The organism is Brevibacillus invocatus (assembly GCF_003710915.1).
GTDB lineage: Bacteria > Bacillota > Bacilli > Brevibacillales > Brevibacillaceae > Brevibacillus > Brevibacillus invocatus.
Genome location: NZ_RHHR01000033.1, coordinates 1 through 54,994, shown reverse-complemented (window position 1 = coordinate 54,994; position 54,994 = coordinate 1). Strand labels below are relative to the sequence as shown.

At 48.6% G+C, this 54,994-nt stretch carries 69 protein-coding genes, 1 rRNA gene and 2 other annotated features (1 of these 72 cut by a window edge); of the genes, 2 read left to right on the top strand and 68 right to left on the bottom strand.

Features of this window, described 5'->3' with window-relative positions; translation table 11 throughout:
* The 33 genes from EDM52_RS17020 to rpsJ form a co-directional block, all read right to left on the bottom strand.
* Positions 1-180, bottom strand: partial view of an energy-coupling factor transporter transmembrane component T family protein gene (locus EDM52_RS17020; RefSeq protein ID WP_122910152.1) — the 5' portion only. Its footprint begins 618 nt before the window's first position; only the first 180 of its 798 coding nucleotides appear in the window; it begins with the start codon at positions 178-180; the stop codon falls past the left edge of the window.
* Positions 181-183: 3 nt separating this feature from the next.
* Positions 184-1,056, bottom strand: a complete 873-nt coding sequence (locus tag EDM52_RS17015; RefSeq protein WP_122910151.1) for an energy-coupling factor transporter ATPase — start codon at positions 1,054-1,056, stop codon at positions 184-186.
* Complete coding sequence (locus tag EDM52_RS17010; RefSeq protein WP_122910150.1) at positions 1,032-1,883, bottom strand: energy-coupling factor transporter ATPase; 852 nt, start codon at positions 1,881-1,883, stop codon at positions 1,032-1,034. The genes EDM52_RS17015 and EDM52_RS17010 overlap by 25 nt, the downstream gene beginning before the upstream one ends.
* Positions 1,884-2,135: 252 nt before the next feature.
* Entirely contained in the window at positions 2,136-2,495 is a 360-nt protein-coding gene (rplQ, locus tag EDM52_RS17005) for a 50S ribosomal protein L17 (RefSeq protein WP_122910149.1), read from the bottom strand.
* 131 nt (positions 2,496-2,626) lie between these two features.
* Positions 2,627-3,571, bottom strand: coding sequence for a DNA-directed RNA polymerase subunit alpha (locus EDM52_RS17000; RefSeq protein ID WP_122910148.1), 945 nt, complete (start codon positions 3,569-3,571; stop codon positions 2,627-2,629).
* A 157-nt stretch (positions 3,572-3,728) separates the two neighbouring features.
* Entirely contained in the window at positions 3,729-4,130 is a 402-nt protein-coding gene (rpsK, locus tag EDM52_RS16995; protein ID WP_122910147.1) for a 30S ribosomal protein S11, read from the bottom strand.
* A gap of 16 nt (positions 4,131-4,146) precedes the next feature.
* On the bottom strand, positions 4,147-4,515 hold the full coding sequence (rpsM, locus tag EDM52_RS16990; RefSeq protein ID WP_122910146.1) for a 30S ribosomal protein S13: 369 nt from the start codon (positions 4,513-4,515) through the stop codon (positions 4,147-4,149).
* A 21-nt stretch (positions 4,516-4,536) separates the two neighbouring features.
* Entirely contained in the window at positions 4,537-4,650 is a 114-nt protein-coding gene (gene rpmJ, locus EDM52_RS16985; protein ID WP_003333770.1) for a 50S ribosomal protein L36, read from the bottom strand.
* 34 nt (positions 4,651-4,684) lie between these two features.
* On the bottom strand, positions 4,685-4,903 hold the full coding sequence (infA, locus tag EDM52_RS16980; protein ID WP_023558720.1) for a translation initiation factor IF-1: 219 nt from the start codon (positions 4,901-4,903) through the stop codon (positions 4,685-4,687).
* Positions 4,904-5,021: 118 nt separating this feature from the next.
* Positions 5,022-5,768 (bottom strand): type I methionyl aminopeptidase, encoded by a 747-nt coding sequence (gene map / locus EDM52_RS16975; protein WP_122910145.1) that lies wholly within the window; start codon positions 5,766-5,768, stop codon positions 5,022-5,024.
* A gap of 6 nt (positions 5,769-5,774) precedes the next feature.
* Positions 5,775-6,419, bottom strand: coding sequence for an adenylate kinase (locus tag EDM52_RS16970; protein WP_122910144.1), 645 nt, complete (start codon positions 6,417-6,419; stop codon positions 5,775-5,777).
* A gap of 62 nt (positions 6,420-6,481) precedes the next feature.
* Positions 6,482-7,777, bottom strand: a complete 1,296-nt coding sequence (gene secY, locus EDM52_RS16965; RefSeq protein ID WP_122910143.1) for a preprotein translocase subunit SecY — start codon at positions 7,775-7,777, stop codon at positions 6,482-6,484.
* Positions 7,777-8,217: a 50S ribosomal protein L15 gene (gene rplO / locus EDM52_RS16960; protein WP_122910142.1), complete on the bottom strand. Its 441-nt coding sequence runs from the start codon at positions 8,215-8,217 to the stop codon at positions 7,777-7,779. The genes secY and rplO overlap by 1 nt, the downstream gene beginning before the upstream one ends.
* A gap of 32 nt (positions 8,218-8,249) precedes the next feature.
* Positions 8,250-8,435 carry a 50S ribosomal protein L30 gene (gene rpmD, locus EDM52_RS16955; protein WP_023558725.1) on the bottom strand — a complete coding sequence of 62 codons (186 nt, stop codon included), beginning with the start codon at positions 8,433-8,435 and terminating at the stop codon, positions 8,250-8,252.
* A 16-nt stretch (positions 8,436-8,451) separates the two neighbouring features.
* The gene (gene rpsE / locus EDM52_RS16950) at positions 8,452-8,949 is read right to left on the bottom strand and encodes a 30S ribosomal protein S5 (protein ID WP_122910141.1); all 498 of its coding nucleotides are present in this window, start codon (positions 8,947-8,949) and stop codon (positions 8,452-8,454) included.
* A gap of 18 nt (positions 8,950-8,967) precedes the next feature.
* On the bottom strand, positions 8,968-9,330 hold the full coding sequence (gene rplR, locus EDM52_RS16945; RefSeq protein WP_122910140.1) for a 50S ribosomal protein L18: 363 nt from the start codon (positions 9,328-9,330) through the stop codon (positions 8,968-8,970).
* A gap of 33 nt (positions 9,331-9,363) precedes the next feature.
* Complete coding sequence (gene rplF / locus EDM52_RS16940; RefSeq protein ID WP_122910139.1) at positions 9,364-9,900, bottom strand: 50S ribosomal protein L6; 537 nt, start codon at positions 9,898-9,900, stop codon at positions 9,364-9,366.
* A 34-nt stretch (positions 9,901-9,934) separates the two neighbouring features.
* A complete protein-coding gene (rpsH, locus tag EDM52_RS16935) occupies positions 9,935-10,333 on the bottom strand; it encodes a 30S ribosomal protein S8 (RefSeq protein ID WP_023558729.1) in 399 nt (132 codons plus the stop codon).
* Positions 10,334-10,360: 27 nt separating this feature from the next.
* Entirely contained in the window at positions 10,361-10,546 is a 186-nt protein-coding gene (locus tag EDM52_RS16930) for a type Z 30S ribosomal protein S14 (protein WP_005828830.1), read from the bottom strand.
* Between the two features lie 24 nt (positions 10,547-10,570).
* A complete protein-coding gene (gene rplE, locus EDM52_RS16925) occupies positions 10,571-11,113 on the bottom strand; it encodes a 50S ribosomal protein L5 (protein ID WP_122910138.1) in 543 nt (180 codons plus the stop codon).
* A 26-nt stretch (positions 11,114-11,139) separates the two neighbouring features.
* On the bottom strand, positions 11,140-11,454 hold the full coding sequence (gene rplX, locus EDM52_RS16920) for a 50S ribosomal protein L24 (protein WP_122910137.1): 315 nt from the start codon (positions 11,452-11,454) through the stop codon (positions 11,140-11,142).
* Positions 11,455-11,503: 49 nt separating this feature from the next.
* On the bottom strand, positions 11,504-11,872 hold the full coding sequence (gene rplN / locus EDM52_RS16915) for a 50S ribosomal protein L14 (RefSeq protein ID WP_122910136.1): 369 nt from the start codon (positions 11,870-11,872) through the stop codon (positions 11,504-11,506).
* A gap of 41 nt (positions 11,873-11,913) precedes the next feature.
* Positions 11,914-12,180: a 30S ribosomal protein S17 gene (gene rpsQ, locus EDM52_RS16910; protein ID WP_122910135.1), complete on the bottom strand. Its 267-nt coding sequence runs from the start codon at positions 12,178-12,180 to the stop codon at positions 11,914-11,916.
* 22 nt (positions 12,181-12,202) lie between these two features.
* Complete coding sequence (rpmC, locus tag EDM52_RS16905) at positions 12,203-12,400, bottom strand: 50S ribosomal protein L29 (RefSeq protein ID WP_122910134.1); 198 nt, start codon at positions 12,398-12,400, stop codon at positions 12,203-12,205.
* On the bottom strand, positions 12,390-12,824 hold the full coding sequence (gene rplP / locus EDM52_RS16900) for a 50S ribosomal protein L16 (RefSeq protein WP_049742233.1): 435 nt from the start codon (positions 12,822-12,824) through the stop codon (positions 12,390-12,392). Before rplP ends, rpmC begins: the two co-directional genes overlap by 11 nt.
* A gap of 2 nt (positions 12,825-12,826) precedes the next feature.
* Positions 12,827-13,489, bottom strand: a complete 663-nt coding sequence (gene rpsC, locus EDM52_RS16895; protein WP_122910133.1) for a 30S ribosomal protein S3 — start codon at positions 13,487-13,489, stop codon at positions 12,827-12,829.
* A gap of 16 nt (positions 13,490-13,505) precedes the next feature.
* On the bottom strand, positions 13,506-13,838 hold the full coding sequence (gene rplV / locus EDM52_RS16890; protein ID WP_122910132.1) for a 50S ribosomal protein L22: 333 nt from the start codon (positions 13,836-13,838) through the stop codon (positions 13,506-13,508).
* A gap of 29 nt (positions 13,839-13,867) precedes the next feature.
* The gene (gene rpsS / locus EDM52_RS16885; RefSeq protein WP_122910131.1) at positions 13,868-14,149 is read right to left on the bottom strand and encodes a 30S ribosomal protein S19; all 282 of its coding nucleotides are present in this window, start codon (positions 14,147-14,149) and stop codon (positions 13,868-13,870) included.
* A gap of 49 nt (positions 14,150-14,198) precedes the next feature.
* Positions 14,199-15,029 carry a 50S ribosomal protein L2 gene (gene rplB / locus EDM52_RS16880; protein WP_122910130.1) on the bottom strand — a complete coding sequence of 277 codons (831 nt, stop codon included), beginning with the start codon at positions 15,027-15,029 and terminating at the stop codon, positions 14,199-14,201.
* 32 nt (positions 15,030-15,061) lie between these two features.
* Complete coding sequence (gene rplW, locus EDM52_RS16875; protein WP_122910129.1) at positions 15,062-15,352, bottom strand: 50S ribosomal protein L23; 291 nt, start codon at positions 15,350-15,352, stop codon at positions 15,062-15,064.
* Complete coding sequence (rplD, locus tag EDM52_RS16870; RefSeq protein WP_122910128.1) at positions 15,352-15,975, bottom strand: 50S ribosomal protein L4; 624 nt, start codon at positions 15,973-15,975, stop codon at positions 15,352-15,354. Before rplD ends, rplW begins: the two co-directional genes overlap by 1 nt.
* A 20-nt stretch (positions 15,976-15,995) precedes the next feature.
* Positions 15,996-16,625, bottom strand: coding sequence for a 50S ribosomal protein L3 (gene rplC, locus EDM52_RS16865; RefSeq protein ID WP_122910127.1), 630 nt, complete (start codon positions 16,623-16,625; stop codon positions 15,996-15,998).
* A 146-nt stretch (positions 16,626-16,771) separates the two neighbouring features.
* A complete protein-coding gene (rpsJ, locus tag EDM52_RS16860) occupies positions 16,772-17,080 on the bottom strand; it encodes a 30S ribosomal protein S10 (protein ID WP_005828858.1) in 309 nt (102 codons plus the stop codon).
* A gap of 353 nt (positions 17,081-17,433) precedes the next feature.
* Between rpsJ and EDM52_RS16850 the strand changes: the two genes are divergently transcribed.
* A complete protein-coding gene (locus EDM52_RS16850; RefSeq protein ID WP_122910125.1) occupies positions 17,434-17,823 on the top strand; it encodes a globin domain-containing protein in 390 nt (129 codons plus the stop codon).
* A gap of 29 nt (positions 17,824-17,852) precedes the next feature.
* On the opposite strand, the gene EDM52_RS16845 is transcribed toward EDM52_RS16850, so the two are convergent.
* The 26 genes from EDM52_RS16845 to EDM52_RS16715 form a co-directional block, all read right to left on the bottom strand.
* On the bottom strand, positions 17,853-18,779 hold the full coding sequence (locus tag EDM52_RS16845; RefSeq protein ID WP_122910124.1) for a DMT family transporter: 927 nt from the start codon (positions 18,777-18,779) through the stop codon (positions 17,853-17,855).
* A 163-nt stretch (positions 18,780-18,942) separates the two neighbouring features.
* Positions 18,943-20,133 (bottom strand): elongation factor Tu, encoded by a 1,191-nt coding sequence (tuf, locus tag EDM52_RS16840; protein ID WP_122910123.1) that lies wholly within the window; start codon positions 20,131-20,133, stop codon positions 18,943-18,945.
* Between the two features lie 120 nt (positions 20,134-20,253).
* The gene (fusA, locus tag EDM52_RS16835; protein ID WP_122910122.1) at positions 20,254-22,332 is read right to left on the bottom strand and encodes an elongation factor G; all 2,079 of its coding nucleotides are present in this window, start codon (positions 22,330-22,332) and stop codon (positions 20,254-20,256) included.
* Positions 22,333-22,401: 69 nt separating this feature from the next.
* Positions 22,402-22,872 carry a 30S ribosomal protein S7 gene (gene rpsG, locus EDM52_RS16830; RefSeq protein ID WP_122910121.1) on the bottom strand — a complete coding sequence of 157 codons (471 nt, stop codon included), beginning with the start codon at positions 22,870-22,872 and terminating at the stop codon, positions 22,402-22,404.
* Positions 22,873-22,925: 53 nt separating this feature from the next.
* The gene (gene rpsL, locus EDM52_RS16825; protein ID WP_122910120.1) at positions 22,926-23,369 is read right to left on the bottom strand and encodes a 30S ribosomal protein S12; all 444 of its coding nucleotides are present in this window, start codon (positions 23,367-23,369) and stop codon (positions 22,926-22,928) included.
* A 122-nt stretch (positions 23,370-23,491) separates the two neighbouring features.
* The gene (locus tag EDM52_RS16820) at positions 23,492-23,746 is read right to left on the bottom strand and encodes a 50S ribosomal protein L7ae-like protein (RefSeq protein ID WP_122910119.1); all 255 of its coding nucleotides are present in this window, start codon (positions 23,744-23,746) and stop codon (positions 23,492-23,494) included.
* A 136-nt stretch (positions 23,747-23,882) separates the two neighbouring features.
* On the bottom strand, positions 23,883-27,506 hold the full coding sequence (gene rpoC, locus EDM52_RS16815) for a DNA-directed RNA polymerase subunit beta' (RefSeq protein WP_122910118.1): 3,624 nt from the start codon (positions 27,504-27,506) through the stop codon (positions 23,883-23,885).
* 29 nt (positions 27,507-27,535) lie between these two features.
* The gene (rpoB, locus tag EDM52_RS16810; RefSeq protein WP_122910117.1) at positions 27,536-31,075 is read right to left on the bottom strand and encodes a DNA-directed RNA polymerase subunit beta; all 3,540 of its coding nucleotides are present in this window, start codon (positions 31,073-31,075) and stop codon (positions 27,536-27,538) included.
* Positions 31,076-31,382: 307 nt separating this feature from the next.
* Positions 31,383-31,979, bottom strand: a complete 597-nt coding sequence (locus tag EDM52_RS16805) for a class I SAM-dependent methyltransferase (protein ID WP_122910116.1) — start codon at positions 31,977-31,979, stop codon at positions 31,383-31,385.
* 261 nt (positions 31,980-32,240) lie between these two features.
* A complete protein-coding gene (gene rplL, locus EDM52_RS16800) occupies positions 32,241-32,603 on the bottom strand; it encodes a 50S ribosomal protein L7/L12 (RefSeq protein WP_122910115.1) in 363 nt (120 codons plus the stop codon).
* A gap of 58 nt (positions 32,604-32,661) precedes the next feature.
* Positions 32,662-33,177 carry a 50S ribosomal protein L10 gene (gene rplJ / locus EDM52_RS16795; RefSeq protein WP_122910114.1) on the bottom strand — a complete coding sequence of 172 codons (516 nt, stop codon included), beginning with the start codon at positions 33,175-33,177 and terminating at the stop codon, positions 32,662-32,664.
* Between the two features lie 24 nt (positions 33,178-33,201).
* Positions 33,202-33,364 (bottom strand) — a sequence feature (ribosomal protein L10 leader region).
* Between the two features lie 47 nt (positions 33,365-33,411).
* A complete protein-coding gene (gene rplA, locus EDM52_RS16790; protein WP_122910113.1) occupies positions 33,412-34,095 on the bottom strand; it encodes a 50S ribosomal protein L1 in 684 nt (227 codons plus the stop codon).
* An 88-nt stretch (positions 34,096-34,183) separates the two neighbouring features.
* Positions 34,184-34,609 (bottom strand): 50S ribosomal protein L11, encoded by a 426-nt coding sequence (gene rplK / locus EDM52_RS16785; RefSeq protein WP_005828886.1) that lies wholly within the window; start codon positions 34,607-34,609, stop codon positions 34,184-34,186.
* Positions 34,610-34,801: 192 nt separating this feature from the next.
* Entirely contained in the window at positions 34,802-35,338 is a 537-nt protein-coding gene (gene nusG / locus EDM52_RS16780) for a transcription termination/antitermination protein NusG (protein WP_023558756.1), read from the bottom strand.
* Positions 35,339-35,383: 45 nt separating this feature from the next.
* Positions 35,384-35,599 (bottom strand): preprotein translocase subunit SecE, encoded by a 216-nt coding sequence (gene secE, locus EDM52_RS16775; RefSeq protein WP_122910112.1) that lies wholly within the window; start codon positions 35,597-35,599, stop codon positions 35,384-35,386.
* 30 nt (positions 35,600-35,629) lie between these two features.
* Positions 35,630-35,779, bottom strand: coding sequence for a 50S ribosomal protein L33 (gene rpmG, locus EDM52_RS16770; protein WP_003392018.1), 150 nt, complete (start codon positions 35,777-35,779; stop codon positions 35,630-35,632).
* A gap of 330 nt (positions 35,780-36,109) precedes the next feature.
* Positions 36,110-36,760, bottom strand: coding sequence for an RNA polymerase sporulation sigma factor SigH (sigH, locus tag EDM52_RS16760; protein WP_122910162.1), 651 nt, complete (start codon positions 36,758-36,760; stop codon positions 36,110-36,112).
* An 80-nt stretch (positions 36,761-36,840) separates the two neighbouring features.
* The gene (locus tag EDM52_RS16755; RefSeq protein WP_122910110.1) at positions 36,841-37,365 is read right to left on the bottom strand and encodes an NYN domain-containing protein; all 525 of its coding nucleotides are present in this window, start codon (positions 37,363-37,365) and stop codon (positions 36,841-36,843) included.
* 1 nt (position 37,366) lies between these two features.
* Positions 37,367-38,122, bottom strand: a complete 756-nt coding sequence (gene rlmB, locus EDM52_RS16750; RefSeq protein WP_122910109.1) for a 23S rRNA (guanosine(2251)-2'-O)-methyltransferase RlmB — start codon at positions 38,120-38,122, stop codon at positions 37,367-37,369.
* Positions 38,115-38,528, bottom strand: a complete 414-nt coding sequence (locus EDM52_RS16745; RefSeq protein WP_122910108.1) for a Mini-ribonuclease 3 — start codon at positions 38,526-38,528, stop codon at positions 38,115-38,117. Before EDM52_RS16745 ends, rlmB begins: the two co-directional genes overlap by 8 nt.
* 15 nt (positions 38,529-38,543) lie before the next feature.
* Entirely contained in the window at positions 38,544-39,950 is a 1,407-nt protein-coding gene (cysS, locus tag EDM52_RS16740) for a cysteine--tRNA ligase (RefSeq protein WP_122910107.1), read from the bottom strand.
* Entirely contained in the window at positions 39,931-40,596 is a 666-nt protein-coding gene (gene cysE, locus EDM52_RS16735; RefSeq protein ID WP_122910106.1) for a serine O-acetyltransferase, read from the bottom strand. The genes cysS and cysE overlap by 20 nt, the downstream gene beginning before the upstream one ends.
* 66 nt (positions 40,597-40,662) lie before the next feature.
* Positions 40,663-40,908 (bottom strand) — a binding site (T-box leader).
* A 25-nt stretch (positions 40,909-40,933) separates the two neighbouring features.
* Positions 40,934-42,400, bottom strand: a complete 1,467-nt coding sequence (gene gltX, locus EDM52_RS16730) for a glutamate--tRNA ligase (protein WP_122910105.1) — start codon at positions 42,398-42,400, stop codon at positions 40,934-40,936.
* A gap of 80 nt (positions 42,401-42,480) precedes the next feature.
* Positions 42,481-42,954 carry a 2-C-methyl-D-erythritol 2,4-cyclodiphosphate synthase gene (gene ispF / locus EDM52_RS16725; RefSeq protein WP_122910104.1) on the bottom strand — a complete coding sequence of 158 codons (474 nt, stop codon included), beginning with the start codon at positions 42,952-42,954 and terminating at the stop codon, positions 42,481-42,483.
* Between the two features lie 3 nt (positions 42,955-42,957).
* Positions 42,958-43,641, bottom strand: coding sequence for a 2-C-methyl-D-erythritol 4-phosphate cytidylyltransferase (gene ispD, locus EDM52_RS16720; protein WP_122910103.1), 684 nt, complete (start codon positions 43,639-43,641; stop codon positions 42,958-42,960).
* 25 nt (positions 43,642-43,666) lie between these two features.
* Complete coding sequence (locus EDM52_RS16715) at positions 43,667-44,755, bottom strand: PIN/TRAM domain-containing protein (RefSeq protein WP_122910102.1); 1,089 nt, start codon at positions 44,753-44,755, stop codon at positions 43,667-43,669.
* 252 nt (positions 44,756-45,007) lie between these two features.
* Here EDM52_RS16715 and EDM52_RS16710 point away from each other — a divergent pair, with 252 nt between their 5' ends.
* Positions 45,008-45,403, top strand: coding sequence for a DUF1573 domain-containing protein (locus EDM52_RS16710; protein WP_122910101.1), 396 nt, complete (start codon positions 45,008-45,010; stop codon positions 45,401-45,403).
* Positions 45,404-45,492: 89 nt separating this feature from the next.
* Here the strand turns inward: EDM52_RS16710 and pssA are convergent, their stop codons facing one another.
* The 9 genes from pssA to EDM52_RS16665 form a co-directional block, all read right to left on the bottom strand.
* Complete coding sequence (gene pssA, locus EDM52_RS16705; protein WP_122910100.1) at positions 45,493-46,221, bottom strand: CDP-diacylglycerol--serine O-phosphatidyltransferase; 729 nt, start codon at positions 46,219-46,221, stop codon at positions 45,493-45,495.
* Between the two features lie 191 nt (positions 46,222-46,412).
* A complete protein-coding gene (gene disA, locus EDM52_RS16700) occupies positions 46,413-47,489 on the bottom strand; it encodes a DNA integrity scanning diadenylate cyclase DisA (RefSeq protein WP_122910099.1) in 1,077 nt (358 codons plus the stop codon).
* A gap of 6 nt (positions 47,490-47,495) precedes the next feature.
* Positions 47,496-48,866 carry a DNA repair protein RadA gene (gene radA, locus EDM52_RS16695; RefSeq protein ID WP_122910098.1) on the bottom strand — a complete coding sequence of 457 codons (1,371 nt, stop codon included), beginning with the start codon at positions 48,864-48,866 and terminating at the stop codon, positions 47,496-47,498.
* A 111-nt stretch (positions 48,867-48,977) separates the two neighbouring features.
* Positions 48,978-51,428: an ATP-dependent Clp protease ATP-binding subunit gene (locus EDM52_RS16690; RefSeq protein WP_122910097.1), complete on the bottom strand. Its 2,451-nt coding sequence runs from the start codon at positions 51,426-51,428 to the stop codon at positions 48,978-48,980.
* Between the two features lie 46 nt (positions 51,429-51,474).
* Positions 51,475-52,563 (bottom strand): protein-arginine kinase McsB, encoded by a 1,089-nt coding sequence (locus tag EDM52_RS16685; RefSeq protein WP_122910096.1) that lies wholly within the window; start codon positions 52,561-52,563, stop codon positions 51,475-51,477.
* A 20-nt stretch (positions 52,564-52,583) separates the two neighbouring features.
* Positions 52,584-53,102: a protein-arginine kinase activator protein McsA gene (locus EDM52_RS16680; protein WP_122910095.1), complete on the bottom strand. Its 519-nt coding sequence runs from the start codon at positions 53,100-53,102 to the stop codon at positions 52,584-52,586.
* Between the two features lie 23 nt (positions 53,103-53,125).
* Positions 53,126-53,590: a CtsR family transcriptional regulator gene (locus EDM52_RS16675; protein ID WP_122910094.1), complete on the bottom strand. Its 465-nt coding sequence runs from the start codon at positions 53,588-53,590 to the stop codon at positions 53,126-53,128.
* Between the two features lie 282 nt (positions 53,591-53,872).
* Complete coding sequence (locus EDM52_RS16670) at positions 53,873-54,541, bottom strand: HAD-IA family hydrolase (RefSeq protein ID WP_122910093.1); 669 nt, start codon at positions 54,539-54,541, stop codon at positions 53,873-53,875.
* A gap of 198 nt (positions 54,542-54,739) precedes the next feature.
* Positions 54,740-54,994, bottom strand: a 23S ribosomal RNA gene (locus EDM52_RS16665); the annotation flags it as partial.

The window sequence follows — 54,994 nt, the reverse complement described above, 5'->3', positions numbered from 1 at the left end:
CCGGGAAAGCAGAATCGTAAATAGGGTAAACCCGATGAGAATCGAGTGCGTAATGGTGTTGTTACCTAAAAAAACCAGCGTCGCAAACAGTACGATAAAAAGCAGCTTGCTCCGTGGATCAGCCCGATGGAGAAACGATTGTCCCGGCACGTACTGGCCGATAGCGATATTCTGCAGCATGCCCTAGCACTCCTTTGGCGCGGACAGTCGTTCCAGCAAATGAGCAATCAGCTCCTCTTCCCGATACAGCGTGGTCGGTAGGCTTTCTTTGTCCGGCAGCGATTGATTGATACGGGAGATGAAGGATACGGTTTCCGGTACGTCCAGTGACAAAGTTCGGAGCAACTCTGCCTGCTGAAATACCTCTTCCGGTCTCCCCTGCATCACCAGCTCACCACCTGCCATCACCAGCATCAGGTCAGCATAACGCGCAGCTTCCTCCATGCTATGTGTGACCAACAAGGTAGTCAGCTTCTGCTCACGATGAATGCGGTGAATGCCTTCCAGGATCGCTTTGCGCCCTGCAGGGTCTAGACCAGCAGTCGGCTCATCGAGTACAAGTACCTTGGGTTGCATCGCTAAAACCCCGGCAATCGCTACACGCCTCATCTGCCCGCCGCTCAATTGAAAAGGCGATCTGTCTTTCATCGTTTCGTAGTCAAGACCAACAATCTCCAACGCTTCTCGCGCCCTAGCTTCTGCCATATTCGGAGGAAGCTCAAAGTTAAGCGGACCAAAGCAGACATCCTTGGCAACTGTTTCTTCAAACAATTGATGTTCAGGATATTGAAAAACAAGCCCGATATCTTTGCGTCGAGCATGCGGAATTCGCTGAGAAGGGGTAATCACTACATCCCCGATGGTAATTTTGCCAGAAGTGGGAGTTAAGAGACCATTCAGATGCTGGATCAACGTCGATTTCCCAGAACCTGTTTGGCCGATTATCCCGACAAACGCACCTGAAGGAATCGTCAGCGAAATATTTTGCAAGGCCAGCCGTTCAAATGGCGTTCCCTTGCCGTACATGTGGCTTACCTGGTCAAAAGTAATCTGCATAGGTGCTCCACCAGCTCCTCTTGATGCAGTTCAAACGGAAGATCATATCCCTTTGCAATCAGTTCATGTCGTACTCGTACTACAAAGGGTACGTCCAAGCCTGCTTGCTGTAGCCTGTCTACCTGGGAGAATACTTCAGCCGGGTGCCCTTCCATCAAGACTTCACCGTTTTCCATCACGATTACCCGATCTGAATCGATCGCTTCTTCGGGAAAATGCGTGATGTTTACAACCGTGATTCCCTCTTCCCGGTTCAACCGTCTAGCCAAGTGCATGACTTCCTGTCGCCCCTGTGGGTCCAGCATCGCTGTAGCCTCATCCAAGATAATGACGGAGGGACGCATCGCCATGATACCGGCGATCGCGACACGCTGCTTTTGTCCTCCAGACAAACGGTATGGTTGTGCCAGCGCATACTTTTCCATGCCTACTGAAAGCAAAGCCTCGTCAATGCGATTGCGCATTTCCTTTGGATCTACCCCCATATTTTCAAGGCCAAAGGCAACATCGTCTTCTACTGTTGCACCAACTATTTGATTGTCCGGGTTCTGAAAGACCATCCCCACATGTCGGCGGATTTCCCAAATCATTTCACCATCTTTGGTATCTACACCGCTGACCAGTATCTTTCCACCCTCAGGAAGAAGTAGAGCGTTCATCAATTTTGCCAAAGTCGATTTGCCGGAACCATTGTGACCGAGAACCGAAACAAACGATCCTTTGGCAATCGAGAGATCGACTCCCTTCAGTACCTTTACCCGTTGACCTTCTTCGCCATCATAGGAAAAAGTGACATCTGAAAATGTCAGCAAGTTCTCCGGTTTCATGAGTCAGTCACATCCCTCGACATCTTCAAGCCCAGGTGAGAATCGAGATATACGTGGCTCTCCATGGCCAATGTACTCTCTTTTACTTTCCTCCGTTATCGCGTTAACGAATAGGAACTTCTAGAAAGTAGAAAAAAGGGTTGAATCAGAGTCCAGCCTATGACCAGATCTGCCCCCACCCTTTTCGCGGTAGTTTTCCAGGTCAGAGATTGTGTCCCATTCCCGGGTCAAACGACCAGTTTATTTGTGAAATTAAACCAATTCGATGAACGCCATTGGAGCAGCATCCCCACGACGAGGACCGGTTTTCAGGATACGAGTGTATCCACCGTTGCGCTCTTTGAAGCGAGGTGCGATTTCATCGAACAGTTTTTGAACTGCATCGCGGCCTTCTTCATTGGCTACTTCTTTACGAACGAAAGCAGCTACTTGACGACGAGCATGCAAGTCTCCACGCTTCGCCAGCGTAATCATTTGCTCAGCGATTGGGCGCAGTTCTTTTGCCTTCATCTCAGTAGTTTCAATGCGCTCGTGAATGATCAGGTCAGTTACCAAGTCGCGGAACAACGCTTTACGCGCCGCACTGCGACGACCCAATTTACGGTATGCCATGTTCTTAACCTCCCTTTTCACGCTGACCATGCTGCCTAGATGCTGTATGCTTCTATGTCAGCAAAACCAGATCTGTACTCCCTATTAGGGATACCGAAAGAACAAATGGTGTCCTTGGGTGAATCTCTTCCCTAGTCGTCGCTGCGCAATGACAAGCCGAGCTCAGCCAGCTTCTCTTGCACTTCTTCCAGAGATTTGCGACCCAGATTGCGCACTTTCATCATGTCCTCTTCGGTTTTCTGCGTCAGCTCTTGCACGGTATTGATACCGGCACGCTTCAAGCAGTTGTAGGAACGAACAGAAAGATCCAGTTCTTCGATCGTCATCTCCAAAACTTTCTCTTTTTTGTCCTCTTCCTTTTCAACCATGATTTCTGCATCTTTCGCTTCATCCGTCAGACCGACGAACAAGTTCAGGTGCTCCGTCATGATTTTGGCGCCAAGACTCACGGCTTCTTCCGGACTAATGCTGCCGTTCGTCCAAACCTCCAGCGTCAACTTATCATAGTTGGTCATTTGCCCTACACGGGTATTTTCCACTTGATAGTTCACGCGTTTGATTGGCGTGTAGATGGAATCAATCGGAATCACACCAATAGGCAGATCCTCCGATTTGTTTCCGTCTGCTTGAACATATCCACGACCACGTCCTGCTGTCATACGAATGTGTAGTCGACCGCCATTCGCCAACGTTGCAATATGAAGATCAGGGTTCAAGATCTCCACATCACTGTCAGCACGGATATCTCCCGCCTTGACGACGCCTTCGCCTTCTGCATCAATCTCGATGATTTTTTCCTCATCAGAGTGGATCTTCAGTGCTAGGCCTTTGATATTCAGGATGATCTCGGTTACATCTTCAACGACGCCCTCTACTGTCGAGAACTCATGCAGAACACCATCGATTTGCACAGTACGAACTGCCGCGCCTGGCAACGAAGACAGGAGAATCCGTCTCAGAGAGTTGCCAAGAGTAGTTCCATAGCCGCGTTCTAGGGGTTCTACTACAAATTTTCCGTACGAGTTGTCGTCGCTTACTTCCACAACCTCGATTTTTGGTTTTTCTATTTCTATCATTAAACAAACCCTCCTTCAAAACGTCGAAATTCTTGGGTGGGCCGCATACGTGCCCACTCAGGAACTTCCCCGGCGGTTTACCGTTTGCGTGCATGACAAGCAAATAAATCAGAATTTACCATTCTAGTATGGACATGTTCTGAACGTTATAAACCAGTTACACGCGGCGACGTTTTGGTGGACGGCAACCGTTGTGCGGAATCGGTGTCACGTCTTTGATCATATTAACTTCCAGACCTGCTGCTTGCAGGGAACGGATCGCTGCTTCACGACCTGCACCTGGACCTTTTACGGAAACTTCAAGGGAGCGCATGCCATGATCCATAGCTACGCGTGCTGCTGCTTCAGCAGCCATTTGCGCTGCAAATGGAGTGCTTTTGCGGGAGCCTTTGAATCCGAGGGAACCAGCGCTGGACCAAGAGATTGCGTTACCATGTGGATCAGTGATCGTAACGATGGTGTTGTTGAATGTAGAGCGGATATGCGCTACGCCAACTTCAACATTTTTACGGTCACGACGACGGGTACGAGTAGCTGTCGCTTGTTTTCTTTTCGCCATGTCAGATTACCCTCCTTTACTTCTTCTTGTTCGCTACTGTACGGCGTGGACCTTTACGCGTACGAGCATTGGTTTTGGAACGTTGGCCGCGAACTGGCAGTCCACGACGGTGACGGATACCACGGAAGCAACCGATTTCCATCAGACGTTTGATGTTCAGGGAGATCTCACGACGGAGATCGCCTTCCACCTTCACGGTTTTGTCGATGTACTCACGCAGTTTAGCAACTTCATCTTCTGTCAGATCGCGAACACGAGTGTTCACATCTACGCCAGTGGCGGACAGAATTTTTTGGGACGTGGGGCGGCCAATACCAAAGATGTAGGTAAGAGCAACTTCCACGCGTTTTTCGCGGGGCAAGTCAACGCCTGCAATACGTGCCATGTGTAAAAAGCACCTCCTTGTTTACCCTTGTTTTTGCTTATGCTTCGGATTTTCACAAATAACCATAACGTTGCCTTTACGACGGATAACCTTGCATTTTTCGCAGATCGGTTTAACCGAAGGTCTCACTTTCATGGTTCTTGCCTCCCTTTTCTAGGGGTTTAACCTCTTATTTATAACGGTACGTAATACGTCCGCGGGTCAAGTCGTACGGCGACAGTTCAACAGTAACTTTATCCCCAGGTAGAATGCGAATAAAGTGCATGCGAATCTTACCAGAGACGTGAGCGAGGATCTTGTGTCCATTCTCTAATTCTACCCGAAACATTGCGTTGGGCAAAGGCTCAATAACCGTTCCTTCCACCTCAATAACATCGTCTTTTGCCATAGTAAACTCTCCTTTCTTCTGCTCTTCAGTCGGACCATGAGTTTTGCGAAATGATCACACAACGAACTTATCGTCGACACGTTGGACGACAATTTCGGGAGAAAACCGAAACTCTCGTTTACGTTCGTGTAAAAATCTCATAGCCATCTTCCGTAATCGCGATGGTGTGTTCAAAATGAGCACAGTTCTTCCGATCCACTGTTACTACCGTCCAATTGTCCTCCAATGTGCGGACATAACGTTCGCCGGCATTTACCATTGGCTCAACTGCCAACACCATGCCTGGTTTCAACCGTGGACCTCGATTCGGAGGGCCGTAGTTGGGAACCTGCGGATCCTCGTGCAAGTTTTGCCCAATCCCATGCCCCACATACTCGCGAACGAGTGTGAAGCCGGCAGCTTCAGCATGAACCTGGATCGCATGTGAGATATCGGAGAGCCTAGCGCCCGATCTCGCTTGCTCAAGACCCTTGAACAGCGATTCTTCCGTTACTCGCAGCAACATCTGATTCTCCGGAGAAATCGTGCCGACCGGATACGTCCAAGCGGAGTCGCCATGAAAGCCTTGAAACTGGGCACCAATGTCGAGGCTGATGATATCTCCCTCTTGTAACGTCCGTTTTCCTGGGATACCGTGTACGAGTTCTTCATTGACTGAAGTACAGATACTTCCTGGAAAGCCACCGTAGCCTTTAAACGAGGGAATAGCTCCCATGCTTCTGATAAAGGTCTCGGCTATTTCGTCCAGTTGCTTCGTCGTGACACCAGGCTTGATTGCCTTGGCCAGTTCTTGATGGGTGAGTGCTACGATCCGACCAGCTTCGCGCATAACCTCAAGTTCTGCTTTCGACTTTAGGATGATCATTCGCAATTACCCTCGCAACAAAGACTGTATTTCTGCAAACACTACCTGGATATCTTGTTCTCCATTGATTTCTCGCAGGAGTTCCTGACCGGAGTAGTAATCAATGAGCGGTTGTGTTTGAGCAATGTTGACATCAAGACGTTGTGCAACCACTTCCGGCTTGTCGTCTTCACGCTGATACAGTTTGCCGCCATCCTTATCACACACGCCAGCCTCCGCTGGAGGATTGAACAGTGTGTGGTAGCTACCTCCGCATACAGGGCAGATCCAGCGACCTGTCAGCCGTTCAATCAGGAGTTCCCGACGAACGGTGATATTGACCACGTGATCAATTTTGCGTCCCAGCTCTTCGAGAGTTGCTGTCAACGCTTCAGCTTGAGGAACGGTGCGCGGGAATCCATCCAAGAGAAAACCCTCTTTGCAGTCGTCCATCGACAATCTTTCCCGCACAATTCCAATCGTTACTTCATCTGGGACCAGTTGACCTTGATCCATGTAAGACTTGGCCTTCAGTCCGAGCGGCGTTTCGTTTTTAACCGCAGCTCGGAACATGTCACCAGTCGAAATGTGCGGGATGTTAAACTCTTTCACGATTCGTTCTGCCTGTGTACCCTTACCGGCTCCAGGCAGTCCCATCAGAATTATATTCACGTCCATTCCCTCCGTCCCAAGAAGAAAAGCTTACAGAGGCTTTTCCGAAAAATACCAAGGTACTACTTGATGAACCCTTGATAGTGGCGCTTGATCAACTGGCTTTCAATCTGCTTCATCGTATCAAGAGAAACCCCGATGACGATCAAGAGTGAAGTACCACCGATGAAAATCGACTGTGGTAAATCGGCCAGCGAACTGAAGAAGAACGGCAAGATGGAGATTACCATCAAGAACATAGCGCCAGCCAGTGTCAGACGGTTCAACGTACGTGAAATGTACACCTCGGTGTTTTTACCAGGTCGGATACCAGGAATGTAACCGCCATTTTTCCTCATATTCTCCGCCATTTGCACAGGATTGATCTGTACAAAGGTGTAGAAATAAGTGAAACCAATGATCAAGATAGCGTAAAGTGCCATTCCGATTGGAGCATTTACCTGGAAGTTTTGATAGATCCAGTTGGCAAAGCCAGTACCGGAAGCATCAACCCAGAACTGCGCAATCGTCGATGGGAACATCACGAGCGAGACCGCGAAGATAACTGGAATTACACCTGCAGAGTTGACCTTCAAAGGAATATGCGTGGATTGACCACCATACATTTTGCGTCCAACAACGCGCTTGGCGTATTGCACAGGAATCTTACGCACACCTTGCTGCATAAAGATAACCCCGACAACAATGGCGAGGATCACCAAAAGGATGATCACTACCTTTACGATACTGAAGAAAAGATTTTGGGATGGATCAGCGAATTGCGTAGCGTAAATCGTGCCAATCCCGTTAGGAATGTTCGCGACGATACCCGCAACGATCAGGATCGAAATCCCGTTCCCGATACCCTTCTCCGTAATCTGTTCCCCCATCCACATCATAAAAGCTGTACCAGCCGTCAATGTCAACGCAATAAGTGCATAACTGCCAATCGATGTATCATTGAGCAATCCAGGCGCCATATTGTTGAAACCAATTGTCATCCCGACCGACTGAATCAAACCAAGAACAATCGTGAAGTAGCGAGTTACCGTAGCGATTTTGCGACGGCCAACTTCACCCTCACGCGCCCATTGCGTCAGCTTGGGCACAACGTCCATGGAGAGAAGCTGCATGATAATGGATGCTGTAATGTAAGGCATGATCCCCATTGCAAAAATCGAGAAGTTTTGCAGTGCTCCACCCGAGAAGGTGTTCAACAATCCCAACAGCTGGTTTGTGTTCTGCTGAAACAACTCGACGTTTACGTTAGGAACAGGAACAAATGTCCCAATCCGGAAGACAACCAGCATCATAAGAGTAAACAAGATCTTACGACGAAGGTCGCCTATCTTAAAAATGTTAGTGAATGACGCTAACATTAGATCACCTCGGTTGTTCCACCGACTTGAGCGATCTTCTCAGCAGCTGCACCGGAGAACTTGTGAGCTTTAACTGTAAGCTTCACTGTCAGTTCGCCATTAGCAAGGACTTTCACACCATCGCGGAGGGAGCTGATTACGCCAGTTGCCAAGAGCAACTCAGGTGTTACCACAGTGCCTTCCTCGAAACGGTTCAGTGCATCCAAGCTCACGATAGCGAACTCTTTACGACTGATGTTCGTGAAACCGCGCTTAGGCAGACGACGGAACAAAGGATTTTGACCACCCTCGAAGCCAAGGCGAACTCCGCCACCGGAACGAGCATTTTGACCTTTGCGACCTTTACCAGCAGTTTTACCAGTACCGCTACCAATACCGCGACCGATGCGTTTGCGAGTGTGACGAGAACCTTCTGCAGGTTGCAGTTCGTGCAATTTCATACGTTGCACCTCCTAACTGATTGAAATGCTTTTTACGCTTCTACTTCTTTCACTTCAACCAAGTGCTTCACTTTGAAAACCATACCGCGGATCGCAGCGTTATCTTCTTTCACCACGGACGAATTGATTTTGCGAAGACCCAGTGCTTTTACCGTATCTTTTTGATCGACAGTACGACCGATCAGGCTGCGTTTGAGGGTGATTTGCAATTTTGCCATGTTCATTCCCTCCTTATTAACCCAACAACTCGTCAACAGTCTTACCGCGCAATTTCGCGACATCTTCCGCTGTTTTGAGACGGCCGAGACCTTCCAGCGTAGCGTTGACCATGTTGATAGGATTGTTGGAACCAAGAGACTTACTCAGGATATCACCTACACCTGCCAGTTCGAGAACGGCACGAACAGGACCACCTGCGATTACACCAGTACCTGGTGCTGCAGGTTTCAGGAGTACTTTACCAGCGCCGAATTGGCAGAGGACTTGATGTGGTACAGTCGTTCCTCTCATCGGTACGCGGATCAATTTTTTCTTAGCGTCGTCAATCGCTTTGCGAATGGCGTCTGGTACTTCTTGAGCTTTACCCATACCGGCACCTACGTGGCCGTTACGGTCACCCACAACAACCAGGGCGCTGAAGCTCATGCGACGTCCACCTTTAACCGTCTTAGCTACGCGGTTAACGGCGACTACTTTTTCTTCGAGCTCTAATTTGCTAGGGTCGATACGCATTCCTTACCCTCCTTGTTGTTAGAATTGCAGACCAGCTTCACGAGCTGCTTCTGCCAGTGCTTTAATACGTCCATGATAGATGTAACCACCACGGTCAAAAATCACTTCAGTCGCACCTTTTTCTTGTGCACGCTTAGCGATCAGTGTGCCAACAGCCGTAGCAGCTTCCACATTAGCCCCGTTTTTCAGGCCAAGCTCTTTATCCAAAGAAGATGCAGATGCCAAAGTTACACCAGTTGCATCGTCAATCAGTTGAGCATAGATGTGTTTAGAAGAACGGAATACGTTCAGACGAGGGCGGATGGTAGAACCAATCACGCGTCTGCGAATTCGCAGGTGACGTTTTTTCCGAGCTTTGTTTTTATCAGCTTTCGTAAACATTAAGCGGCCTCCTTTCTCATGAAACTACGAAGCTTACTTACCTTTTTTACCTTCTTTACGACGAACCACTTCATCGCTGTACTTGATACCTTTACCTTTGTAAGGCTCAGGTTTGCGATGTGCGCGGATTTCAGCAGCGATTTGTCCTACGCGCTCTTTGCTGATCCCTTTAACCACCAAAGTGGTTTGGTTCGGTACATCGATTTCAATACCAGCTTCAGGTGTGATTTCCACTGGGTGAGAGAAACCGAGAGAAAGTGTAACTCCGCTGCCGCTTTTTGCAGCACGGTAACCTACACCGACCAGTTCCAAAGTACGAGTAAAGCCTTCCGATACACCTGTTACCATGTTGGCAACGAGTGCACGAGTTGTACCGTGCAGGGAACGGTGAAGTTTGTTGTCGCTAGGGCGCTCAATAACTACTTCATTCTCAGCGATGTTGATTTTGATATCTGGGTGAAAGCTACGAACGAGTTGACCCTTAGGGCCCTTTACCGTCAGCTCAGTTCCGTTCAGAGTGAGGGTAACGCCTGCAGGTACCACGATCGGTTTTCTACCGACACGAGACATGTGGTGCACCTCCTGTGCTTTTACAATCTATGAATTACCAAACGTATGCAAGAACTTCTCCACCAACGTGTGCCTGACGAGCTTGTTTGTCAGTCATAACACCAGTGGATGTAGAGATGATCGCGCAACCCAGTCCACCCAAAACCTTAGGCACTTCAGTGTTCTTAGCGTACACACGAAGACCAGGCTTGGAGATGCGTTTCAGACCTGTAATAACGCGTTCGTTGTTTTGGCCATATTTCAAGAATACACGGATAATCCCTTGTTTGTTGTCTTCAACAAACTCAGCATCGCGGATAAAGCCTTCTTCTTTCAGAATGCGCGCGATTTCCTTCTTGATTTGGGACGCCGGGATCTCCACTTTCTCGTGGCGAACCATGTTGGCGTTGCGAATGCGTGTCAACATATCTGCAATTGGATCAGTCATAACCATGAGAGAAAACCTCCTTCCCGTTTCAAATTACCAGCTTGCTTTTTTCACGCCTGGAATTTGACCTTTATAAGCAAGTTCACGGAAGCAAATACGGCAGAGTTTGAATTTGCGCAATACGGAGTGAGGACGTCCGCAACGCTCGCAACGAGTGTACGCGCGAACAGCAAACTTCGGCTGACGCTGTTGCTTGATGATCATTGATTTCTTTGCCACATTCTTCCCTCCTTACGAGTGGGTTTATTTACGGAATGGCATACCCATTTGAGTCAAAAGCTCACGAGCTTCCTCATCCGTTTTCGCGGAAGTAACGATAACGATGTCCATACCGCGCACTTTGTCAATTTTATCGTACTCGATCTCAGGGAAGATCAGTTGTTCCTTCAGACCGAGTGTGTAGTTACCGCGACCATCAAACGCTTTGGAAGAAATTCCGCGGAAGTCACGTACACGTGGAAGAGATACATTCATCAACTTGTCGAGGAAGTGGTACATACGCTCGCCGCGCAGAGTAACCTTCGCACCGATCGGCATACCTTCACGCAATTTGAAACCCGCGATGGATTTCTTCGCGCGAGTTACTACAGGCTTTTGACCAGCGATAATTTGCAGGTCTTCAACCGCAGTATCCAAGGCTTTAGCGTTAGCAACAGCTTCGCCAACACCCATGTTGATGATGATCTTTTCTACTTTCGGCACTTGCATGATGGAAGTGTAATTGAACTTGCTCATCAAGCTAGGCACGATTTCATTCGAATACTTTTCTTTCAGTCTTACTGCCATCTAGAACGTCCTCCTTTCCGACCTGACTACTTGTCGATTACTTCGCCAGATTTTTTCGCATACCGAACTTTTTTACCGTTATCCAACACTTTGTAACCGATGCGAGTTGCAGTTCCGGACTTCGGATCGATCAAAGCTACGTTGGAAACGTGAATCGGTGCTTCTTGGGTAACAATGCCGCCTTGCGGATTGGCTTGAGACGGACGGCTGTGTTTTTTCACGAGGTTGATACCTTCAACCAGAACGCGATCTTTTTTAGGATAGGCAGCGAGAACGCGACCTTTTTTCCCTTTGTCCTTGCCCGCATTTACGATAACAGTGTCGCCTTTTTTAACGTGCATCGCTTGGTGCACCTCCTATCGAACAAACTACCGAACTATTAAGCTTCAATTAGATAACCTCTGGAGCCAAAGAGATGATCTTCATGAAATCCTTGTCGCGGAGCTCACGAGCCACAGGTCCAAAGATACGAGTACCACGAGGGGATTGATCTTCTTTGATGACAACTGCTGCGTTTTCATCAAAACGAATGTAAGAACCGTCTGTACGGCGAACGCCGCTCACTGTACGTACTACAACCGCTTTAACTACTTGACCTTTCTTGACAACGCCGCCGGGTGTAGCGGATTTAACGGAGCATACAATAACATCACCGATGTTCGCCGTTTTGCGACCGGAACCACCCAGAACCTTGATGCACATGAGTTCCTTTGCACCGGAGTTGTCAGCAACAGCCAATCTCGTCTGAGTTTGGATCATTTACTGTTCCTCCTTTCGGAATTGATATCCGAAAATCTAACTTATACGATTACTGCCTCTTCGACGATACGTACCAAGCGGAAACGCTTGTCTTTGGACAATGGACGAGTTTCCATGATTTCCACGATGTCGCCCACTTTTGCCGTATTGTTCTCGTCGTGAGCCTTGAACTTTTTGGAGTATTTCACACGTTTGCCGTACAAAGTATGTTTCTTGTAAGTTTCAACAAGAACCACGATGGTTTTATCCATTTTGTCGGAAACGACGCGACCTACAACGGTTCGACGCATATTGCGATCTGCGGTCATCGTTCAAACCTCCTTCCTTAAATTAACCGATTCCCAATTCTCTCTGACGCAGGATGGTTTTCGCACGAGCAATATCCTTGCGTACTTGTTTGATGCGAGATGTGGTTTCGAGTTGACCTGTAGCCAACTGGAAACGAAGGTTGAACAACTCTTCTTTCAAAGAAACAACGTTTTGTTCGAGCTCGGCAGTGGTCAAATTACGGTACTCATTAGCCTTCATGTGCGTCACCACCCACTTCTTCACGCTTCACGAACTTGCACTTGATTGGCAGTTTGTGCATTGCCAAGCGCATTGCTTCGCGAGCGACTTCTTCAGGTACGCCAGCAAGTTCAAACATGATCTTGCCTGGTTTCACTACCGCTACCCATTTCTCAGGAGAACCTTTACCGGAACCCATCCGTACTTCGAGCGGTTTTTGTGTTACTGGTTTATCAGGGAAGATTTTAATCCATACTTTACCGCCACGTTTGATATAACGTGTCATCGCGATACGGGCAGCCTCGATTTGACGGTTGGTTACCCAAGATGGTTCTACTGCTTGCAATCCGTATTCACCGAACGCAACAGTGGTACCGCCTTTTGCGTTACCGGCCATTTTCCCGCGGTGTTGTTTACGGTGTTTCACGCGTTTTGGCGTCAACATGATTACTTGCCTCCTTCCTCAGTAGCGACGTTCTTTCTCGCTGGAAGGACTTCTCCACGATAGATCCACACTTTAACACCGATGCGACCATAAGTGGTATGTGCTTCAGCAGTACCGTAGTCGATATCAGCGCGTAGTGTATGAAGCGGAACAGTACCTTCGCTATATCCTTCAGAACGTGCGATGTCAGCGCCGCCCAGACGACCGCTTACCAAGGTTTTGATACCTTTTGCACCAGAGCGCAGCGTACGAGTGATCGATTGCTTTTGCGCACGGCGGAAAGAAATGCGGTTTTCTAATTGGCGAGCAATATTTTCAGCTACCAGAGTAGCATCCAGGTCAGGACGTTTTACTTCGTTGATATTGATATGAACGCGTTTGCCAGTCAGTTCAGTCAAGGATTTACGCAGAACTTCTACTTCTGCTCCACCTTTACCAATTACCATACCAGGCTTAGCGGTGTGAATCGTAACGTTCACGCGATTTGCAGCGCGCTCGATTTCGATCGTGGATACTGCAGCATCTTTTAGACGCCCTTTTACAAACTTGCGGATTTTCAGGTCTTCGTGCAACAGTGTTGCGAAGTCCTTGTCAGCGTACCATTTGGACTCCCAGTCACGAATGACACCGATCCGAAGTCCTACCGGGCTTACCTTTTGACCCACACGTAATCCCTCCTTCTTATTTCTCGTTTAGTACCACTGTGATGTGGCTCGTGCGTTTATGGATGCGGCTAGCGCGACCCTTAGCGCGCGGACGGAAACGCTTCAGCGTAGGACCTTGGTCTACGAAGATTTTGCTCACTACCAGGCTGTTTGGATCCAGCTCATAGTTGTGCTCAGCGTTTGCAATAGCCGACTTCAGGAGTTTTTCTACTACAGGAGATGCTGCTTTAGGCGTGTGTTTCAGGATCGCCAAAGCCTCACCTACTTGCTTGCCTCTGATCAAGTCTACCACGAGGCGGACTTTACGAGACGCGATGCGAATATTGCGAGCAACTGCTTTTGCTTCCATCTTTGTACCTCCTCTCTGTCAAGAGAAAATTAGCGCTTCTTGGACTTCTTGTCGTTGTCGACGTGACCCTTGAAGGTACGAGTTGGTGCGAATTCACCCAATTTATGGCCAACCATGTCTTCCGAAACGTATACAGGTACGTGTTTGCGGCCATCGTACACTGCAAACGTGTGTCCTACGAAATCAGGGAAGATGGTGGATCGACGAGACCAGGTTTTGATCACGCGTTTCTCGTTCTTTTCATTCTGCTCGACAACTTTTTTCATCAAATGGTCATCCACGAAAGGACCCTTTTTCAAGCTTCGTCCCATTAGTGAACCTCCCTTCGCCAAAGGCGTTCGGTTATTGTATCAGCCTACCTTATTTCTTGCGACGGCGGATGATGTACTGATCGGATTTATTCTTTTTCTTGCGAGTCTTGAGACCCAAAGTAGGTTTACCCCAAGGAGTAACAGGTGCTTTACGTCCGATTGGAGCGCGGCCTTCACCACCACCGTGTGGGTGATCGTTAGGGTTCATTACGCTACCGCGAACAGTTGGGCGCTTACCCAGCCAGCGGGAACGTCCTGCTTTACCGATGTTCAGCAGCTCATGATCTTGGTTTCCTACTTGACCGATGGTTGCACGGCATACGTTATGAATGCGGCGTGTTTCACCGGAAGAAAGACGTACGATTACGAACTCCCCGTCACGACCCAGCAATTGAGCGGAAGTACCAGCAGCGCGAACCAATTGGCCACCTTTGCCTGGTTTCAGCTCGATGTTGTGGATAGTTGTACCTACAGGGATTTTTTCCAGAGGCAGTGCGTTACCGATTTTGATGTCGGCATCTGCGCCGGAAACAATCTCGTCGCCCACTTTCAAGTTATGTGGAGCGATGATATAACGCTTTTCACCGTCAGCATAGTTGATCAAAGCAATGTTAGCGGAACGGTTTGGATCGTATTCGATAGTAGCTACACGACCTACGATACCGTCCTTATTGCGTTTGAAGTCGATGATGCGGTATTTGCGTTTATGCCCGCCACCTTGATGACGTACTGTAATTCTACCTTGGTTGTTGCGTCCAGCTTTTTTGCTCAGAGGCGCCAACAAGGATTTCTCAGGAGTTGAAGTAGTGATCTCCTCAAAAGTAGAAACAGTCATTTGGCGACGAGAAGGAGAAGTCGGTTTAAACTTTTTAATACCCATGTTAATACCCTCCTTTTCGGGAATCGTCGAGATTATACGCCCTCGTAGAAGGTCAGGTCTTTGCTGTCATCAGTCAGCTTAACGATCGCTTTCTTCCACTCAGAAGTATAACCGGAGTATTTTCCATAGCGTTTTGGTTTCGCAGGTACGCGGATAGTGTTCACTGCAGCAACCTTTACGCCAAAAATCTTTTCAACTACTTGCTTGATTTCTGTCTTGTTGGCTTTAAGAGGTACTTCGAAAACGTACTTCTTCTCTGCCATCATGTCAGTGGTGCGCTCCGTAATGATAGGGCGCTTAAGGACATCATGAAGGCTCTTCATTAGGCGAGCACCTCCTCTACTTTCGCAACCGCGTCTTTCGTCACGATTACTTTATCATGCGCTACCAGATCCAGAACGTTAATGCCTGCAGCATCTACGAACTTAGCACCTGGGATGTTACGGGAAGAGAGCGCTACGTTTTGATCATACTCGGAAGTAACGATCAGTACTTTGCGATCTGCTTTCAAGCTGTTCAGAACAGCTGTCATTTCTTTTGTTTTTGGAGCTGTGAAGTTCAGAGCATCCAAAACGAGCAATTCGTTGTTTTGAACTTTTGTCGAGAGTGCAGATTTCAGAGCCAAACGACGAACTTTACGGTTCAGTTTGTAACCGTATTTGCGCGGAGTTGGTCCGAAAACAACACCGCCACCTTTCCATTGCGGAGAGCGAATGGAACCTTGGCGTGCACGACCTGTACCTTTTTGGCGCCATGGCTTGCGGCCACCACCACGTACTTCAGAACGGTTCTTTACATCGTGTGTACCTTGGCGTTGGGACGCTTGTTGCATCACGATCGCATCGTACAGAACTGCGCTGTTAGGTTCAATCCCAAATACGCTGTCTGCCAGATCGATTTCGCCAACTTGAGAACCGGTTTGGTTATAAAGAGCTACTTTCGGCATGTCAGTTCCTCCTTTCCTTACTAGTTCTTCTTGACTGCCGTCGAAACCAGTACGCAACTGTTTTTCGGTCCTGGTATGGAGCCTTTAACGAGAATCAGATTGCGATCTGCGATGACTTTTACTACTTCCAGGTTTTGAATGGTAACATTGTCGCCACCCATTTGACCTGGCAGTGTTTGGCCTTTGAATACGCGAGCTGCATCGACAGAACCCAGGGAACCTGGACCGCGATGGTAACGCGAACCGTGAGCCATTGGACCGCGGGATTGATTGTGACGTTTGATCGATCCTTGGAATCCTTTACCCTTGGTTACACCAGCTACGTCTACGATATCTCCCTCAGCGAAAATATCTGCTTTCAACTCTTGACCTACCTCGAAGTCTCCGAGGTTCACACCGCGAATTTCGCGAACGAAGCGCTTAGGTGCAGTGTTAGCTTTCGCTGCATGGCCTTTTTCCGGCTTGTTAGCGCGCTGTTCTTTTTTATCTTCAAAGCCGATTTGAATTGCTTCGTAACCGTCATTCTCCAGATCTTTCTTTTGGAGAACTACGTTAGAACCAGCTTCGATGACCGTTACAGCGATCGCTGTTCCGTTCGGACCAAAAACTTGAGTCATTCCAAGTTTTTTACCTAAGATTCCTTTGGTCATTTGTGCCACCTCCTGTACATATTTCACAAAAACAGTATTGTTGTATCAAGTCCCTACCGATGCGCAGGGGTGCCATTTCAGGGGTTTGTTGCTTGTGGTAACACGCTCATCAAGACAACGGCTGCGCGTGTATCGCGTTTGGGACTTTACAGTTTGATCTCGATATCTACACCAGATGGCAGATCCAGACGCATCAAAGCATCTACTGTTTGTGGTGTAGGGTTCAAGATGTCGATCAAACGTTTGTGTGTACGCATCTCGAATTGCTCGCGAGAATCTTTGTACTTGTGCACCGCGCGCAGGATTGTGTAAACTGCTTTTTCCGTAGGAAGCGGGATTGGACCGGATACATTTGCACCGGAACGCTTAGCAGTGTCTACAATTTTTTCTGCAGACTGATCGAGGATTTTGTGATCATACGCTTTCAAACGAATACGAATCTTTTGCTTTGCCATTTGAGTCCCTCCTTTTTCGCCCATTTTCTAAACAGACATTTCTCCGTGGAAATATCCTGCACCCCGGTCATGGCAAAGGGGCCGGGTGTGTCAGCAACCTCCCACATCATCGCAAGTCCATGACCAACATTACATATTGTACTAAAATCTATTGGGCAACGCAAGTTTTTTCTGTGTTTCCCGCAATATTTTTGTACAAGCAAGTCTCGTTGCAAGACTCACCTTGCCTATAATACAGATTTAACTCTAGAAAGGCAAGCGGGATTCCCTGCCAACTCCTGGCCTTACCTTCCTATAATTGAAAGAACCCGTTATACTAGGATGGAATGTGTGAGTAAAGGAGGTCTTTACAGATGTCTGATTGGAGCAAAACACCTTATGAATTGATTGGTGGAGCAGAAGTACTGGCTCGCCTTGTTGATACCTTTTATGATCTGGTAAAGCAGCACCCGGATATTTCTCCGCTTTTTCCTGAGGATTTTACTGAAGTGAAGGAAAGGCAGTATCAGTTCCTTACACAGTTTCTCGGGGGCCCTACCTTGTATACCGAAAAGCATGGCCATCCGATGCTAAGAGCCCGCCACCTTCGCTTCCCTATTGGCACTGTCCAGGCAGAAGCATGGCTGGCTTGTATGAAGGAAGCGATGGATCGAACGGGGCTGGAAGGTGAAATTCGAGATCATATCTTTGATCGTCTTCGCATCACTGCGCATCATATGGTTAACCAGTGGGAGCAAGCGTAAGCAGAAACACAAAAGCGTAGGGGCGATCCCTACGCTTTTGTCGTCGATTCAACAGGTGAGCCGATAGCTGGCTGTGGTATTTTTTTTGACCCCAGATATACGCCCAGCACAATCATAAATAACGCAAGCAGATGTACCAGCTGCAACCGTTCACCCAGAAAGATCGCAGCAAACACCAAGCTGGCAAACGGCATGCCATTTAAAAAGATAGCCGTCCGGCTTGCTCCGAGCTGTCGTATGCCATAATTCCAGCCCAGCGTACCTAAAGCGGAAGAAAAGACGGCTGAAGCCAGGATGACCAGCCACTGAAATCCGCTAATATCGATATTCATATAATAAGAAACAGGTTGATCCACCAATGCCACCGACCAGAGAAATACCATGCCAAACACCTGGGCCAGTGCCGTGATCAACAATACAGGAACACCACGAATTACCAGCTTGCGAATCAACAGTCCGCCTGTAACATACATTAGCATGGAGAAAAACATAATGGCATCGCCCACGCCGTTCATCTGTACAGCACCATGCTGCGAGATGACAACAATCAAAACCCCCGAAAATCCAACCCCAATTCCCAAAGCCTTTCTCCAGGTCATCCCCTCTCCCAAAAACAGCATCGCAAGCAGTCCAGTTGCCAATGGATTGAGACCGAGAATGAGTGACCCGTTGCCAGCCGTAGTATACTGCACGCCAATCGTCATGGTGATTTGATGAAGCGCGATCGATGTCGCCCCCACTCCAGCTAGCAGTATCCAATCCACCTTGGAAAGTCGTAAACTCTTGTGGTACGCCGCAATAACCGGAAGAAAACAAGCAGCTGCAAGCGTCATGCGCAATGATGAGACAAATAATGGCGGAAATGTAGTCAAGTATTTGACCATTACAACATTAAGACCCCAGAAAGTGACCACAACGGCCAGCATAAGGAATAATAGGCCTTCTTTATTCTTCATATGTGTTATCCCCAATCCAAATCAATGTTGGTATTGTAGCACAACACGCTTGTCACCTGCTGTAGAATCATTTAGATCACAGTTATTGAAATAATCGATCAATCCAAGCATGAAAAAAAGACCCGACAACCATAAAGCTGTCGGGTCTCTCTTGTATAGGCAATTAAGCTTCGATGGAAGCTACTACGCCTGCACCTACTGTACGGCCACCTTCGCGGATCGCGAAACGAGTACCTTGTTCCATCGCTACTGGAGCGATCAGTTCAACGGTGAACTCAGTGTTGTCGCCAGGCATGATCATTTCAACGCCTTCTGGCAGTTGGATGATACCTGTAACGTCAGTTGTACGGAAGTAGAATTGTGGACGGTAGTTAGCAAAGAAAGGAGTGTGACGTCCGCCCTCTTCTTTGGACAAAACGTAAACTTCTGCTTTGAACTTGGTGTAAGGCTTAACGGAAGCTGGTTTCGCCAAGCATTGTCCACGCTCGATATCTTTACGCTCAACACCGCGCAGCAGGGCACCGATGTTGTCACCAGCTTGAGCGGAATCCAGCAATTTGCGGAACATCTCAACACCAGTTACAGTTGTAGTTTTTGTTTCTTCAGCGAGACCTACGATCTCTACTTGGTCACCAACTTTAACTACACCGCGCTCTACGCGACCAGTAGCAACAGTACCACGACCAGTAATGGTGAATACGTCCTCTACAGGCATCAGGAAAGGCTTGTCAGTTGCACGCTCAGGAGTTGGAATGTAGCTGTCAACAGCTTCCATCAGCTCAGCGATTTTCTTAGCCCACTCACCAGTTGGGTTATCCAAAGCTTCTTTAGCAGAACCTTTGATTACTGGAGTATCGTCACCTGGGAATTCGTATTGGGACAACAGGTCACGAATTTCCATTTCAACCAGTTCCAGCAACTCTTCATCGTCTACCATGTCGCATTTGTTCATGAATACTACGATGTAAGGTACGCCTACTTGTTTGGAGAGCAGGATGTGCTCGCGAGTTTGTGGCATTGGGCCATCAGCTGCGGATACAACCAGGATCGCTCCGTCCATTTGAGCAGCACCAGTAATCATGTTTTTCACATAGTCCGCGTGACCAGGGCAATCTACGTGAGCATAGTGACGGTTTTCAGTTTCGTACTCAACGTGTGCTGTGTTGATTGTGATACCGCGCTCTTTTTCTTCAGGAGCAGCATCGATCGCAGCGTAGTTCATAGCTTTTGCTTTACCTTGTTGTGCCAATACAGTTGTAATAGCAGCAGTCAGGGTAGTTTTACCATGGTCAACGTGACCGATAGTACCAATGTTAACGTGCGGTTTATTACGCTCAAATTTTTCTTTTGCCATGAGAGCTAAAGCCTCCTTAAATATAAGGGTTTTATAGTTTGTAGAAAGGTTTACCCTACCTCAGGTTTCCCTTCCATATTGTAAACCTTTCTGGTTTCCAAATAAAGTCGTGCACGGAAATTATTCGCCTTTGGATTTCTTGATGATCTCTTCAGCGATGAACTTCGGTACTTCTTCGTAATGGTCAATTTCCATAGAGTAGGTACCGCGACCTTGGGTACGGGAACGAAGTACAGTGGAGTAGCCGAACATCTCGGACAGTGGCACCATTGCACGGATCGCTTGTGCGTTTGCACGAGCTTCCATACCTTCGATGCGACCACGGCGGGAGTTCAGGTCACCCATTACGTCGCCCATGTACTCTTCAGGCATAACGACTTCTACTTTCATGATTGGCTCAAGAATGACAGCGCCGCATTTTTTCGCAGCTTCTTTCAAAGCGAGGGAACCTGCTACTTTAAACGCCATCTCGGAGGAGTCAACGTCATGGTAGCTACCGTCTACGATAGTAGCTTTGATATCGACCAGCGGGAAGCCGGCGATAACACCATTTTTCATTGCTTCTTCGATACCAGCTTGAACAGCCGGGATGTATTCTCTTGGTACTACACCACCGACGATTTTGTTCTCAAACTGGAAGCCTTGACCTGGTTCGAGCGGAGCAAACTCAACCCAAACGTGACCGTATTGACCACGACCACCGGATTGACGAACGAATTTACCTTCCACTTTCGCTTGACTGCGGAATGTCTCGCGATAAGCTACCTGTGGAGCACCTACGTTCGCTTCTACTTTGAACTCACGCTTCATGCGGTCAACAATGATCTCCAGGTGAAGCTCACCCATACCGGAAATGATCGTTTGACCGGTTTCTTCATCTGTATGGGTTCTGAACGTTGGATCCTCTTCAGACAGTTTGGACAGGGCGACACCCATCTTGTCTTGGTCTGCTTTGGATTTTGGTTCGATCGCGACGTGGATAACTGGCTCTGGGAATACCATGGACTCCAGGATTACAGGAGCCTTTTCATCACACAGAGTATCACCAGTTGTCGTATCTTTCAAACCTACTGCGGCAGCGATGTCACCGGAGTAAACCGTTTGGATTTCTTCGCGGTGGTTTGCGTGCATTTGCAGGATGCGGCCTACACGCTCGCGTTTGCCTTTCGTAGAGTTTAATACGTAGGAACCGGAGTTCAATACGCCAGAATACACGCGGAAGAAGGTCAGGCGGCCAACGTACGGGTCGGTCATGATCTTGAACGCAAGAGCGGAGAACGGACCGTTGTCGTCTGCTGGACGAGTCACTTCGTCCTCGGAGTCTGGCAAAGTACCTTTGATCGCAGGGATATCCACTGGAGATGGCAGGTACGCAACTACGTTATCCAGCATAGGCTGAACGCCTTTATTACGGTAAGAAGAACCGCACATTACCGGAACGAGTTTTACTCCAATTGTACCTTTACGCAGAGCTGCACGAATTTCATCGTTAGTCAGTTCTTCACCTTCCAGGTACTTCATCATCAGCTCTTCATCTTGTTCTGCAGCAGCCTCCACCAACGCCAGACGAAGCTCTTCGCATTTGTCTTTCAGGTCAGCAGGGATTTCTACAGCGTCGGATGTTTTACCCAGGTCATCCGTGTAGATGATCGCCTTCATCTCAATAAGGTCAACCATACCTTTGAACTGGTCTTCAGCACCGATTGGATATTGGATCGCAACAGGATTCGCGCCCAAGCGAGATTTGATCTGCTCCAAGCACATATCGAAGTTAGCACCGAGGATATCCATTTTGTTGATGTAGCAAAGACGCGGAACACCGTATTTGTCAGCTTGACGCCATACGGTTTCAGTCTGTGGCTCTACACCGCCTTTTGCGTCAAAAACGGTAACAGCACCGTCAAGAACGCGCAGGGAGCGCTCAACTTCAACAGTGAAGTCTACGTGTCCAGGCGTATCGATGATGTTGATTCGATGGCCTTTCCACTGAGCAGTAGTAGCAGCAGAAGTGATGGTGATACCGCGCTCTTGTTCTTGTTCCATCCAGTCCATGGTAGCCGCACCTTCGTGCGTCTCACCAATTTTGTGAACGCGACCGGTGTAGAACAGAATACGCTCAGTCGTGGTCGTCTTACCAGCATCAATGTGAGCCATGATACCGATATTACGCGTATTCGGCAAAGAGAACTCGCGAGCCATTAGGTGTGCTCCTTCCATACTCGAGTGTAAAAAGATAAGGGTGTCCAAAACAGACACCCGTTTTGGATTCTACCAACGATAGTGTGCAAACGCTTTGTTTGCTTCAGCCATTTTGTGCGTGTCTTCACGTTTTTTCACAGCTGCACCAGTGTTGTTAGCTGCATCCATGATTTCGTTAGCCAGACGTTGTTCCATCGTTTTCTCACCGCGGTTACGGGAGTAGTTCACCATCCAACGCAGACCAAGAGTGGTGCGGCGCTCTGGTTTTACTTCGATTGGAACTTGGTAGTTGGCACCACCTACACGGCGAGCTTTTACTTCCAGTACTGGCATTACGTTTTTCAGTGCTTCTTCAAACACTTCCATCGGATTGCGACCTGTGCGCTCCTGAATGATGTCAAATGCGTTGTAGAGGATATTTTGAGCTACACCGCGTTTACCATCCAACATCAGACGGTTAATCAGACGAGTAACCAGTTTGCTGTTGTGAATAGGATCAGGCAGCACGTCACGTCGAGCTACAGGACCTTTACGAGGCATCGTATTCCCTCCTTCTTTTCGATATAAATCTACGCCACTTCACAGGCGCTTTCTTATTTCTTTTTCGCAGCTGCAGCTGCTTGACCTGGCTTCGGACGTTTAGTACCGTATTTGGAACGACCTTGTTTACGGTTGTTCACACCAGCAGTGTCAAGTGCACCACGAACGATATGGTAGCGTACCCCTGGCAAGTCTCTTACACGACCGCCGCGCACCAGCACGACGCTATGCTCTTGCAGGTTGTGGCCGATACCACCGATGTAAGCTGTTACCTCGATTCCGTTAGTCAAACGCACACGAGCGTATTTACGCAACGCGGAGTTCGGTTTTTTCGGAGTCATGGTACCTACACGAGTGCAAACACCACGTTTTTGAGGAGAGCTTTGGTTGGTTTGGCTTTTCTTGAAGCTGTTGTACCCTTTTTGAAGAGCTGGGGACTTCGATTTCACAACCTTATCCTCGCGACCTTTACGCACCAATTGGTTAATTGTAGGCATGATGTTACCTCCCTTCTTAATACCCAATCTCAAGACCACAGATCCAGGTGAGTCATTTTGAGGTCAAATAGAAAGTTCTTGTCCAGTATTACGCAACGTGTAATAACCAAACAAAAACATCGTTAACCACTTTTTTTAATCGCGGCCGTTGCCGCTCCCACTTCGATCCCGCACGCCTTGCCTAATCGGCGCATGGAATCCACATGGATGACTGGCACACCCTTCTCTTTGCAAAGGAGCTCGACTTTTTGGGTCAAACGCCGATCAGCATCATTCGCGATATATACCGCTTCAACCTGTTGGTTTTCCACGGCTTTAATCGTTTGCTTGATTCCGATGGTTAACTCCTTGGCCCGCTCTACTTTTTCATAAGACATGATGATCATATCCTCCAAAGTACAGATGTCAGGCACACTTGAATATAATAGCAGGTAGGCTATTAGATGTCAATGCCCGTATACTAAAAAATTTAGTTAGGAAAACGTCCGCCATAAGACGGACGTTTTTCCTGGTTTACTCTACAGAAACGGCTTCTTGTTGCTCTTTTTCAGCTACTTCTGCTTCATAGTCAGCCACACTGGACACTTTGATATTGCGATAACGGTTCATACCAGTACCTGCTGGAACCAGTTTACCGATAATCACGTTCTCTTTCAGACCTAGCAGACGGTCTACCTTGCCTTTGATAGCAGCATCGGTCAGTACGCGAGTTGTTTCCTGGAAAGATGCTGCCGACAGGAAGGAGTCTGTCTCCAGGGACGCTTTTGTAATCCCCAAGAGAACCGGACGACCCACAGCTGGGCTTTTTCCTTCAAGAAGTACTTTCGTGTTCGCTTGCTCAAATTCTGGAACTTCCACATAAGAGCCAGGCAACAGGTCAGTATCTCCACTGTCAATAACTCGCAGCTTGCGAAGCATCTGACGGATCATTACTTCGACGTGCTTGTCATTAATTTCCACACCCTGCATACGGTACACTTTTTGCACCTCTTGCAAAATGTAGTTGGATACACCGCGCATGCCGCGAACCTTCAGCATTTCTTTCGGGTCAACGGAACCTTCCGTGAGCTCATCCCCTGCATTCAGCTTCGTACCAACAGATACCTTGATACGTGCACCGTATGGAGCAGCGTACACTTTGTTTTCCGCTTCGCCTTGTACTTCGATTTCACGACGGTCTTTTACTTCACGAATGTCGACGACTTCCCCGTCGATTTCAGAAATAACCGCTTGACCTTTCGGATTGCGCGCTTCGAACAACTCCTGAATACGCGGCAAACCTTGGGTAATATCGTCTCCGGCAACCCCACCGGTATGGAACGTACGCATGGTCAGCTGTGTTCCAGGTTCCCCGATGGACTGAGCCGCGATAATTCCTACCGCTTCGCCCACTTCCACTTCGGCACCTGTTGCCAGGTTACGACCGTAGCACAGTTTGCAGACTCCATGAGGAGTGCGGCAAGCCAGTACGTTGCGAATATATACTTCTGTGATGCCTTCTTTTTCGATATACTCGGCAACCTCTTCCGAGATTTCCTCGTTGCGACCCACGATAACTTCTTTTGTTACCGGATGGCGCAGAGTCTCAAAGCATGTACGGCCGACAAGTCGATCTGACAGCTTTTCAATCTCTTCCTTACCATCTTTGATCGCCGAAACACGAATACCTTTGTCGGTTCCGCAATCTTTTTCGCGAACGATCACGTCTTGGGCAACGTCTACCAGACGACGAGTCAGATAACCCGAGTCCGCTGTACGCAGCGCCGTATCGGCGAGACCTTTACGCGCACCATGCGTGGAGATAAAGTACTCCAATACGGTCAGACCTTCACGGAAGTTGGATTTGATCGGCAACTCGATGATTCGTCCGGACGGGTTGGCCATCAGACCGCGCATACCAGCCAACTGAGTAATCTGGGATACGTTACCACGGGCACCGGAGTTCGCCATCATGAAGATTGCGTTGAACTTATCCATCGACTTCATCAGGACTTCGGTTACTTCATCCTTGGCTTTTGACCAGATGGAGATTACGCGGTCATAGCGCTCGTCTTCAGTGATCAAACCGCGACGGAACTGCGTCATGACAGTCGCAACCTTTTGGTCAGCTTCATCAAGAATTTCTTTCTTCTTCTCAGGCACCACGATGTCCGCTACGGCAATCGTAATACCTGCTTTTGTGGAGTACGTAAAGCCCAGTTCCTTGATCTTGTCAAGAATCATGGAGGTTTTCATCGTACCGAAGCGACGGAAGCACTCGGAGATGATCGTACCCAGGAAGCCTTTTTTCACTGCGCCGCTATCCGGGAGATTCTTGATGAACTCCTTCACATCGACGCCTTTATCAAAAATGAAGTACTGGTCTGGCACCATGTTTTGCAGATTGCTCTTGGTCGGTTCGTTAATGAACGGCAAATCCGCAGGGAAAATTTCATTGAAAATCACTTTACCTGCAGTGGTAACCAGTAGTGCTTCCTCTTGTTTCTCAGTGAAGCTGGTTTTGCTCAGGCGCTTAGCCGGCAATGCGATACGCGTATGCAGGCTGATAAAGCCTTGTTGATATGCCGCAATCGCATCATGCGGATCACGATAAACGGTACCTTCCCCTTTTTCGCCTTCGCGCTCCAGTGTCAGGTAGTACGAACCAAGTACCATGTCCTGAGATGGAGTAACGACCGGCTTACCATCTTTCGGGTTCAGGATGTTTTGAGCTGCCAGCATGAGGATGCGAGCTTCTGCTTGCGCCTCAGCAGACAACGGAACGTGAACAGCCATCTGGTCCCCGTCGAAGTCCGCGTTGTAAGCGGTACATACGAGTGGGTGCAGACGAATCGCACGACCTTCCACCAATACAGGTTCAAAAGCCTGGATACCCAGACGGTGCAAGGTGGGGGCGCGGTTCAAGAGCACTGGATGCTCACGAATCACGTCTTCGAGTACGTCCCAAACCTCTGGTTGAACGCGCTCGACCTTGCGTTTTGCGCTCTTGATGTTGTGAGCGAGTCCTTTGGAGACCAGCTCTTTCATCACGAACGGCTTGAACAGCTCCAATGCCATTTCCTTCGGCAAACCGCACTGATACATTTTCAGGTTCGGTCCGACAACGATAACGGAACGACCGGAGTAGTCAACGCGTTTACCCAAGAGGTTTTGACGGAAACGACCTTGCTTACCTTTCAGCATGTGGCTGAGAGATTTCAACGGACGGTTCCCTGGGCCAGTTACCGGACGACCACGGCGTCCGTTATCGATCAACGCATCGACAGCTTCCTGCAGCATGCGTTTTTCGTTTTGTACGATAATGTCAGGAGCACCCAGCTCCAGGAGACGCTTCAAACGGTTGTTCCGGTTGATCACGCGACGATACAGGTCGTTCAGGTCGGAGGTAGCGAAACGTCCACCATCCAGCTGAACCATCGGGCGAAGCTCCGGTGGAATAACCGGCAGTACATCCAGCACCATCCAGTCAGGGTGGTTGCCGGAGTTGCGGAATGCCTCCAGCACTTCAAGGCGCTTGATCGCGCGATTGCGACGCTGTCCTTGAGCTGTTTTCAGGTCTTCCTTCAGCGTTTCCACGTCTTTGTCCAAATCGATTTCAGCCAGCAGACGCTTGATCGCTTCTGCACCCATCATCGCTTGGAAAGAATGTCCGTATTTCTCACGATAATTGCGATACTCTTTTTCGGAGAGCAGCTGCTTCTTATCGAGCGGGGTATCACCTGGATCCGTGACTACATAAGATGCAAAATAAATCACTTCTTCCAGGGAACGCGGGGACATGTCGAGAACCAAGCCCATACGGCTAGGAATCCCTTTGAAGTACCAGATGTGAGAGACTGGGGCAGCCAGTTCAATATGCCCCATCCGCTCACGGCGTACTTTGGCGCGAGTCACTTCCACGCCACAACGATCGCACACGACACCTTTATAACGAACGCGCTTGTATTTTCCGCAATGGCACTCCCAGTCCTTGGTTGGTCCAAAGATGCGTTCGCAGAACAAGCCGTCTTTTTCCGGTTTCAATGTACGGTAGTTGATCGTCTCCGGCTTCTTCACTTCCCCGAAAGACCACGAACGGATCTTATCGGGGGAAGCCAAGCCGATCTTCATATATTCGAAGTTGTTCACGTCTATCACAGGGCGTTACCTCCCTTTGTACCGGAATCTTACTCTGCTTCCGAGCTTCCACCTTCAAGCACGAGGTTCAGCTTTTCGCCATTGCCCTCATCCTCGTCTTCCATTTCTCGCATTTCAATCTCCTGCTCGTCACCGGACAGGATTTTCACGTCCATACCCAAGCTTTGCAGTTCCTTGATCAATACCTTGAACGACTCTGGAACGCCTGGCTCCGGTACGTTTTCTCCCTTGACGATCGCTTCGTACGTCTTCACGCGACCGACCACATCATCCGACTTGACGGTGAGGATCTCCTGCAAGGTGTAGGCTGCACCGTAAGCTTCCAATGCCCAAACCTCCATCTCCCCGAAACGCTGTCCGCCAAATTGAGCTTTACCACCCAATGGCTGCTGGGTAACGAGAGAGTATGGTCCGGTAGAACGGGCATGAATCTTGTCGTCTACCAAGTGAGCCAGTTTCAGCATGTATACGCACCCGACTGTTACACGACGATCAAACGGTTCACCTGTACGACCATCGTACAGGATGGTTTTACCGTCGCGGTCCAAGCCGGCTTCTTCCAAGGTTTCAAATACTTCGTGCTGACGCGCTCCGTCGAATACCGGCGTAGCGACGTGGATACCCAGAAGCTTAGCCGCCATACCGAGGTGAGTCTCCAATACCTGACCAATGTTCATACGAGAAGGTACGCCCAATGGGTTGAGTACGATCTCTACTGGAGAACCATCTGGCAGGAATGGCATATCTTCCTCAGGCATGATACGGGCAATAACCCCTTTGTTACCGTGGCGTCCCGCCATTTTGTCACCCACGGAGATTTTCCGTTTTTGGGCGATGTAGACACGGACGAGTTGGTTGACGCCCGGAGGCAATTCATCGCCGTTTTCACGTGTGAACACCTTGACGTCTACGATGATTCCGGAACCACCATGAGGTACACGCAGAGAAGTATCGCGAACCTCGCGAGCTTTCTCACCGAAAATCGCATGGAGGAGACGTTCTTCTGCTGTCAGTTCAGTCACACCTTTAGGCGTCACTTTACCCACCAGAATGTCGCCGTCCTGGATCTCCGCACCTACGCGAACAATCCCACGTTCGTCCAGATTTTTCAGAGCGTCTTCACCCACGTTCGGAATATCACGTGTGATTTCTTCCGGACCGAGCTTGGTATCGCGAGCTTCAGACTCGTACTCTTCAATATGGATAGACGTGTACACGTCATCCTTCACCAGTTTTTCACTCAGCAAAATCGCATCTTCGTAGTTGTACCCTTCATAGGTCATAAACGCGACAATCACGTTGCGTCCGAGAGCCAATTCGCCCTTTTCTGTGGACGGACCGTCACCAACGATATCTCCTTTTTCAATCCAATCACCGCGATTCACGATCGGGCGTTGGTTGACGCAAGTACCTTGGTTGGAACGGATAAACTTGTGCAATTTGTACTTGTCGAGATCACCAGCAACTTGCTTGCCGTCGATCTCTTTGTAACGACGGATCCAAATTTCGCGAGCTGTTACACGTTCAACTTGACCAGGATGCTTCGCCACGATCGCGACTCCAGAGTCTTGTGCTGCTTTGTGCTCCATACCGGTACCGACAAACGGTGCCTGCGGAATCAAAAGCGGAACAGCCTGCCGCTGCATGTTGGAACCCATCAACGCGCGGTTTGCGTCATCGTTCTCGAGGAACGGGATGAGCGCAGTCGCGACAGAAACAACCTGTTTCGGCGATACGTCCATGAAGTCTACCTTATCGCGTGGAACGCTCAGGATTTCACCTTTGCGTCGGCAAATAACCATGTCATTGACGAAACGACCGTCATCATCGAGTGGTTGGTTCGCCTGTGCGACGTTGAAGACATCCTCTTCGTCCGCAGTCAGGTAGCTGATGTCAGTAAGAACAAATCCTGTTTCCGGATCGACTTTACGGCGAGGTGTTTCGATAAAGCCGTAATCGTTGATTCGCGCAAACGAAGACAGGGAGTTAATCAAACCAATGTTTGGACCCTCCGGCGTCTCAATCGGACACATGCGGCCATAGTGGGAATGGTGAACGTCACGCACTTCAAAGCCGGCGCGCTCACGCGTCAAACCACCAGGACCGAGTGCGGAGAGGCGACGCTTGTGCGTCAGCTCAGCCAACGGGTTGGTCTGATCCATAAACTGAGACAGCTGCGAGCTACCAAAGAACTCCTTCAGTGAAGCAATCACCGGACGGATGTTAATAAGAGCTTGCGGTGTGATTTGATTCTGGTCTTGGATGGACATACGCTCGCGAACCACGCGCTCCATACGGGACAAACCGATACGGAACTGGTTTTGCAAGAGCTCACCCACAGAACGCAGACGACGGTTGCCCAAGTGGTCAATATCGTCAGTCGTTCCTACACCGTGCAGGAGATTCATGAAATAGTTGATTGCCGCCACGATATCTGCAGGCGTAATGTGTTTGATCGATTTTTCCACATTCCCGTTACCGATCACTTTGATGACTTTTCCGTCCTCAATCGGGGAGAATATGTTAATCGATTGCAGGTGAATCGTATCTTCTTCGAGAACTCCACCATGCGTACGAACATCAATAAAACCAACGTTCTCTTCCAGTGCATTCACAATACGGTCCAGCACACGGCGATCAATCACTTGACCAGCATCAGCGAGAATCTCACCTGTAGCGGTATCAACCAATGTTTCAGCAAGACGCTGATTGTAGAGGCGATTTTTCAAATGAAGCTTTTTGTTCATTTTATAACGACCTACAGAAGCCAGGTCGTAACGCTTCGGATCAAAGAAACGCGAGACCAATAGACTTTTCGCATTGTCTACAGTCGGCGGCTCACCCGGACGCAGGCGCTCGTAGATTTCGATCAGCGCTTTTTCCGTAGAGTCGGTGTTGTCTTTTTCCAGCGTATTCTTGATGTACTCATCTTCACCCAGCAAATTGAGGATCTCAATGTCAGAGCCAAAGCCCAGTGCACGCAAAAGAACCGTTACCGGGATTTTACGCGTACGGTCGATGCGGACATAGATCACGTCTTTCGCATCTGTCTCCAGCTCCAGCCACGCACCCCTGTTCGGAATGACAGTAGCAGTAAACGTCTGCTTACCGTTTTTGTCCACTTTTGTGTTGTAATATACACTGGGGGAACGAACAAGCTGGCTGACAATAACGCGCTCAGCCCCATTAATAATGAAGGTTCCCGTTTCAGTCATGAGCGGGAAATCCCCCATGAAGACTTCTTGCTCCTTCACTTCTCCCGTCTCTTTGTTCAACAAACGTACCTTCACACGCAGAGGCGCCGCATAGGTGACGTCACGTTCTTTCGACTCGTCAACGTCATACTTCGGCTCTCCCAAGCTGTAGTCAATGAACTCCAGCACGAGATTGCCCGTAAAGTCCTGGATCGGTGAAATGTCCTGGAACATCTCACGCAGTCCCTCATCGAGGAACCATTGGTAGGACTTCTGCTGAATCTCGATGAGATTTGGAAGGCCCAGCACTTCGTTAATACGTGAATACGTACGACGCTGGCGATGTCGGCCACTTTGAATCACTTTACCTGCCAACTTATTCACCCCTCAGGTTGTGTTTTCACACATAGAAACTCGGCATTCGGCAACCTAACAAGCAGACGAATACCTAAAAATGAAAAATGGGTTAAATCAGCAATACCATTTTTAACCCAGAGAAACTCTATTTTAATAGAATTCCCATGTTTTTACTCGCGCATTCCTCTTTTTAGCAAAACGCGAGAAAGTGCTTGACAGAAAGGGAATTGCTGAAAAATAGACATTTATCCCATATTGACATTTTATAATACTATCATAATGGAATATTCGCGTCAAGAAAACTTTTCTAAAGTTTTGTCCTTGACTATTTCACTGCGCGGAAAATGGAATAGCCTTTCTCACGATCCACTTCGTCTACTTGCCGGTAGGTCTCCTGCAATTTCTTCAAAGCTGACGGAGCGCCCTGCTTTTTCTGAATGACCACCCACATTTCTCCGCCATCAGCTAGCAGCTCGTATCCCTCTGTAAAAATGCGGTGGACAATTTCCTTACCGGCTCGAATCGGTGGATTGGTCAGAATCACATCAAACGATTCATTCTGCACCGCGCTGTAGACATCGCTGACACGAATCTCTACATTACGAATTCCATTTCGCTCAGCATTGCGACGTGCCAAATCTGCTGCTCGCTCGTTGACATCGATCATCGTCACCTTGCCCTCATCCGCAAGCTTGGCTGCTGTCAACCCAATGGGACCGTAACCACATCCCACATCCAGCACGCGTGCTTGTTTGGGTATTTCCATATTCTCGATGAGCAAAAGACTGCCGAAATCAACACGATCCCGCGAAAAGACACCCGCATCCGTAGTGAAATGAAATTCATGTCCTCGCAAATCAAAAGTGAAATGCTGTTCATCATGCGCAGCGCCCGGCTTATTGGTGTAGTAGTGATCTGCCATGTAAATTCCACCTTCTCTCATCGATAAGAAAACCTCTGTCGCAGCCTATTAGAGGTAGGTTGGTTTATTTTGTGCCGGAAAACGAAAATACCTAAGGCTCTCATCCCCCTCGACAACAGAACCAACAATGATCGAACCCCTGCAGGAAAAGCTTCTCCTATCAAGCCCTCTCGAAGAAGCTGGTCATTTCTCTTCGAGGGGGACCTTTCCTACAGAAAAACCCCCTGCCAAGGCAAGGGGATTTCCATATGGGAAGCTAACTTACTTCACTTCTACAGATGCGCCAGCTTCTTCGAGTTTTGCTTTGAGAGCTTCTGCTTCGTCTTTGGAAACGCCCTCTTTGAGTGTTTTTGGTGCGTTGTCTACCAGGTCTTTTGCTTCTTTCAGACCCAGACCAGTCAGTTCGCGAACAACTTTGATTACGTTGATTTTGGAAGCGCCACCGCTTACCAGTGTTACGTTGAACTCAGTTTGCTCAGCAGCAGCTTCAGCAGCGCCACCAGCAACAACAGCTACAGGAGCTGCAGCAGTTACACCGAATTCGTCTTCGATTGCTTTTACCAGGTCGTTCAGTTCGAGAACGGACATGCCTTTAATGGCTTCCAAGATTTGCTCTTTGCTCATTTTTAAATCCTCCATTCAAGGAATAGGTTTAGTTTTCGTTCGTTAGATGATCAGGCGATTACGCGCCTTGACCTTCTTTTTGCTCGGCCACTGCTTTGACTGCCAATGCAACGTTGCGCATAGGAGCTTGCAGGACGGAGAGAAGCATGGACAGGAGACCTTCGCGGGAAGGGAGGGAAGCCAGTGCTTGGATTTGATCAGCACCTACAACTTTACCTTCGATTACGCCGCCTTTGATTTCCAGCTTATCGTTTTTCTTCGCGAAATCAGCAATGATCTTCGCTGGAGCGATAACATCGTCTTTGGAGAACGCCAGAGCGTTTGGTCCAGTCAGATATTGATCCAGTTCAGTCAGGCTTTCTTTCTCAGTAGCCAGGCGAGTCAGGGAGTTTTTCAACACCTGGAACTCAACACCCGCTTCACGCAATTGCTTACGCAGTTCGGTTACTTGTGCTACTGTCAGACCACGGTAGTCAGCCACCACTGTAGTTTGGCTTTCACGCAGTTTGGATGCGATATCGTTGATCGCCTGTACTTTCTCTTCACGAATAACGGTTGGACGAATTTCTGCCATTGTTTACACCTCCCGTGCTCTATCTCGAAAAAAGGAAAATGCCCTCGCAGACTCACGAGGGCATAATGCTCTATCGTAAAAGGAAGGTTTCCATTCCTCTTTCGTACATTACACGCCTCGGAGGGATATTAAGCTTCGCTCTCGCAAGCGTCGCACCTTCTGTCTACGGCATAGCATATTCATTTCATCAACAGGCACTATCTTAACAACTTCCACTAGGGAAGTCAAGCGTCATTATTTTACAGCAACGCGTACACCAGGTCCCATAGTGGAGCTGATGGTTACGTTTCTCATGTAAACACCTTTTGCAGCTGCTGGCTTCGCACGGTTCAGTGCTTCAGTCAGTGCAGCCAGGTTTTCAGCCAGCTTGTCAGCATCGAAAGATACTTTACCGATCGGAGCGTGGATGTTACCTGCTTTGTCTACACGGTACTCAATTTTACCAGCTTTGATTTCGTTAACCGCTTTGGTTACATCAAAGGTAACAGTACCGGTTTTAGGGTTTGGCATGAGGCCTTTTGGACCGAGTACACGACCCAATTTACCTACTTCACCCATCATGTCAGGAGTAGCTACGATAACGTCAAACTCGAACCAGCCACCCTGGATTTTAGCGATCATGTCTGCATCGCCTACGTAGTCTGCGCCTGCTGCTTCCGCATCCTTCGCTTTTTCGCCTTTCGCGAATACGAGAACGCGTTGTACTTTACCAGTACCGTGCGGCAATACAACAGCACCACGGATTTGTTGGTCAGCACGCTTAGGGTCTACGCCCAAACGGAATGCTGCTTCAACAGTTTCATCAAATTTGGCGGAAGCTGCTTTTTTAACCAGCTCTACACCTTCAGATACTTCGTATACTTTGTTCTTATCAATCAGCTTTACAGCCTCTTGATACTTTTTACCTTGTTTCGCCATGTTTTAAATCTCCCTTCAATGTGGTCGTAGCGGTTAATCCTCCCACAGACAGGGGGCACAACGTCTGTGCCCCCTTGCACCAAGACAATTAGTCTTCGATTACGATACCCATAGAACGAGCTGTACCTTCAACCATGCGCATAGCCGCTTCCACGGATGCTGCGTTCAGGTCAGGGCGCTTCAGTTCTGCAATTTCACGAACTTTATCACGTTTCAGCGTAGCAACTTTTGTTTTGTTTGGTACGCCAGAACCGGACTCGATACCAGCAGCTTTCTTCAACAGAACTGCAGCTGGAGGAGTTTTGGTGATAAAAGTGAAAGAGCGGTCTTCAAATACGGTGATTTCCACCGGAATGATCATACCAACTTCGCTCTCTGTACGAGCGTTGAATTCTTTACAGAATCCCATGATGTTTACACCAGCTTGACCGAGAGCCGGACCAACTGGAGGTGCAGGATTCGCTTTACCTGCTGGGATTTGCAATTTAATTACGCGGATAACCTTCTTAGCCACGTAAGACACCTCCTTACTTCACATGTGGTTATTACGGGGGAATGCCCCCTCCCACCGTTTGGTGAAAGCCTCGTTTATGTAAACGAAAACTTCCGATCTATAGTGAGAGTGCAAGAAACCCCAAATATTGTTGTGGGATTGTTAAAACAACATGAAATGTATCACATAGCGTCATACTTTTCAAGCTGAATCCTAATCCAATTTTTGAACTTGTGTAAAGTCTAGCTCCACCGGCGTTTCACGTCCAAAAATGTCCACCAAAACGCGGACCTTTTGTCTGTCCGGGTGAATCTCGATAATCTCCCCGGTGCGATTGGAGAAAGGACCATCTGTGACGCGCACCATATCTCGGAGAGCAAAATCGACTTTGATCTTGGGAATCTCGATTCCCATTTGCTTGAGAATCGTATCGGCCTCTTCAGGACGTAGCGCTGTCGGCTTAGAGCCAGCGCCCGTGGATCCGACAAAGCCGGTAACCCCAGGAGTGTTGCGCACGACATACCAAGAGTCGTCCGTCATCACCATTTCAACAAGAACGTATCCAGGAAACACTTTCTTCGTAACGGTGCGCTTTTTCCCGTCCTTGGTCTCTACCTCTTCTTCAGTAGGAACCAGAACGCGAAAGATCTTGTCTTCCATGCCCATCGATTCGACGCGCTTCTCTAGATTCGTTTTTACCTTGTTTTCGTAACCTGAGTACGTATGAACGACATACCATGCTTTTTCCATATCCAACAGGACGTTAACCGTCCGTCCCTCCTAAGACTTGCAAAATTACTTTCCTAAAATCAAATCGATCAAGCGAGAAATACCCAAATCAATAACAAAGAAGAACACAGCAAGCAGCACAACCGTGATGATTACGACAATCGTGTAGGTTGTCAGTTCCTTACGGTTAGGCCAGCGCACCTTCTTCAATTCGGACATAACGTCGCCAAAAAAAGAACCTGTACGGCGGAAACTAGCTCCAATTCGTGCTAAGAACCCCATATTGCCACCCCCAGACTTGGTCGCCAAGCATTACTTCGTCTCGCGATGAAGGGTTTGCTTCTTGTCACGGGAGCAATACTTTTTCAGTTCAACACGTTCAGTAGTAGTGCGCTTGTTCTTGGTCGAGATATAGTTACGCTCGCCACACTCTGTGCACGCCAACGTGATGTTTACTCGCATTTATTGCCACCTCCATCTCATTTCAAACCTGCTATTGTTGAAAGTAAACCCGATGATTAATAGTACGGGAAAACCGCTACTTTTTCCTGACCATTTCACCTAAAAGTAACCATAGAAAAAGAGAGATAAGAGTCTATGGCTACCTAAACAAATTTATCACACCCAAAAACTCATGTCAACAAAACGTCTTGACAAAAGGAATGCATATTGTTCCATACGCAAACAAACGGTCGTGACCGTTTATTTGCAGACCGCAAGCGGTCACATCCTGTTTAATGAAAAACGTCGAGACGTTTTTCACAGAAAAAAAAAAAAAAGAGATTCTCTGTTTTACAGATGAATCTCTCTTCCTTCCAGGTAACGCTCTAATTTTCGCTTCACGCGCTGGAGCGCATTGTCGATCGATTTGACGTGACGCTTTAGCTCGACGGCAATCTGCTGATAGGATCGCCCATCCAAATAAAGCATCAGTACTTGCCGTTCCAGATCACTCAGGATCTCACTCATCTTGCCCTCAATGTCGTCAAACTCTTCACGATTGATGAACAGCTCTTCCGGATCGGTCACCTTGGTTCCGCAGATCACATCCAGCAATGTGCGGTCAGAGTCCTCGTCGTAAATGGGCTTGTCCAGAGACACGTAGGAGTTGAGGGGAATATGCTTTTGTCGGGTAGCCGTCTTGATTGCCGTAATGATCTGACGAGTAATGCAAAGCTCAGCAAAAGCCTTGAACGATGTCAGTTTATCCCCGCGGAAGTCGCGAATGGATTTGTACAGCCCAATCATGCCTTCCTGCACAATATCTTCGCGGTCAGCCCCAATAAGAAAATAGGATCTGGCCTTGGCACGGACGAAGTTCTTGTACTTGTTGATCAAGTACTCCAATGCTTCGGTGTCATCATCGCGAACGAGATCGACTACCTCTTCGTCGGTCAATAGCTCATATTGGGCATGCTTCAACTCCTTGAGGTCAACAATCACTCTCGATCCCTCCGCCAGCCGTTCTCCATAGATGACGCTATTATACATGATGCCGTAAAAAAGCGTCAACCAAATCCAGGTTATTCCCTTCGCCATTTTTCGAATATTTTCGCTATTTCATCATCCAGTGAAATGCGCTTCGAGAAACGTTCCTCGTGTGTTTTTTCGACTTGCTGCTTGATCTCCTTGCCCGCATTTTCCATGTCAAGCAACAACTCCCGTGCAGATTTACGCAAGGCACCTTGTCCAAAAATAACACGCTGGGAAGTATAGTCAGAAGTAGCTACGTAAATTTGTCGATTTTTCTGTTGATATTGGGAAACAATCTGCTCAATTTTTTCATCCGCAGTTTCTTTTTTCTTCGTAAAGTATACTTCAACCTGGTAATCCTCGATCTGGCGACCCGGTCCAGGTACATTGTAGGCATCAAAAACAATCATGACCTTCGTACCTGTGTAGCTCTGGTACTCCGCCATTTTGGAAATCAACATGTCGCGCGCCTCATCCATGCGATCCTGGTCTTTCAGCGCGCGCAAGTCTGGCCAGGCACCGATGATATTGTAACCGTCCACGATCAGCAGTTGCTTGGCTTTCCGTTTGGCCATATCACTTCACCCGAGTCGGTAGCGGACATCGGGAACGATATACCTCATACATCAACAGGGCGGCAGCAACAGAAGCATTCAATGAGGTGACGTTGCCAGCCATCGGCAGACTGAAAAGAAAATCGCAGTTTTCGCGAACCAATCGGCTGATTCCCTTGCCTTCACTGCCGATGACTACGGCAAGCGGCATGGTAAAGTCGCCTTGTCGAAAATCTTGCTTGGCGCTGGCATCCGTACCTGCGATCCAGACTCCGCGCTCCTTCAGCTCCTCCATCGTACGGACGAGATTGGTCACACGAGCGACAGGCACGTAGTTGATCGCGCCTGCCGATGCCTTGGCTACGGTCGCAGTCAGGCTTACAGAACGCCGCTTCGGGATGACCACCCCATGTACGCCTACTGCATCTGCTGTACGCAGAATGGAGCCCAGGTTATGAGGGTCCTCCAGTTCATCCAGCAAGAGGATAAAAGGCACTTCATTCTTCTCCTCTGCACGTCGCAGGATGTCGTCTACCTCTACATAATCATAGGCTGCTACAGATGCAATCACGCCCTGGTGATTGTCCGTCGAGCTCAACGTGTCCAGCTTTTTACGGTTGGCTGTCGTTACGATTACACCCTGATCCTTTGCCAACGCAAAGATGGGACCCATCAAATTTTTGTTAGTTCCTTCCGCAATCCAGATTTTATTGATCGTTCGCCCCGATCGCAAGGCCTCAATCACCGGGTTTTTCCCGACAATCCAATCTTCACTCATGTTCCGTGTCTCCTTCCACAATGGCAAATGCCTGCTGCATGATTTCTGCGATCCGCTCTTCTTTTCCATTCAAATACAGGTACCCGATCAATGCCTCGAATGCAGTCGCGTGACGATAGTCGATAATATCTGCATTTTTTGCCGTGGAGCCTGATTTGGCATTGCGCCCGCGCTTGACGATGTTGACCTCATCCTCTGGCAAATCAGGCAAAAGCGTCAGCAGGATATTGGCTTGGGCTTTTGCGGATACATAGCGATTCGCCGTTTTGTGGAGCTGGTTTGGTTTTACCAGCCCCCTGGCGATCAAATGGTACCTGACACAATGCGCATACGTAGCATCACCCAAAAAGGCGAGCACGAGTGGATTGGTTTGATTGGGGTCACGGGTTAATTCTTCTTTTTGCATCAGTTCTTTAGCTCCTTACTTCCGGCGCCAGCGCACACCCTGTGGCGTGTCTTCCAGCACAATCCCTTTTGCCGCGAGCAGGTCGCGGATCTCATCAGCACGAGCAAAATTTCGCGATGCCCGCGCTTCGGTCCGCTCTACAATCAATGCGTCAATGTCGCTGTCCAGCAATTCCTCTTCTTGCTCGAGAATAAGCCCAAGGACGTCAGTCAGCTCCAGCAGCAATTCCTTGTAGGCGCGAATTTCTTGTACGCCAACGTTTTGAGAAGTCATATATTGATTTGCTTCCTTCACCACTTCAAACAGAACCGTAATCGCATTCGCGGTATTCAAATCGTCATCCATTTCCTTGATAAAACGATTCCGCAGGTCGCTGATGATCTGTGCTTGCTGCTCAGCCTGGCCGTTCGGCTCTACTTCACGCGCAGTCTCCAAACGATGCCCCAGATTATGATAGGCTGTTTTCATTCGTTCTAAACTGTTGGCTGCTTGCTCCAGCAGCTCATCGCTGAAATTGATCGGGTTGCGGTAATGTCCTTGCAGCATGAAGAATCGAATCAGCTGCCCGCCAAATTGCTGAATCAGATCGCGAGCCAGTACGAAGTTGCCCAGGGATTTGGACATCTTTTCATTGTTGATGTTAAGCATGCCATTATGCAGCCAATAGCGTGCGAATACTTTACCTGTATAGCATTCTGATTGCGCGATCTCATTTTCATGATGCGGGAATACCAGATCGGTACCGCCAGCGTGAATGTCGATCTGCTCTCCCAGGAATTTCAATGCCATCGCCGAGCACTCGATGTGCCATCCCGGACGGCCATCTCCCCAAGGACTGCTCCAGCTTACTTCCTTGTCCTTGGCTGCTTTCCACAAGGCAAAATCGAGAGGATGCTCTTTCTTCTCGTTGATTTCTACCCGCGCTCCCGCCTGCAAGTCATCCAGCGGCTGATGAGAGAGCTTTCCGTAGTCGCCAAATCGGCCGGTACGGAAATACACGTCACCTTCGCTTTCATAGGCAAATCCTTTTTCAATCAAGCCCTCAATAAATTCAATGATCTCCGGAATCGTCTGCATGACACGCGGCTGGATATCAGGAGGCAAGATGTTCATATTGTGCAAATCCTGATTAAAGGCATCTGTGTACCGATCAGCTACCTCCTTGACGGTCACACCTTCCTCGTTGGCTACGCGAATCAGCTTGTCATCGACATCAGTAATGTTTTGTACAAAGGTGACTTCATAGCCGCGGTATTTGAGATAGCGGCGCAACGTATCAAATGTAATAGCCGGACGGGAATTCCCGATGTGAATATAGTTGTAAACCGTCGGACCACACACGTACATCTTTACCTTGCCAGGCTCCAGCGGTATGAACTCTTCCTTCCGTCGGGTCATCGTATTAGTGAATTGAATGCTCATTCTTCTTTTTATCCTCCCTCAAAAGATCCAATTCCTTGCGCAAGCCTTCTATTTCCTTCTGCATCTGCCGAAGCGTATCAGCAACAGGGTCAGGCACATTCACATGATCGAGATCGCATTTCACTCTTTTTCCGTCCTGAATGACGATGCGACCTTTGATGCCTACTACCGTGGAATTGGGCGGAACCTCCTGCAAGACGACCGCGCCTGCACCGATCTTTGAATTATCGCCAATTTTGAAGGAGCCCAATACTTTTGCCCCGGTTGCGATAATGACGTCATTGCCGATCGTCGGATGCCGCTTTCCTTTTTCCTTCCCGGTTCCTCCAAGCGTAACGCCTTGATAAATCGTCACATTGTCACCGATCTCACACGTCTCTCCGATGACAACACCTGTTCCATGGTCAATAAACAAGCCTTTTCCGATACGCGCGCCCGGATGAATCTCAATACCCGTCAAAAAGCGGGTGAACTGAGAAACAGCGCGCGCCAGAGTACACCAGCCTGCCTTCCAAAACTTGTGCGCAATCCGGTGTCCCCAGATGGCGTGCAAGCCTGAGTAGGTTAAGACGACCTCCAGTGTGCTGCGGGCTGCCGGATCTCGTTCGAATACTGCTTGAATGTCTTCTTTCATCTGGGCAAACATAGGTCTCCACCTCCTACGTGATGTTCATAAACCAAAAAACCGCCTCTGCCTCCTTCATAAAGAAGGGACAGAGACGGTTCATTTACCGCGGTTCCACTCTGCTTAGATCGCCACCAGGACAATCTCGCTCCAATCCCGGTAACGGCGGGAAGCCGATGCCACATACTTGCACACAGATCGGGCTTGCGATCCGGTGCGTTCCGTTCATTGCTCTCAGGGGCATTTCCAGACAGCGTACGTGGATGGCTCTCACCTACCCATCCTCTCTGTGGACGTATCATCTCCTGTACTTCTCCTGATCATCGCGTCGTATTCAATATATGGAATAACGCTGGGATTACTCCCCGTGTGCCAAAACATGGTTCGTGCGCGCCAGCACTTTGTCACGACCGAGCAGGAATAGCGTTTCCGCCAAATCGCGTCCATGTGCCTGGCCGGTAGCCGCCACACGAACTGGCATAAACAACGCTTTACCTTTAAAGCCCGTTTCCTTCTGCACTTCTTTCAGCACAGCCTTGATAATATCTACATTATATTCGCCATTTGCCGACAGGTGTTTCGCAAAAGAGGTCAGAACTGCTGACAGCTGCTCTTCTTTCAAAACAGCTCTAGCCTCTTCATCGTACACCACTTCGTCGAGGAAGAAAAGAGCCGCCAACGGAACGATTTGAGCACAGTATGACATTTGCTCCTGATACAAGGCAACAATGCTGCGTACCCATGCGCGTTTCTCGCTGGACAAAACCTCTTCGATGAAACCAGCTTTTTGCAAATGAGGAATACACATATCGGTAATGGTGTCCAACGGCTGACGTTTCAGATAGTAGTTGTTCATCCAGTTCATTTTGGTCGAATCAAAAACCGCAGGCGATTTATTGACACGGTCCATCGAGAAGAGCTTGATCAGATCATCCTTCAAGAAAATCTCTTCTTCTCCGCCTGGCGACCAACCGAGCAGGACGAGGAAGTTGACGATCGCTTCCGGCAAGAATCCGAGCTCACGGTACTGCTCGATAAACTGGATGATGCTCTCGTCGCGTTTAGACATCTTTTTGCCTTCTGTATTCAGAATCAGCGCCAAGTGAGCAAAGCGAGGTGCTTCCCAGCCAAACGCTTCATAGATCATCAACTGTCTCGGCGTGTTGGACAGATGCTCTTCACCGCGGATGACGTGACTGATTTTCATCAGGTAATCGTCAATCACAACCGCAAAGTTATAGGTAGGAATACCGTCAGGACGACAGATGACAAAGTCGCCCATTTCACTGGAATTGAAGGTAACTTGTCCACGAATCATATCATCGACAACGTATTCGCGATTGTCATGCACGAGGAAGTGAATAGACGGAACACGTCCCTCTGCTTCGTATTGGGCACGCTGCTCGTCTGTAACATGACGATGCTTTTCCAGGATACGCGGTGTTTCGCCACGTGCGAGCTGCTCTTCGCGCTCAGCATCCAGTTCTTCTTTGGTAGCGTAGCAGTAATAGGCTTTCCCTTCTGCGAGCAATTGATCAATATACTTGCGATAGATGTCCAGGCGCTCAGTCTGACGGTAAGGAGCATAATCTCCCCCTACATCGGTACCTTCTTCCCACTCAACACCCAGCCACTTCAAATTTTTCATCTGCTCTTCGTCTGCGTTTTCCTTGTTGCGGGTTTGGTCCGTATCCTCAATCCGTACGATAAAGGAACCGCCGTGATGTTTGGCAAACAAATAGTTGAAAAGCGCAGTTCTCGCACCACCAATATGTAAATGCCCAGTTGGACTGGGAGCATAACGCGTGCGAATTTCTTTCGCCATGGGTAGCACCATCCTTATGAGTGTAAAAGGCTGAATATCGTAATAAACGTTTCTAACGTTTTATGTTACACCTTGCCCTTCTACTTGACAAGCAAGCATGCAGCCTGCGCAGCGATTCCCTCTCCACGACCTGGAAAACCAAGCTTTTCCGTCGTTGTTGCCTTTACATTTACTTGGGAAAGCTCTTCTGCCTCCAAAACACGTGCAATCAATTCCTGCATTTGAGGAATGTAGGGAGCCATTTTGGGTGCTTGTGCAATAATCGTTGCATCGAGATTACCGAGTCGATATCCTCGATCTTTGACCATAGCCCATACGTGCTCCAGCAGCTTGACACTATCTGCATCCTTGTACGCTGCATCAGTATCGGGAAAATGACGTCCAATATCCCCCTCGCCAATCGCCCCGAGAATGGCATCTGTGATCGCATGAAGCAGAACATCGGCATCTGAGTGACCCAATAAACCTTTTTCGTAAGGAATGGTAATGCCTCCGATGATGCAAGGACGCCCCTCAACCAATTGATGCACATCAAAACCTTGTCCAATCCGCATTTTCTACTCTCCCTTTCTTTTGCGCAAAATCTCCTCACCCAACAACAGATCGTCAGGCGTCGTTATCTTTATGTTTTCATAACTTCCCAGCACTACAGTAACCGGATACCCTAACCACTCTACCAGCATCGCGTCATCCGTACCCATGCTACCCGCCTGCCAGGCAGCCCGATGAGCTTCTTTCAACAAGGACATACGAAAAGCTTGTGGGGTTTGGACCGCCCACAAGCTTTCCCGTGCCGGAGTAGACTCTACCACACCTGTCTCCCCCACCACTTTTATCGTATCCTTGACAGGAACTGCCAGGATCGTCGCTTGATCCCGCTGAACCTGTTTGATCATCTGACTGATCTGAGCCGGGGTAACGAAGGGACGAGCAGCGTCATGTACGAGTACATAGGCACTGTTCGTAAGTGCGTCCAAACCATTGCGCACACTGTCCTGTCGCTCGGCACCACCCAGCACTACCGTCAGCTGGATGTTCTGTTCAGCTAGCCAAGCGCGAACATCTGCATGATCCTGCTCACTTACGACCAGCACGATTTCCTGAATCTCCGGATGAGATGCAAATACTCGTACTGTATGGGCCAATATCGGTTCTCCCGCCAATGGCAGCCACAGCTTGTTTCGTTGACCGCCCATGCGCTTGCCAGAACCGGCAGCTACAATCACAACCCCTGTCGTCACAATCCATTCCCTCTCCCGCAAATCTCTACAATGCTTTTTCCAAGAGCTTTGGTTTGGCAAAAATCATGCGTCCTGCCGACGTTTGCAACACGCTCGTAACCAGGACATCTACGTCGTTGCCGATGTATTCGCGGCCACCTTCGACTACAATCATCGTACCGTCGTCCAGATACGCGACACCCTGACCGTGCTCTTTTCCATCCTTGATCACCTGTACGTTCATTTCCTCACCTGGCAAGACTACGGGCTTTACCGCATTCGCCAGGTCGTTGATGTTCAGAACAGGGACTCCTTGCAATTCACAAACCTTATTCAGGTTAAAGTCGTTGGTCACCACTTTACCGTTAATTACTTTTGCCAGCTTGATCAGCTTGCTGTCCACTTCGGACACTTCTTCAAAATCGCCTTCCCAGATCTGGACCTTCACTTTCATCTCTTTTTGAATCTTGTTGAGAATATCCAGTCCACGTCTTCCACGGTTTCGTTTCAACACGTCAGACGAATCTGCAATGTGCTGCAATTCTTCCAGCACAAATCCCGGGATGATCAGGCTTCCTTCCAAAAATCCTGTGCGGCAAATATCGGCGATACGACCGTCGATAATCACACTCGTATCCAGGATTTTGTTTTCCACATTGGTAGTGGTTCCAGCAGCCTCTTTTTTCTTATCCTTGCGACCAATCGAAAAGACAGACATGATCTCGTCTCGCTTGCGGAATCCTACCTGGAACCCCAAATAGCCAAGCAGACCAGATACAACCAGCGGCAACAAGTCACCTATTACCGGTATCGGAATTTTACTGATGGGCAGGAATAATAAAAATGCAACAATAAGACCACTAATCAACCCCATCGCTCCGAACATGACATCGACAATCGGCATTTTGACGAGTGTCTCTTCTCCCCAACGGATGACCTTCAGAATATAATCCAACAGCCAATTCGCTAAAAAGAAGAACAAGATGGCACCGAGCACCGCACCAATGTAAGACGTCCCACTGACAACTCCAAATTTCAATAATGGATCTAGCAAATTATACAGATCTGGGCCATACTGGTACCCCAAACCACCGCCAACCAAAACGAAAAAGATTTTTCCTATGCGGCGTACCATGCCTTCACCTCCTTGTTATTAATATTGACAGAAGCTTACAAGTAAAACCCTATTTCCCTCACTATAGCAAAATTCATTTTATCATGTCAAATAGCCAAAAATTTTAACATAATTATCAAACAAACGTCAACATCGAACTGGTGTTTTCCTTTTGCACAAATTGACAGCGAGCCGAAACCCTTCTTATAATGGCAATAGCGATTGGCTTGAAAATTGCGACGAACAGTACAGCCTAAAGTAGAGGTGAACCGTATGGACACTCGCAACATCGACGATTTTCAAACACAGGTATCGGAACTTTTAATCAGACATCGCAGCGTTCTGGATGTCATGTCAAAAGTGCAGGAAACAGCTTCTCGCATCAATCGTTCACTGACAAAAGCCATCACCGAATGCGGCTGTGTTGAGGTGGTAGCCAAAAAACAAACGTATGACGCCAGCAAAAATCTGGAGGAAAACAAAAATCATCTCGACACTCATTTTTCGGGTCCATTGTGCGAACACTGCCGCGATGTCGTCACCGCAGAGCTGGGAAAAAACCTTTTTTATCTGACTGCCCTGTGCAATATCACAGATATTAAGCTGGAAGACGTCATCAAGCAGGAAAAGGAACGGCTGAATACGCTGGGCGTGTTTAATCTCACATAATTCTTCATTCGTAATACGTATAAGCCTATTAAAAGGTTGCAAAAAAACCCGCATTTTTCATCTGCGGGTTTTTTTCTGTGAGCCGTGCTTTATTCAAATGGCACTGATTCTTCTTCTTTCTTTTTACGCTTGCTTAACTTTTTAATCAAAAAGTCAACGTTTTTTTTTATTCCGTACAAGGCGTAAAAAGCGAGCGGCAAGAAGACGATTTTCGGAAACTGTTGTGGGTATTTAACCGCCACGATCACAACGATTGCAATGATGATCGGTGTAATCCAATAAGCAGCCTTGGGAATGCCTACTTTTTTGAAGTTCGGGTACTTGACTTTGGATACCATCAAAAATGCGAGCAGCAGCATGCTGGCAGCCAGAAGTGTAGAATTGAACACTTCATGGTATAGAGCCAGTGTCGCTAACACCCCACCTGCTGCTGTGATAGGTAGCCCAATGAAGTAGCCGGGAACGCCAGCTTGTACGTTGAATCGAGCAAGACGCAATGCACCACAGATCGGGAATATCGCTGTAAGGAAAATGCCCAGCCAGTTAAAATCCTGCAGGACCACCACGTACATGATAAAGGCAGGAGCGACACCAAACGTAATGACATCCGATAATGAATCCAGTTCTTTCCCAAACTCACTTTGGGCATTCAGCATACGGGCCACACGACCGTCGAGCCCATCCGCCAGCATACCGATGATGACTGTAATCGCAGCATAATCGACGTAATGATCACCTTGAAACGCAAGAATAATAGCGAGTACTCCCAAAAACAAGTTGCTTACGGTTAGTATGTTCGGTAACGATTTCACGAACATAGACTACCTCCTGATTTCCTTCGCGAAGAAGACAGATCATTTCTCATGATTGGTCCACTAGGCAAATCGATTGTTACAAAACAGCCTTAACCGTTTTGTTGACCCAAAGGCCCTTACCATGTCTGAAAAGCGTTTCACTAAAAGAGGGGACGATTTTCACAGAAAATAACGTGACTTAATCCTATTCTACTTCAAATGTGCCTGTCAATGAACACTTGCTCCTGAATCCTTTTCAACCCATCCTTGATTGCCCTGGCTCGAACCTCTCCGATCCCATCCACTTCGTCCAATTCTTCAATGGTCGCCATCACAATTCGCGGCAGGTTGTGAAAGTGATCGACTAGATTCGCAATGATCGAGACAGGCAGCTTGGGAATTTTCTGCAAAATTCGATAGCCACGCGGTGAAATCGATTCTTCGAGCATGCTGGCATTGACTGTATAGCCGAGGACACGCAAGAAAGATCCCAACTCCAGCATTTCATCGGAACTGAGTTTTTTCATTTCCAATAATACTTCCTTTGGAGACAAACTCGGATCACGACGATAATCCTGGATCAACAGATATGCCTCTTCCTCAATGTTGGCAATCAGCTCCACCAGCTGCATACTGATGAGCCTGCCCTCTGTGCCCATTTCGCAGATGTAATTGGACACTTCCTCCTTAATACGTAACACCATCTCAATTCGTTGCAAAACGGAGGTCACTTCTTCCAGCGTGACCAGTTCTTCAAACTCCATTGCTCCCAGATTGGTCATGGCCTGCTCCAGAACGGCCTTGTACTTCTCTAGCGTGGAGACAGCCTGATTCGCTTTCGCCAAAATGACACTGATGTCATTGAGCACATAGCGGTAGCTCCCCTTGTAAAGCGTGATGACATTGCGGCGTTGGGAAATCGCGATCACGAGATGACCCGTGTGGATAGCCGTGCGTTGGGCTGTCCTATGGCGCGTTCCTGTTTCACTCGTCGGAATGGAGGAAGGGGGAAATAACTGCGTATTTGCATACAGGATGCGCTTGGCATCTTCACTTAATATAATTCCCCCATCCATTTTAGCCAATTCATACAAGTGGGCAGGTGAGAACTCACAATTGATGGAAAAACCGCCGTCCACCATCCCGTTCATTTTAGACCCGCATCCTATCACAATCAATCCACCCGTTTTTGCCCTGAGGACGTGCTCAAGACCTTCTCGAAGCATGGTACCGGGGGCAACGAAGCGAAGCACATCGCTGAAGTGCTCATTTCGTTTACTGTTCTCGTGCATGTCAGCCTACCCCCTCATGACTTCATTCAACGCCTCTGCAATATTGTTCACGCCTATCACCTGAATATCGTCAGGTGCGTCTAAACCGCGAATATTCTTCTCCGGGATTATTACGCGCTTGAAGCCCAATTTATGTGCCTCTCGCACACGTTGTTCAATCCGTGAGACTCCTCGCACTTCCCCGGTCAGGCCAATCTCGCCAATCACCACGTCATGAGGATTCGTGGCGTGGTCGCGAAAACTGCTGGCAATACTGACTGCAATCGCCAAATCAACTGCCGGCTCGTCCAGTCGCACACCTCCGGCCACATTCACATACGCATCCTGATTTTGGAGCATCATGCCCATGCGCTTTTCCAGGACGGCCATAATCATCGCTACTCGCTGGTGGTCCACTCCAGTAGCCGTTCTTCGTGGTGTGACAAAGCTCGTTGGTGCTACCAATGCCTGCAATTCCACCAGAACAGGGCGCGTCCCCTCCATGCTGGCAACGACGGTGGAGCCTGCTACCCCAAATGGACGTTCGGCCAAAAAGATCTCGGAGGGGTTCGCCACTTCCTCCAAGCCCCGATCCTTCATCTCAAATATGCCAATCTCGTTTGTCGAACCAAAGCGGTTTTTGACTGCTCGCAGGATCCGGAAGGTATTATGCCTTTCCCCTTCAAAATATAGAACGGCATCCACCATATGCTCCAGCATCCGCGGTCCTGCAATCGAGCCTTCCTTGGTTACATGACCGACAATGAACGTTCCGATTCCTTTTCCCTTGGCGATACGCATCAATTGGGCAGTCGCTTCTCTGACCTGCGCGACGCTGCCTGCAGCCGACTGAATCGCAGGATGAAAAACAGTTTGGATCGAGTCAATGATCAACACGTCGGGGTCTACTTGATTAATATGCTGTTCGATCAATTCCAAATCATTTTCAGCCAATACAAACATAGGCGGTGTTTTCATGCCCAGTCGATCAGCACGCAGCTTTATCTGCTTTGCTGATTCCTCACCAGACACATAGAGGACTTTACCGCCTTTATGAGCAAGAGCAAATGAGGTTTGCAACAACAGGGTGGACTTGCCGATTCCGGGATCTCCACCTACCAAAATCAACGACCCGGGAACTAAACCTCCCCCAAGCACCCGATTCAATTCCCCAATGGTGGTATCCATACGCGGTTCTTCTTCACTGGCCACCTGCGTGAGCGGTAGTGGAGCTTGACGTTGACCTCCGCCAATCCCCTCATGACGGTGCGATGTGGCCTTGACCGTCACTTCCTCGACCAGGGTATTCCAGCTGTTGCAGCCCGGACATTTTCCCATCCATTTTGGTGATTCATAGCCACATTCTTGACACGCGTATTTCGTTTTATACTTTGACATGATCGTCCCTCGTTTTTAGTTTGAACTACCATTATCATACATGACCAGATGGATGAAAAAAAGGATACCTCCTTTAAAAAGGGGTACCCTTTTGCGAGTTTATTCGACTTTTTACGACTTTGCCTTTTCGAGGCGCTTCACAACCAGCTTGTCGTCCTCTGCGTCAATATTCACAGTGTCTCCCTTGCTGATGACACCTTTCAACAGTTCTTCAGACAATCTGTCCTCGATATGACGCTGGATCGCACGGCGCAATGGACGTGCTCCGTATGCCGGGTCAAAGCCTTCCTTCGCCAAAATTTTCTTGGCTGTATCTGTCAGTACAAAATCGATCTCTTGTTCTTTCAGACGCTTGCGGAGCTCTTCTGTCATCAGTGAAACGATTTGCTCGATGTGCTCTTGCTCCAGGGAATGGAAGACAATCACTTCATCGATACGGTTGAGGAACTCCGGACGGAAGCTCTTTTTCAGCTCATCCATCACTTTGTCCTTCATATCCTGATATTTTCTCTCGGTGTCACCTGTGGTAAAGCCGAGTGTCGTATTTTTCTTGATCATGCTCGCCCCTACGTTGGAGGTCATGATCACGACCGTGTTGCGGAAGTCTACGGTACGTCCCTTGGAATCGGTCAGTCTGCCATCATCCAGGACTTGCAGCAGGATGTTGAACACATCCGGATGCGCTTTTTCAATTTCGTCCAACAGAATAACGGAATATGGTTTGCGACGAACTTTTTCCGTCAATTGACCGCCTTCATCGTAGCCCACATATCCCGGAGGCGCACCTACCAGACGAGCCGTGGAATGCTTCTCCATGTACTCGGACATGTCTACACGAATCATGGCGTCCTCGTCACCGAACAGGGTTTCCGCTACAGCGCGAGCCAATTCGGTCTTACCAACCCCTGTAGGGCCCAGGAAGATGAACGAACCAATCGGACGCTTAGGGTCTTTGAGACCTGCACGAGCACGGCGTACTGCCCGGGAGATGGATTTGACAGCCTCATCTTGACCAATGACGCGATCATGTAGAATCTCTTCCATTTTCAAGAGACGCTCTGTCTCTTCTTCCTTCAGCTTGATCACAGGAATACCCGTCCAGCTTGCCACTACTGTCGCGATATCCTCTGGTGTGACCTCCATGTTCAATTGACCCTGGCGCTCTTTCCAATCCTTCTTGGTTTTGTCCAGCTCTTCGCGCAGCTTCTGCTCTTGATCACGGAGTGCTGCAGCCTCTTCAAATTCCTGAGATTGTACAGCCGCATCCTTTTCTTTGCGCACTTCTTCAAGACGTCCTTCCAGCTCTTTGAGATTAGGCGGAACGGTAAAGGACTGGAGGCGTACCTTGGAAGCTGCTTCATCCACCAGGTCAATGGCTTTATCAGGCAGGAAACGGTCTGTAATATAGCGGTCAGAGAGCTTCACTGCTTGCTCAATCGCTTCATCCGTAATTTTCACACGGTGATGAGCCTCATAGCGATCGCGCAGGCCGTGCAAAATTTTGATCGCATCCTCAGCTGTCGGTTCATCTACTTGAATCGGTTGGAAACGGCGTTCCAGAGCAGCATCCTTCTCGATGTACTTGCGGTATTCATCGAGAGTGGTTGCTCCTACGCATTGCAGTTCCCCGCGTGCAAGTGCCGGCTTGAGGATATTGGAGGCGTCGATCGCCCCTTCTGCCCCACCCGCACCGATCAGCGTGTGCAGCTCATCAATGAACAAGATGATATTTCCAGCCTGACGGATTTCATCCATGATCTTTTTCAGACGATCTTCAAATTCACCCCGATACTTGGTACCTGCAACCACTGTACCCATATCCAGGGTCATGACGCGTTTGTCACGCAGTGTTTCCGGAATTTCGTTATTTACGATCTTTTGTGCCAGTCCTTCTGCAATTGCGGTCTTCCCTACACCAGGCTCACCGATCAGAACCGGATTGTTTTTGGTGCGTCGGCTCAGAACCTGAATCACGCGCTCAATTTCCTTTTGGCGGCCGATAACGGGGTCCAGACCACCCTCACGAGCGATTGCCGTCAGGTCACGTGCCAAGCCATCCAAAGTAGGGGTGTTGGCTGCAGGATTGCCCCCGGAAGGTTGGTGGGAAGCCATCATTTCCGAGCTGCCCAGAAGCTGCAGCACTTGCTGACGTGCCTTGTTCAGGCTTACTCCCAGATTATTCATGATGCGGGCCGCGATACCTTCCCCTTCACGGATGAGGCCCAACAGAATGTGCTCTGTGCCCACGTACGTATGGCCCAATTTGCGAGCTTCGTCCATCGACAACTCAATCACTTTTTTCGCTCTTGGTGTATAGTTCGGTGTGTAGTTGCTGCCGGACTGTTCGGTACCCCTGCCGATCAGCGACTCCACTTCACTCTGAATTTTGTCGAGGCCCAGTCCCAAAGACTGCAATGCCTTGGCTGCGATACCTTCTCCTTCACGAATCAATCCCAACAGTACGTGTTCTGTTCCAATATCTTTGTGACCCAGTCTCACTGCTTCTTCCAGGGCCAGCGCCAGTACTTTTTGTGCTCGTTCTGTAAATCGTCCAAACATCATACGTGTACACCTCCATGATTACCGCGTTTATAGTTTATGGGTTCTCTTACAAATTGCCATTCTCCTCCTGCGACCAGTCTGCACTGATTCGCTCCCTGATCAACCGCGCTCTGCGTTCATCTCTTTGCTCCGGTGTTAATTTTTGCCCGGCGTGCTGTTGCAGAAAGCCCGGTTGTGTCGTGACGAGCAGCTCGTTCAAGATCAGCGGCGACACATTCGGAATGACACCAAGGTCAATACCGAGCCGTACATCTGAGAGACGCTGTGCTGCTTCTTTCGACTCCATCGTCCGCGCGTGCAGCAAGATGCCATACGAGCGGAAGATTCGATCCTCCAAGGAGATGCGGGTGTGCTCCAGCAAATAATTGCGAGCCACGCGCTCTTGCTCAATAATCTGCCTTGCTACTCCATACAGGTTTGAAAGAATGTCCGATTCCGACATCCCCAGCGTAACCTGATTGGAGAGCTGGAAGAGGTTGCCCAATGCCTCACTGCCTTCACCGTATATGCCGCGAACAACCAGCCCTACCTGATTGATTGCCTGCAGGATCCTATTGATCTGCTGCGTCATGACCAGCGCGGGCAAGTGTAGCATGACCGAAGCTCGGATACCTGTACCGACGTTGGTCGGACAGCTGGTGAGATAACCTCTATTTTCGTCAAAAGCATAGTTCAGATGCTTTTCAAATATGTCATCTATTTTCGTGCCCATCTCCCAAGCCTCATTTAATCGGAAACCAGGCAACAGGACTTGAATGCGAATATGGTCTTCTTCATTTATCATGATGCTGACTGATTCATCCGGGTTTAACAAAACTGCCCCTTTGCGTGATTCCTCAGCCAGATGAGGACTGATGAGATGCTTTTCTACGAGTACCCGTTTTTCCAATGGATTGACCTGATCCATTTGAATCAGCTGCATCCGGTGCCGCTTGCGCATAGCCTCTGAATCGCTTACTTCCGTTACCTTTCTTACTACTTCCTCCCCTTGGGTATCCGTAGCCAATAACGGAAAAGGGTGCTGGCGCAGGTTTCGCGCGATACGCAACCGTGTACTGATGACAATATCGGAGTCAGGACCTTCTCCTTTCATCCAATTGCTCCACGGGTTTTGCATAAACTGCTGTTGGGACATGACCAGCTTACCTCCCCTTGTTACGATTGAGACATTTTTTGTTCCAGCAGACGAATCCGGTCGCGCATTTCTGCGGCTTTTTCAAACTCCTCGCTGGCGACATGCTTTTGCAAAGCACTTTTCAATTGTTCCAGTTCTTTGCGGATCTTCAATTGTCCACCTGTCCTCTCGGGTACCTTGCCCATGTGCTGGGTATTGCCGTGGATACGTCGAAACAACGGGTCCAGCTTATCTCCCAGGAACGTGTAACAATCGCTGCAGCCGAATCGACCGCTTTTGCTGAATTGCGCATAGGTCAGACCGCACGTTTCACATCGAAGCGGTTTGCTTGCCGTAGATTCGCGCCCATTTTTTTGCATCGGGTCAAATTTGAGCAAGCCTGACAGGAGATTGTTGATGCTGAAGTTGTGAAAGCCGGTAAAGACATCCCCTTTTTCCTGCGCACATTGTTCGCAAATATGGTATTCGGTTTTTTCACCATTGACGATTTTAGTCAAATGTAGTGTCGCCGGTCTTTTTCCACATTCCTCACAGTTCATCTCGATCCCTCCTAACACATTCCTTACTTTAACAAGATAGCTGCAATCATTTGCTTTAAAATGTTTGCCCGAAGTCGATCCCGAATTTCCGGCTCGATGGTTAACACATTGCGCGAGGTTGCAATCTTCATCAGTGTGGCTTCGCGATGACTGACCAATCCATCCTCCAGCAATCGCTCCACGATTGCGTATGCGACGCTTTGGGCAATGCTCTCACCAATCAATTCTTCGGTCAGGAGCTCCTGAAGTCTCGCCTTGCTGACGATCTGCACCTTGCGAATTCGGATGTAACCTCCTCCGCCTCGCTTGCTCTCCACAATGTACCCTTTTTGAACCGTAAAACGAGTGTTGATCACGTAGTTGATCTGAGATGGGACACACTGAAAGAGGTCGGCAAGCTCACTACGCTGAATCTCGATTGATCCATTCGGGCTCTCGGTTATGATGCTTTTCAAGTGCTGCTCGATGATGTCCGAGATGTTACGCAAGTCATCGCCTCCTATCCAATGTGTTTGATTTTTTGACTTTGACTATCTTTGACTTTTATTATAATGGGTTTTTCTCGGTCGTGCAAGTGGAGAATCTGCTTTCTACACGTACTATTGTGGGCAGAATCTTGACTTTTGATTCAGTAAGACGATCATTCGTTGTGATCTTTGACCGGATAGCGGGTGCATGGGTCAAAGGTGAAGCTGGTTCTGCACATGAAAAAAACCACTCGGCTGAGTGGCTTATCATATCAACAGTATCGGTAAGGATTCATTTCATGCCTATTGTTTATGGGGAGGCAAGTATGTAAGCAGCTCTTTAAAATCACGGATCACCTGATTGGCACCATCGAGTTCACCTTGTTTGGCAAAGCCGAAATCGCAGCCGATGGTAAATAGTCCATTGGTCAAGCCCGCTTCGATGTCAGAATGGCGATCTCCTACCATGACCGCTTGCTTGATCTGGTAATCACGAAGCAATTTGGCAACGAGATCGTTTTTGGTGCTCGTTCGAAAACGGCCGGCAGAGTACAGATCCGTGAATAGTGGTTTCAAACCGTATTCTTCGCAAATGGCTTCAATATACTCTTCCTGGCCGTTGCTCGCAATAAATAATGCATACCCGTCGTCATGAAGCTGCTGCAGCGTTTCCTTTACACCTGGGTACAAATCCGTAATCCGTTCCTTAATCAGTTGGATTTCATTCTCCAGCAAATGTAGATCTGCAGCCTGCTTTGTTTCTTCATTTGTATCTGGCAACAGCTTTTCCCATACCTGCTCGACCGTCATCCCCAAAACGTTAACCAATTCCTTTTCATCTGGTGTTGGACGGTCCCACATGCCCTGTTCTCGAAGCTGCTGAAACGTACGTTGAAAGGCAGGTGTTGACAGTTTTTCTGTTTGAAGCAAGGTGCCATCCATATCCAATAAAATAGCATACGGTATGCTCATGTTTCTTCTCTCCTTTGCATCGTCATGGCTTTCTATCCCATCATGTGCATCTGGACTTCTATCCATTCGACAAGCTCTACCCATGTTAGTTGATTCATAACAGAGTAGCAAGCTATTACAACAAAAACCTCCTTATCAATCCGATAAGGAGGTCCGGTTTATTCTTTGAAAACTGGATCTGCATGATTGCCAAAGCATGTGGATAAGTCCTCGACCGATTAGTATTCGTCAGCTCCACGTGTTGCCACGCTTCCACACCGAACCTATCAACCTCATCGTCTATGAGGGGTCTTACCAGCTTGCGCTGTGGGAAGTCTCATCTTGGAGGGGGCTTCACGCTTAGATGCTTTCAGCGCTTATCCCTTCCGCACATAGCTACCCAGCTGTGCCACTGGCGTGACAACTGGTGCACCAGCGGTGCGTCCATCCCGGTCCTCTCGTACTAAGGACAGC

Excerpts from the sequence above, each read along its gene's own strand:
- rpsH (WP_023558729.1), bottom strand. The coding sequence starts at position 10,333 with ATGGTTATGACTGATCCAATTGCAGATATGTTGACACGCATTCGCAAC.
- rpmJ (WP_003333770.1), bottom strand. The coding sequence starts at position 4,650 with ATGAAAGTGAGACCTTCGGTTAAACCGATCTGCGAAAAATGCAAGGTT.
- rplP (WP_049742233.1), bottom strand. The coding sequence starts at position 12,824 with ATGTTGACGCCAAAACGCGTGAAACACCGTAAACAACACCGCGGGAAA.
- rpmD (WP_023558725.1), bottom strand. The coding sequence starts at position 8,435 with ATGGCAAAATTGCAAATCACCCTCAAACGCAGCCTGATCGGTCGTACT.
- EDM52_RS17010 (WP_122910150.1), bottom strand. The coding sequence starts at position 1,883 with ATGAAACCGGAGAACTTGCTGACATTTTCAGATGTCACTTTTTCCTAT.
- EDM52_RS16670 (WP_122910093.1), bottom strand. The coding sequence starts at position 54,541 with ATGAGCATACCGTATGCTATTTTATTGGATATGGATGGCACCTTGCTT.
- EDM52_RS17015 (WP_122910151.1), bottom strand. The coding sequence starts at position 1,056 with ATGCAGATTACTTTTGACCAGGTAAGCCACATGTACGGCAAGGGAACG.
- gltX (WP_122910105.1), bottom strand. The coding sequence starts at position 42,400 with ATGGCGAAAGAAATTCGCACGCGTTATGCTCCCAGTCCAACTGGGCAT.
- EDM52_RS16805 (WP_122910116.1), bottom strand. The coding sequence starts at position 31,979 with ATGGCAGATCACTACTACACCAATAAGCCGGGCGCTGCGCATGATGAA.
- rpsQ (WP_122910135.1), bottom strand. The coding sequence starts at position 12,180 with ATGACCGCAGATCGCAATATGCGTCGAACCGTTGTAGGTCGCGTCGTT.
- map (WP_122910145.1), bottom strand. The coding sequence starts at position 5,768 with ATGATCATCCTAAAGTCGAAAGCAGAACTTGAGGTTATGCGCGAAGCT.
- EDM52_RS16845 (WP_122910124.1), bottom strand. The coding sequence starts at position 18,779 with ATGAAGAATAAAGAAGGCCTATTATTCCTTATGCTGGCCGTTGTGGTC.
- pssA (WP_122910100.1), bottom strand. The coding sequence starts at position 46,221 with ATGTTCGTGAAATCGTTACCGAACATACTAACCGTAAGCAACTTGTTT.
- rplD (WP_122910128.1), bottom strand. The coding sequence starts at position 15,975 with ATGCCGAAAGTAGCTCTTTATAACCAAACCGGTTCTCAAGTTGGCGAA.
- rplV (WP_122910132.1), bottom strand. The coding sequence starts at position 13,838 with ATGGAAGCAAAAGCAGTTGCTCGCAATATTCGCATCGCGTCTCGTAAA.
- rpsG (WP_122910121.1), bottom strand. The coding sequence starts at position 22,872 with ATGCCTCGTAAAGGTCCTGTAGCTCGACGTGACGTGCTGCCTGATCCT.
- rpsE (WP_122910141.1), bottom strand. The coding sequence starts at position 8,949 with ATGCGTATCGACCCTAGCAAATTAGAGCTCGAAGAAAAAGTAGTCGCC.
- EDM52_RS16710 (WP_122910101.1), top strand. The coding sequence starts at position 45,008 with ATGGACACTCGCAACATCGACGATTTTCAAACACAGGTATCGGAACTT.
- rplA (WP_122910113.1), bottom strand. The coding sequence starts at position 34,095 with ATGGCGAAACAAGGTAAAAAGTATCAAGAGGCTGTAAAGCTGATTGAT.
- fusA (WP_122910122.1), bottom strand. The coding sequence starts at position 22,332 with ATGGCTCGCGAGTTCTCTTTGCCGAATACGCGTAATATCGGTATCATG.
- EDM52_RS16755 (WP_122910110.1), bottom strand. The coding sequence starts at position 37,365 with ATGGCCAAACGGAAAGCCAAGCAACTGCTGATCGTGGACGGTTACAAT.
- EDM52_RS16745 (WP_122910108.1), bottom strand. The coding sequence starts at position 38,528 with ATGCAAAAAGAAGAATTAACCCGTGACCCCAATCAAACCAATCCACTC.
- EDM52_RS16850 (WP_122910125.1), top strand. The coding sequence starts at position 17,434 with ATGTCTGATTGGAGCAAAACACCTTATGAATTGATTGGTGGAGCAGAA.
- rlmB (WP_122910109.1), bottom strand. The coding sequence starts at position 38,122 with ATGAGTGAAGATTGGATTGTCGGGAAAAACCCGGTGATTGAGGCCTTG.
- rpmG (WP_003392018.1), bottom strand. The coding sequence starts at position 35,779 with ATGCGAGTAAACATCACGTTGGCGTGCACAGAGTGTGGCGAGCGTAAC.
- EDM52_RS16690 (WP_122910097.1), bottom strand. The coding sequence starts at position 51,428 with ATGATGTTTGGACGATTTACAGAACGAGCACAAAAAGTACTGGCGCTG.
- cysS (WP_122910107.1), bottom strand. The coding sequence starts at position 39,950 with ATGAGCATTCAATTCACTAATACGATGACCCGACGGAAGGAAGAGTTC.
- EDM52_RS16715 (WP_122910102.1), bottom strand. The coding sequence starts at position 44,755 with ATGGTACGCCGCATAGGAAAAATCTTTTTCGTTTTGGTTGGCGGTGGT.
- cysE (WP_122910106.1), bottom strand. The coding sequence starts at position 40,596 with ATGTTTGCCCAGATGAAAGAAGACATTCAAGCAGTATTCGAACGAGAT.
- rplN (WP_122910136.1), bottom strand. The coding sequence starts at position 11,872 with ATGATCCAAACTCAGACGAGATTGGCTGTTGCTGACAACTCCGGTGCA.
- rplC (WP_122910127.1), bottom strand. The coding sequence starts at position 16,625 with ATGACCAAAGGAATCTTAGGTAAAAAACTTGGAATGACTCAAGTTTTT.
- rplW (WP_122910129.1), bottom strand. The coding sequence starts at position 15,352 with ATGAAGAGCCTTCATGATGTCCTTAAGCGCCCTATCATTACGGAGCGC.
- rplJ (WP_122910114.1), bottom strand. The coding sequence starts at position 33,177 with ATGGCAGAAATTCGTCCAACCGTTATTCGTGAAGAGAAAGTACAGGCG.
- rpsK (WP_122910147.1), bottom strand. The coding sequence starts at position 4,130 with ATGGCGAAAAGAAAACAAGCGACAGCTACTCGTACCCGTCGTCGTGAC.
- rplR (WP_122910140.1), bottom strand. The coding sequence starts at position 9,330 with ATGTTTACGAAAGCTGATAAAAACAAAGCTCGGAAAAAACGTCACCTG.
- rpmC (WP_122910134.1), bottom strand. The coding sequence starts at position 12,400 with ATGAAGGCTAATGAGTACCGTAATTTGACCACTGCCGAGCTCGAACAA.
- ispF (WP_122910104.1), bottom strand. The coding sequence starts at position 42,954 with ATGCGGATTGGACAAGGTTTTGATGTGCATCAATTGGTTGAGGGGCGT.
- disA (WP_122910099.1), bottom strand. The coding sequence starts at position 47,489 with ATGCACGAGAACAGTAAACGAAATGAGCACTTCAGCGATGTGCTTCGC.
- rpsM (WP_122910146.1), bottom strand. The coding sequence starts at position 4,515 with ATGGCACGTATTGCAGGCGTTGACTTGCCCCGCGAAAAACGCGTGGAA.
- rplF (WP_122910139.1), bottom strand. The coding sequence starts at position 9,900 with ATGTCTCGTGTCGGTAGAAAACCGATCGTGGTACCTGCAGGCGTTACC.
- rplB (WP_122910130.1), bottom strand. The coding sequence starts at position 15,029 with ATGGGTATTAAAAAGTTTAAACCGACTTCTCCTTCTCGTCGCCAAATG.
- tuf (WP_122910123.1), bottom strand. The coding sequence starts at position 20,133 with ATGGCAAAAGAAAAATTTGAGCGTAATAAACCGCACGTTAACATTGGT.
- nusG (WP_023558756.1), bottom strand. The coding sequence starts at position 35,338 with ATGGAAAAAGCATGGTATGTCGTTCATACGTACTCAGGTTACGAAAAC.
- EDM52_RS16685 (WP_122910096.1), bottom strand. The coding sequence starts at position 52,563 with ATGTCCCAACAGCAGTTTATGCAAAACCCGTGGAGCAATTGGATGAAA.
- secY (WP_122910143.1), bottom strand. The coding sequence starts at position 7,777 with ATGTTAGCGTCATTCACTAACATTTTTAAGATAGGCGACCTTCGTCGT.
- rpsL (WP_122910120.1), bottom strand. The coding sequence starts at position 23,369 with ATGCCTACAATTAACCAATTGGTGCGTAAAGGTCGCGAGGATAAGGTT.
- rplE (WP_122910138.1), bottom strand. The coding sequence starts at position 11,113 with ATGGCAGTAAGACTGAAAGAAAAGTATTCGAATGAAATCGTGCCTAGC.
- infA (WP_023558720.1), bottom strand. The coding sequence starts at position 4,903 with ATGGCAAAAGACGATGTTATTGAGGTGGAAGGAACGGTTATTGAGCCT.
- rplL (WP_122910115.1), bottom strand. The coding sequence starts at position 32,603 with ATGAGCAAAGAGCAAATCTTGGAAGCCATTAAAGGCATGTCCGTTCTC.
- rplO (WP_122910142.1), bottom strand. The coding sequence starts at position 8,217 with ATGAAATTGCACGAACTGCAACCTGCAGAAGGTTCTCGTCACACTCGC.
- rplX (WP_122910137.1), bottom strand. The coding sequence starts at position 11,454 with ATGCACGTTAAAAAAGGCGACACTGTTATCGTAAATGCGGGCAAGGAC.
- rpsS (WP_122910131.1), bottom strand. The coding sequence starts at position 14,149 with ATGGGACGAAGCTTGAAAAAGGGTCCTTTCGTGGATGACCATTTGATG.
- EDM52_RS16680 (WP_122910095.1), bottom strand. The coding sequence starts at position 53,102 with ATGAACTGTGAGGAATGTGGAAAAAGACCGGCGACACTACATTTGACT.
- secE (WP_122910112.1), bottom strand. The coding sequence starts at position 35,599 with ATGGGGTTCTTAGCACGAATTGGAGCTAGTTTCCGCCGTACAGGTTCT.
- rpsJ (WP_005828858.1), bottom strand. The coding sequence starts at position 17,080 with ATGGCAAAGCAAAAGATTCGTATTCGTTTGAAAGCGTATGATCACAAA.
- radA (WP_122910098.1), bottom strand. The coding sequence starts at position 48,866 with ATGTCAAAGTATAAAACGAAATACGCGTGTCAAGAATGTGGCTATGAA.
- EDM52_RS16820 (WP_122910119.1), bottom strand. The coding sequence starts at position 23,746 with ATGTCTTATGAAAAAGTAGAGCGGGCCAAGGAGTTAACCATCGGAATC.
- EDM52_RS17000 (WP_122910148.1), bottom strand. The coding sequence starts at position 3,571 with ATGATAGAAATAGAAAAACCAAAAATCGAGGTTGTGGAAGTAAGCGAC.
- rplQ (WP_122910149.1), bottom strand. The coding sequence starts at position 2,495 with ATGGCATACCGTAAATTGGGTCGTCGCAGTGCGGCGCGTAAAGCGTTG.